The 48,868-nt window shown below is 73.8% G+C and carries 49 protein-coding genes, 1 pseudogene and 2 riboswitches (1 of these 52 cut by a window edge); of the genes and pseudogenes, 36 read left to right on the top strand and 14 right to left on the bottom strand.

Annotation, left to right across the window (positions count from 1 at the left end; all coding sequences use genetic code 11):
* The first annotated feature begins 109 nt into the window (after nt 1-109).
* The 11 genes and pseudogenes from HCN08_RS10015 (at nt 110) to HCN08_RS09970 (ending at nt 10,032) form a co-directional block, all read left to right on the top strand.
* Complete coding sequence (locus HCN08_RS10015) at nt 110-718, top strand: CDP-alcohol phosphatidyltransferase family protein (RefSeq protein ID WP_167982576.1); 609 nt, start codon at nt 110-112, stop codon at nt 716-718.
* 24 nt (nt 719-742) lie between these two features.
* Entirely contained in the window at nt 743-3,238 is a 2,496-nt protein-coding gene (locus tag HCN08_RS10010) for a mannose-1-phosphate guanyltransferase (protein WP_167982575.1), read from the top strand.
* A 140-nt stretch (nt 3,239-3,378) separates the two neighbouring features.
* Entirely contained in the window at nt 3,379-4,323 is a 945-nt protein-coding gene (locus tag HCN08_RS10005; protein WP_206318573.1) for a DUF881 domain-containing protein, read from the top strand.
* The gene (locus HCN08_RS10000; protein ID WP_033175851.1) at nt 4,320-4,652 is read left to right on the top strand and encodes a small basic family protein; all 333 of its coding nucleotides are present in this window, start codon (nt 4,320-4,322) and stop codon (nt 4,650-4,652) included. The genes HCN08_RS10005 and HCN08_RS10000 overlap by 4 nt, the downstream gene beginning before the upstream one ends.
* A 6-nt stretch (nt 4,653-4,658) precedes the next feature.
* On the top strand, nt 4,659-5,441 hold the full coding sequence (locus tag HCN08_RS09995) for a DUF881 domain-containing protein (protein ID WP_167982573.1): 783 nt from the start codon (nt 4,659-4,661) through the stop codon (nt 5,439-5,441).
* Nucleotides 5,442-5,547: 106 nt separating this feature from the next.
* Nucleotides 5,548-5,859: pseudogene (locus tag HCN08_RS36520) on the top strand (zinc ribbon domain-containing protein); the annotation flags it as partial.
* Nucleotides 5,860-5,874: 15 nt separating this feature from the next.
* Complete coding sequence (locus tag HCN08_RS36515; RefSeq protein ID WP_322974360.1) at nt 5,875-6,324, top strand: FHA domain-containing protein; 450 nt, start codon at nt 5,875-5,877, stop codon at nt 6,322-6,324.
* A gap of 26 nt (nt 6,325-6,350) precedes the next feature.
* A complete protein-coding gene (gene ftsR / locus HCN08_RS09985; protein ID WP_167982572.1) occupies nt 6,351-7,097 on the top strand; it encodes a transcriptional regulator FtsR in 747 nt (248 codons plus the stop codon).
* Between the two features lie 91 nt (nt 7,098-7,188).
* A complete protein-coding gene (locus tag HCN08_RS09980) occupies nt 7,189-7,662 on the top strand; it encodes a bifunctional nuclease family protein (RefSeq protein ID WP_167982571.1) in 474 nt (157 codons plus the stop codon).
* A gap of 257 nt (nt 7,663-7,919) precedes the next feature.
* Nucleotides 7,920-8,522, top strand: a complete 603-nt coding sequence (locus HCN08_RS09975) for a MerR family transcriptional regulator (RefSeq protein ID WP_167982570.1) — start codon at nt 7,920-7,922, stop codon at nt 8,520-8,522.
* Nucleotides 8,523-8,640: 118 nt separating this feature from the next.
* Complete coding sequence (locus tag HCN08_RS09970; protein WP_167982569.1) at nt 8,641-10,032, top strand: DNA polymerase IV; 1,392 nt, start codon at nt 8,641-8,643, stop codon at nt 10,030-10,032.
* Here the strand turns inward: HCN08_RS09970 and HCN08_RS09965 are convergent, their stop codons facing one another.
* Nucleotides 10,033-10,464 (bottom strand): PRC-barrel domain-containing protein, encoded by a 432-nt coding sequence (locus HCN08_RS09965; protein ID WP_167982568.1) that lies wholly within the window; start codon nt 10,462-10,464, stop codon nt 10,033-10,035.
* Nucleotides 10,465-10,586: 122 nt separating this feature from the next.
* Nucleotides 10,587-10,696, top strand: a riboswitch (glycine riboswitch).
* Nucleotide 10,697: 1 nt separating this feature from the next.
* Nucleotides 10,698-10,817: riboswitch (glycine riboswitch) on the top strand.
* Between the two features lie 61 nt (nt 10,818-10,878).
* Here HCN08_RS09965 and gcvP point away from each other — a divergent pair.
* Nucleotides 10,879-13,806: an aminomethyl-transferring glycine dehydrogenase gene (gene gcvP, locus HCN08_RS09960; RefSeq protein WP_167982567.1), complete on the top strand. Its 2,928-nt coding sequence runs from the start codon at nt 10,879-10,881 to the stop codon at nt 13,804-13,806.
* Between the two features lie 105 nt (nt 13,807-13,911).
* Here the strand turns inward: gcvP and HCN08_RS09955 are convergent, their stop codons facing one another.
* Nucleotides 13,912-14,118 (bottom strand): DUF5999 family protein, encoded by a 207-nt coding sequence (locus HCN08_RS09955; RefSeq protein WP_167982566.1) that lies wholly within the window; start codon nt 14,116-14,118, stop codon nt 13,912-13,914.
* 285 nt (nt 14,119-14,403) lie between these two features.
* Entirely contained in the window at nt 14,404-14,991 is a 588-nt protein-coding gene (locus tag HCN08_RS09950; RefSeq protein ID WP_167982565.1) for a hypothetical protein, read from the bottom strand.
* Nucleotides 14,992-15,528: 537 nt separating this feature from the next.
* Between HCN08_RS09950 and HCN08_RS09945 the strand changes: the two genes are divergently transcribed.
* Nucleotides 15,529-17,019, top strand: coding sequence for a glutamate--cysteine ligase family protein (locus tag HCN08_RS09945; RefSeq protein WP_167982564.1), 1,491 nt, complete (start codon nt 15,529-15,531; stop codon nt 17,017-17,019).
* A 90-nt stretch (nt 17,020-17,109) separates the two neighbouring features.
* Entirely contained in the window at nt 17,110-17,904 is a 795-nt protein-coding gene (locus tag HCN08_RS09940) for a CPBP family intramembrane glutamic endopeptidase (RefSeq protein WP_167982563.1), read from the top strand.
* Between the two features lie 27 nt (nt 17,905-17,931).
* Here the strand turns inward: HCN08_RS09940 and HCN08_RS09935 are convergent, their stop codons facing one another.
* The 3 genes from HCN08_RS09935 to HCN08_RS09925 all read right to left on the bottom strand — a co-directional run bounded on the left by HCN08_RS09935 (nt 17,932) and on the right by HCN08_RS09925 (nt 19,062).
* Entirely contained in the window at nt 17,932-18,123 is a 192-nt protein-coding gene (locus tag HCN08_RS09935; protein ID WP_167982562.1) for a DUF1059 domain-containing protein, read from the bottom strand.
* A gap of 94 nt (nt 18,124-18,217) precedes the next feature.
* Nucleotides 18,218-18,631, bottom strand: coding sequence for a VOC family protein (locus HCN08_RS09930; RefSeq protein WP_167982561.1), 414 nt, complete (start codon nt 18,629-18,631; stop codon nt 18,218-18,220).
* Between the two features lie 5 nt (nt 18,632-18,636).
* Nucleotides 18,637-19,062 carry a helix-turn-helix transcriptional regulator gene (locus HCN08_RS09925; RefSeq protein ID WP_167982560.1) on the bottom strand — a complete coding sequence of 142 codons (426 nt, stop codon included), beginning with the start codon at nt 19,060-19,062 and terminating at the stop codon, nt 18,637-18,639.
* A 154-nt stretch (nt 19,063-19,216) separates the two neighbouring features.
* Between HCN08_RS09925 and HCN08_RS09920 the strand changes: the two genes are divergently transcribed.
* Nucleotides 19,217-19,819: a PadR family transcriptional regulator gene (locus HCN08_RS09920; protein ID WP_167982559.1), complete on the top strand. Its 603-nt coding sequence runs from the start codon at nt 19,217-19,219 to the stop codon at nt 19,817-19,819.
* 94 nt (nt 19,820-19,913) lie between these two features.
* Here the strand turns inward: HCN08_RS09920 and HCN08_RS09915 are convergent, their stop codons facing one another.
* Nucleotides 19,914-20,933: a LacI family DNA-binding transcriptional regulator gene (locus tag HCN08_RS09915; protein ID WP_206318570.1), complete on the bottom strand. Its 1,020-nt coding sequence runs from the start codon at nt 20,931-20,933 to the stop codon at nt 19,914-19,916.
* A 211-nt stretch (nt 20,934-21,144) separates the two neighbouring features.
* On the opposite strand from HCN08_RS09915, the gene HCN08_RS09910 reads away from it, so the two are divergent.
* From HCN08_RS09910 to HCN08_RS09890, 5 genes are all read left to right on the top strand, one after another.
* Nucleotides 21,145-23,424 (top strand): glycoside hydrolase family 3 N-terminal domain-containing protein, encoded by a 2,280-nt coding sequence (locus HCN08_RS09910; RefSeq protein WP_167982557.1) that lies wholly within the window; start codon nt 21,145-21,147, stop codon nt 23,422-23,424.
* A gap of 177 nt (nt 23,425-23,601) precedes the next feature.
* Nucleotides 23,602-24,291 (top strand): pyridoxine/pyridoxamine 5'-phosphate oxidase, encoded by a 690-nt coding sequence (locus HCN08_RS09905; protein ID WP_167982556.1) that lies wholly within the window; start codon nt 23,602-23,604, stop codon nt 24,289-24,291.
* A 109-nt stretch (nt 24,292-24,400) separates the two neighbouring features.
* Nucleotides 24,401-24,961, top strand: coding sequence for a Clp protease N-terminal domain-containing protein (locus tag HCN08_RS09900; RefSeq protein ID WP_322974353.1), 561 nt, complete (start codon nt 24,401-24,403; stop codon nt 24,959-24,961).
* A 39-nt stretch (nt 24,962-25,000) separates the two neighbouring features.
* Nucleotides 25,001-25,984, top strand: coding sequence for an EamA family transporter (locus HCN08_RS09895; protein WP_167982554.1), 984 nt, complete (start codon nt 25,001-25,003; stop codon nt 25,982-25,984).
* Nucleotides 25,985-26,430: 446 nt separating this feature from the next.
* Nucleotides 26,431-27,465: a DMT family transporter gene (locus tag HCN08_RS09890; protein ID WP_167982553.1), complete on the top strand. Its 1,035-nt coding sequence runs from the start codon at nt 26,431-26,433 to the stop codon at nt 27,463-27,465.
* Here the strand turns inward: HCN08_RS09890 and HCN08_RS09885 are convergent.
* Nucleotides 27,380-28,066 carry a pyridoxamine 5'-phosphate oxidase family protein gene (locus HCN08_RS09885; RefSeq protein WP_167982552.1) on the bottom strand — a complete coding sequence of 229 codons (687 nt, stop codon included), beginning with the start codon at nt 28,064-28,066 and terminating at the stop codon, nt 27,380-27,382. The two genes, HCN08_RS09890 and HCN08_RS09885, sit on opposite strands and share 86 nt — an antisense overlap.
* Before the next feature lie 26 nt (nt 28,067-28,092).
* Between HCN08_RS09885 and HCN08_RS09880 the strand changes: the two genes are divergently transcribed.
* Nucleotides 28,093-29,433 carry an aminotransferase class I/II-fold pyridoxal phosphate-dependent enzyme gene (locus HCN08_RS09880; RefSeq protein WP_206318569.1) on the top strand — a complete coding sequence of 447 codons (1,341 nt, stop codon included), beginning with the start codon at nt 28,093-28,095 and terminating at the stop codon, nt 29,431-29,433.
* Here HCN08_RS09880 and HCN08_RS09875 read toward each other — a convergent pair.
* A complete protein-coding gene (locus HCN08_RS09875; RefSeq protein WP_167982550.1) occupies nt 29,424-30,476 on the bottom strand; it encodes a DMT family transporter in 1,053 nt (350 codons plus the stop codon). The genes HCN08_RS09880 and HCN08_RS09875 overlap by 10 nt on opposite strands.
* Before the next feature lie 72 nt (nt 30,477-30,548).
* Between HCN08_RS09875 and HCN08_RS09870 the strand changes: the two genes are divergently transcribed.
* Nucleotides 30,549-31,451 carry a LysR family transcriptional regulator gene (locus tag HCN08_RS09870; protein ID WP_167982549.1) on the top strand — a complete coding sequence of 301 codons (903 nt, stop codon included), beginning with the start codon at nt 30,549-30,551 and terminating at the stop codon, nt 31,449-31,451.
* Between the two features lie 58 nt (nt 31,452-31,509).
* On the opposite strand, the gene HCN08_RS09865 is transcribed toward HCN08_RS09870, so the two are convergent.
* Nucleotides 31,510-32,073: a Rieske (2Fe-2S) protein gene (locus HCN08_RS09865; RefSeq protein ID WP_167982548.1), complete on the bottom strand. Its 564-nt coding sequence runs from the start codon at nt 32,071-32,073 to the stop codon at nt 31,510-31,512.
* Nucleotides 32,074-32,250: 177 nt separating this feature from the next.
* Between HCN08_RS09865 and HCN08_RS09860 the strand changes: the two genes are divergently transcribed.
* From HCN08_RS09860 to ung, 5 genes are all read left to right on the top strand, one after another.
* The gene (locus tag HCN08_RS09860) at nt 32,251-33,096 is read left to right on the top strand and encodes a HipA family kinase (protein ID WP_206318568.1); all 846 of its coding nucleotides are present in this window, start codon (nt 32,251-32,253) and stop codon (nt 33,094-33,096) included.
* Nucleotides 33,096-33,479 carry a DUF3037 domain-containing protein gene (locus tag HCN08_RS09855; protein WP_167982547.1) on the top strand — a complete coding sequence of 128 codons (384 nt, stop codon included), beginning with the start codon at nt 33,096-33,098 and terminating at the stop codon, nt 33,477-33,479. The genes HCN08_RS09860 and HCN08_RS09855 overlap by 1 nt, the downstream gene beginning before the upstream one ends.
* A 170-nt stretch (nt 33,480-33,649) precedes the next feature.
* Complete coding sequence (fabG, locus tag HCN08_RS09850; protein ID WP_167982546.1) at nt 33,650-34,411, top strand: 3-oxoacyl-ACP reductase FabG; 762 nt, start codon at nt 33,650-33,652, stop codon at nt 34,409-34,411.
* 20 nt (nt 34,412-34,431) lie between these two features.
* Nucleotides 34,432-35,217 (top strand): SDR family oxidoreductase, encoded by a 786-nt coding sequence (locus HCN08_RS09845; protein WP_167982545.1) that lies wholly within the window; start codon nt 34,432-34,434, stop codon nt 35,215-35,217.
* Nucleotides 35,218-35,327: 110 nt separating this feature from the next.
* A complete protein-coding gene (gene ung / locus HCN08_RS09840; protein WP_167982612.1) occupies nt 35,328-36,005 on the top strand; it encodes a uracil-DNA glycosylase in 678 nt (225 codons plus the stop codon).
* 56 nt (nt 36,006-36,061) lie between these two features.
* Here ung and HCN08_RS09835 read toward each other — a convergent pair whose 3' ends face one another.
* The gene (locus HCN08_RS09835) at nt 36,062-36,451 is read right to left on the bottom strand and encodes a hypothetical protein (RefSeq protein ID WP_322974352.1); all 390 of its coding nucleotides are present in this window, start codon (nt 36,449-36,451) and stop codon (nt 36,062-36,064) included.
* 209 nt (nt 36,452-36,660) lie between these two features.
* Between HCN08_RS09835 and HCN08_RS09830 the strand changes: the two genes are divergently transcribed.
* Nucleotides 36,661-37,560, top strand: a complete 900-nt coding sequence (locus tag HCN08_RS09830) for a Gfo/Idh/MocA family protein (RefSeq protein ID WP_322974359.1) — start codon at nt 36,661-36,663, stop codon at nt 37,558-37,560.
* Here HCN08_RS09830 and lnt read toward each other — a convergent pair.
* On the bottom strand, nt 37,532-39,067 hold the full coding sequence (gene lnt, locus HCN08_RS09825) for an apolipoprotein N-acyltransferase (protein WP_167982542.1): 1,536 nt from the start codon (nt 39,065-39,067) through the stop codon (nt 37,532-37,534). The two genes, HCN08_RS09830 and lnt, sit on opposite strands and share 29 nt — an antisense overlap.
* Nucleotides 39,068-39,306: 239 nt before the next feature.
* Nucleotides 39,307-39,903, bottom strand: coding sequence for a histidine phosphatase family protein (locus HCN08_RS09820; protein WP_167982541.1), 597 nt, complete (start codon nt 39,901-39,903; stop codon nt 39,307-39,309).
* A gap of 306 nt (nt 39,904-40,209) precedes the next feature.
* Between HCN08_RS09820 and HCN08_RS09815 the strand changes: the two genes are divergently transcribed.
* Both HCN08_RS09815 and HCN08_RS09810 read left to right on the top strand, forming a co-directional pair.
* Nucleotides 40,210-41,646 (top strand): dihydrolipoyl dehydrogenase family protein, encoded by a 1,437-nt coding sequence (locus HCN08_RS09815; RefSeq protein ID WP_322974351.1) that lies wholly within the window; start codon nt 40,210-40,212, stop codon nt 41,644-41,646.
* A 394-nt stretch (nt 41,647-42,040) separates the two neighbouring features.
* Entirely contained in the window at nt 42,041-43,333 is a 1,293-nt protein-coding gene (locus HCN08_RS09810; RefSeq protein WP_167982611.1) for an ROK family protein, read from the top strand.
* Between the two features lie 341 nt (nt 43,334-43,674).
* On the opposite strand, the gene HCN08_RS09805 is transcribed toward HCN08_RS09810, so the two are convergent.
* Nucleotides 43,675-43,824, bottom strand: a complete 150-nt coding sequence (locus tag HCN08_RS09805; protein WP_167982539.1) for a hypothetical protein — start codon at nt 43,822-43,824, stop codon at nt 43,675-43,677.
* A 47-nt stretch (nt 43,825-43,871) separates the two neighbouring features.
* On the opposite strand from HCN08_RS09805, the gene HCN08_RS09800 reads away from it, so the two are divergent.
* The 6 genes in view from HCN08_RS09800 to HCN08_RS09770 are tightly spaced (at most 34 nt apart) and all read left to right on the top strand, a layout consistent with a single transcriptional unit that may run on beyond the window.
* Entirely contained in the window at nt 43,872-44,375 is a 504-nt protein-coding gene (locus HCN08_RS09800) for a flavin reductase family protein (protein WP_167982538.1), read from the top strand.
* Between the two features lie 34 nt (nt 44,376-44,409).
* Nucleotides 44,410-45,477: an ABC transporter substrate-binding protein gene (locus HCN08_RS09795; RefSeq protein ID WP_167982537.1), complete on the top strand. Its 1,068-nt coding sequence runs from the start codon at nt 44,410-44,412 to the stop codon at nt 45,475-45,477.
* The gene (locus tag HCN08_RS09785; RefSeq protein ID WP_240969929.1) at nt 45,474-46,448 is read left to right on the top strand and encodes an ABC transporter permease; all 975 of its coding nucleotides are present in this window, start codon (nt 45,474-45,476) and stop codon (nt 46,446-46,448) included. Before HCN08_RS09795 ends, HCN08_RS09785 begins: the two co-directional genes overlap by 4 nt.
* Complete coding sequence (locus HCN08_RS09780; protein ID WP_167982536.1) at nt 46,424-47,323, top strand: ABC transporter ATP-binding protein; 900 nt, start codon at nt 46,424-46,426, stop codon at nt 47,321-47,323. Before HCN08_RS09785 ends, HCN08_RS09780 begins: the two co-directional genes overlap by 25 nt.
* Complete coding sequence (locus tag HCN08_RS09775; RefSeq protein WP_167982535.1) at nt 47,307-48,692, top strand: LLM class flavin-dependent oxidoreductase; 1,386 nt, start codon at nt 47,307-47,309, stop codon at nt 48,690-48,692. Before HCN08_RS09780 ends, HCN08_RS09775 begins: the two co-directional genes overlap by 17 nt.
* Nucleotides 48,689-48,868, top strand: the 5' portion of a protein-coding gene (locus HCN08_RS09770; RefSeq protein ID WP_167982534.1) for an ABC transporter ATP-binding protein. It continues 3,744 nt past the right edge of the window; only the first 180 of its 3,924 coding nucleotides appear in the window; the start codon lies at nt 48,689-48,691; its stop codon lies off the right edge, out of view. Before HCN08_RS09775 ends, HCN08_RS09770 begins: the two co-directional genes overlap by 4 nt.

The following is a 48,868-nucleotide window of genomic DNA, read 5'->3' as shown; positions in this document are numbered from 1 at the left end:
AAATTGTTGAGGCCTGGCCTCGGATCCCAGATCCGGGGCCAGGCCCTTTTTGTGCCTGGGGTAGAGTCGGCCGGCAACGTACGTGCGCGGAACAGCAGGAGGGGACCCGGTGGAGGTCCAGGAGACACGGGTGCAAACGGATCGGATCTTCACGATCCCGAACATCCTCAGTATGGCCCGCCTGGTGGGTGTGCCGGTGTTCCTGTGGCTGATTCTGTGGCCCGAGTTCGACGGGCCGAAGGCCGACGGCTGGGCCCTGCTGGTGCTCGCGTTCAGCGGCGTCAGCGACTACCTGGACGGCAAGCTGGCCAGGCGCTGGAATCAGATCAGCAGCCTCGGCCGGATCCTCGACCCCGCCGCGGACCGGTTGTATGTGCTGTCCACCCTGGTGGGCCTGACGTGGCGGGGCATCCTGCCGCTGTGGGTCACGGTCCTGCTGCTGGCCCGGGAAGCCATGATGGCGGTGATGCTGCTGATTCTGCGGAGACACCGCTACGGCCCACCCCAGGTGAACTTCATCGGGAAAGCGGCTACCTTCAACCTCATGTACGCCTTTCCGCTGCTGCTGCTGAGCGACGGCAGCGGGTGGCTGGCAACGCTGGCGGCTGTTTTCGGCTGGGCTTTCACAGGTTGGGGTACAACCCTGTACTGGTGGGCAGGGATCCTCTACGTGGTGCAGGTCCGTCGACTTGTGAGGGCGGACACCACGGCTGACTGACGTCACGAGGAGGATGTTTCCGACATGAAAGCGGTTGTTATGGCCGGAGGCGAAGGTACGCGCCTTCGCCCGATGACTTCCAGCATGCCCAAACCTCTGCTCCCAGTGGTGAATCGGCCGATCATGCAGCATGTGCTCACGCTGCTCAAGAGGCACGGACTCACTGAGACCGTCGTCACCGTCCAGTTTCTCGCGTCCCTGGTGAAGAATTATTTCGGGGACGGCGAGGAATTCGGAATGGAGTTGACGTACGCGAACGAGGAGAAACCGCTCGGCACGGCGGGCAGTGTCAAGAACGCGGAGGACGCGCTCAAGGACGACTCCTTCCTGGTGATCTCAGGCGATGCGCTCACGGATTTCGACCTCACCGATCTGATCGCGTTCCACAAGCAAAAGGGCGGCCTGGTCACCGTATGCCTGACGCGGGTGCCTAATCCGCTGGAGTTCGGCATCACGATCGTGGACGAGGAGGGCCGGGTCGAGCGCTTCCTGGAGAAGCCGACCTGGGGCCAGGTCTTCTCGGACACCGTGAACACGGGCATCTACGTCATGGAGCCCGAGGTCTTCGACTACGTCGAGGCCGATGTGTCGGTCGACTGGTCCGGCGATGTCTTCCCGCAGTTGATGAAGGAAGGCAAGCCCATCTACGGCTATGTCGCCGAGGGCTACTGGGAGGACGTCGGCACCCACGAGAGCTATGTGAAGTCGCAGGCGGACGTCCTGGAGGGCAAGGTCGACGTCGACATCGACGGCTTCGAGATCTCCCCGGGCGTCTGGGTGGCCGAAGGCGCCGAGGTGCACCCGGACGCGGTGCTGCGCGGCCCCCTCTACATCGGTGACTACGCCAAGGTCGAAGCCGGCGCGGAAATCCGCGAGCACAGCGTCATCGGCTCCAACGTCGTCGTGAAGACCGGCGCATTCCTGCACAAGGCCGTTGTGCACGACAACGTGTACATCGGCCCGCAGACGAATCTGCGCGGCTGCGTGATCGGCAAGAACACCGACGTCATGCGGGCCGCCCGGATCGACGAGGGCGCGGTCATCGGCGACGAGTGCCTGATCGGTGAGGAATCGATTCTCTCCGGCGACGTCCGGGTCTACCCGTTCAAGACCATCGAGGCCGGCGCCTTCGTCAACACCTCGGTCATCTGGGAGTCGCGCGGCCAGGCGCACCTGTTCGGCGCCCGCGGCGTGTCCGGCATCCTCAACGTCGAGATCACCCCCGAGCTCGCCGTGCGGCTGGCCGGCGCGTACGCCACGACGCTGAAGAAGGGCGCCACCGTCACCACCGCCCGTGACCACTCCCGCGGCGCCCGCGCGCTCAAGCGGGCGGTCATCTCGGCGCTCCAGGCCAGCGCGATCGACGTACGCGACCTGGAGAACGTGCCCATGCCGGTGGCCCGCCAGCAGACCGCCCGCGGCAGCGCGGGCGGCATCATGATCCGCACCTCGCCCGGCCGGCCCGACTCGCTCGACATCATGTTCTTCGACGAGCGCGGCGCCGACCTGTCGGCGGCCGGCCAGCGCAAGCTCGACCGGGTCTTCGGCCGGCAGGAGTACCGCAGGGCGTTCCCCGGCGAGATCGGCGACCTGCGCTTCCCCTCGACCGTCTTCGACTCCTACACCGGCGCCCTGCTGCGCGCGGTCGACACCTCGGGCATCGCCGAGGCGGGCCTGAAGGTCGTCGTGGACGCCGCCAACGGCAGCGCCGGCCTCGTCCTGCCCTCGTTGCTCGGCCGGCTCGGCGTGGACTCCCTGATGGTCAACCCCGGCCTGGACGAGGCGCGGCCCACCGAGACCGAGGAGACCCGCAGGACCGGGCTCGTACGGCTCGGGGAGATCGTGGCGTCGGCGCGGGCGGCCTTCGGGGTGCGGTTCGACCCGGTCGGGGAGCGGCTGTCGCTGGTGGACGAGCGCGGCCGGATCGTGGAGGACCACCGGGCGCTGCTGGTGCTGCTGGACCTGGTGGCCGCCGAACGGCGCAGCGGGCGGGTCGCGCTGCCGGTGACCACCACCCGTATCGCCGAGCAGGTCGCCGCCTACCACGGCACCCAGGTCACCTGGACGACGACCTCGCCCGACGACCTGACCCGGGTCTGCCGCGAGGAGGGCACGATCTTCGGCGGGGACGCCCTCGGCGGCTTCATCGTGCCGGAGTTCAGCAGCGTCTTCGACGGCTCGGCGGCGTTCGTCCGGCTCATCGGCCTGGTGGCGCGCACCCAGCTCACCCTCAGCCAGATCGACGCCCGTATCCCGCAGGCGCACGTCCTCAAGCGCGATGTGCCGACCCCGTGGGCGGTCAAGGGCTCGGTCATGCGCCGGGTGGTCGAGGAGGCCGGCAGCCGGTCGGTGGACACCACCGACGGCGTGCGGGTCGTGGAGTCCGACGGGCGCTGGATCATGGTGCTGCCCGACCCGGCAGAAGCGGTCACCCACCTGTGGGCCGAGGGCCCGGATGACGCGTCCGCGCAGGCGCTGCTCGACGAGTGGTCGCAGATCGTGGAGGGCGCCGGGCAGTAGGCCGCCTGCCGCCGAGCGGCGCGCATGCGCCGTACGGCGTACGCACGGCCCCCGCGTCGCGGCGGTGCCCACGGCGGTGACGACGCCGAACGGCACGCCGCGAGGGGGCCGTTCGAGAGCAGTGGTCGCGACGTGCGACGATGTGCGGCATGCCGCAGCCGCAACCCGATCGGAGCAGTCCCGCACCGGGGGCCGCCCGGCGGCGTCCCGACGCGTCGATGTTCCTGCTGACCAACGTCATGGAGCACAGCCTCGACGACGGGTACGCGGAGGCGGCGGCCCGCCGCGGGCAGACCGGCAGCTCGCGCCTGCCGGCGTCCCTGGCCGGGCGCCTGGGGCTGGCCGGCGGGCTGCTGCTGGCGGCCGTCGTGATCACGGTGGGCGCCGCCCAGGCGCACCGGGCGGCGCCCACCGAGGCCCGCGAGCGGCAGAAGCTCATCGACCGGGTCCAGTCGCAGACGCACAGCGCGGACGCGCTGCAGAAGCAGGTCGACGGGCTGCGGGACACCGTGTCGGCCGAGCAGCGCGCCGCGCTGAAGAACCAGGACGGCGACGGCGGCCGGCTGCTGGACCTGCTGGCCGGCGCAACCCCCGCGCACGGCCCCGGCGTCAAACTGGTCGTGGACGACGCCAAGGAGGCCTCCACGGGCAGCTCCGGCGGCCCGCGGGAGAGCGACGGCTTCTCCGACACCGGCCGGGTCCGCGACCGCGACATGCAGCGGGTCGTCAACGGCCTGTGGACGTCCGGCGCGGAGGCGATCAGCGTCAACGGGCAGCGGCTGACGGCCCTCTCGGCGATCCGCGCCGCCGGAGACGCCATACTGGTCGACAACAGACCGCTGGTGCCGCCGTACACGGTGCTGGCGATCGGTGACGGGGAGAAGCTGAGCACGGCGTTCCAGGACAGCGCGGACGGGCAGTACCTGCACGTCCTGGAGCAGAACTACGGGATCCGGGCGAGCGTCACCGTGCAGAAGGACGTCCGCCTGGCCGCCGCGCCCAGCCTCATCGTGCGGTACGCCCGGCCGGTCGCGGGCAGCAGCGCGCCGGCGGACAACGCCGCAACAGGGAAGGGTTCGCAGTGATCGCCGTACTGGGCCTCGTCGTGGGAGTCGTGGTCGGACTCGTGGTGCGCCCCGTGGTGCCGACCGGCGTGGAGCCGTACCTGCCGATCGCCGTCGTCGCCGCGCTCGACGCCGTGTTCGGCGGGCTGCGCGCGATGCTCGACGGCATCTTCGACGACAAGGTCTTCGTGGTCTCCTTCCTGTCCAACGTCGTCGTGGCGGCGCTGATCGTCTTCCTCGGCGACAAGCTGGGCGTCGGCGCCCAGTTGTCCACCGGCGTGGTCGTCGTCCTCGGCATCCGGATCTTCTCCAACGCCGCGGCCATCCGCCGGCACGTCTTCCGGGCGTGACCGCTGATGAGCGAGGAGCACAAGCACGTCCGGCACGACGAGCACGACGAGCAGCCGGCGCCGCAGCCGACCGGCCGGCAGCGGCTGGTGGCCGGGCTGTGGCCGCCGCGGGCGTCCCGCGCCCAGCTGACCGTCGCGATGCTGCTGTTCGTGCTGGGGCTGGGCCTGGCCATCCAGGTGAGCACCACCAGCGACAACGGCGGCACCCTGCGCGGCGCCCGCCAGGAGGACCTGGTGCGCATCCTCACCGAGGTGGACAACCGCACCCAGCGCCTGGAGGACGAGAAGCACGGCCTGGAGACCCAGCGCTCGGAGCTGCAGTCCAGTTCCGACCAGGCCGCCGAGGCGCTCAAGCAGACCCGGCAGAAGGAGCAGCAGCTCGGTGTGCTGGCCGGCACCGTCGCCGCGCAGGGACCCGGGATCACGCTGACCATCACCGACCCGCACGGCAGCGTCGCGGCCGACTCGCTGCTGGACACGCTCCAGGAGCTGCGGGCGGCCGGCGCGGAGGCCATCCAGATCAACTCCGTGCGGGTGGTCGCGGCCACGTACTTCACCGACGGCAGCGACGGGGTGCTGATCGACGGCCGGCGGGTCAGCCAGCCGTACGTCTTCAAGGTGATCGGCAACCCGCAGGACCTGGAGCCGGCGTTGAACATCCCGGGCGGAGTGGTCCAGACACTGGAGAAGGAGCAGGCCACGGCAGATGTGGTGAGGTCGCAGAAGATCGTCGTGGACGCCTTGCGGCCGTCGAAGCAGCCTGACTACGCTCGGTCGTCATCCCGGTGAGGCGGGGGGTCGAGGCGTCGCTGAGTTGCTGTGTGGTGGAAACTGTGTGTAGTGAGAGTTCGTCCTGCCTTACGGGCGGGTCTGCGTCTTTCAAGGGGAATCGCCCGTGAAGCTGTTTGGGAAGTTGTTCGGCAAGAGCGCGCGGCAGTCGGGCGACCCGGCCACCGCGCGGCACCGCGCTCCGCGCAGCGCGGCGGACGAGCAGTCCGCCGAGCGCCCGCTGTTCCGGAACGACGGTCAGGGCAGGGGCGGTTTTTCCGGTACGCCCGGCGTGGCGCCTGTTGACCCCGCGTCGTCCGCTCGCATAGGTTCCGGGGAACCATCGGCCTCGACCCCGGGTGGAGGGTTCGGTTTGGTCTGCGGCAGGTGCGGTCACCAGAACGCGGAAGCGAGTCGCTTCTGCTCCAACTGCGGCGCTCCGCTGCGCCCGGGCGTGACCGGGTACCAGAGCGCGTCGGAGACGACGTCCACGATCTCCATCTCGGGCATCGAGGCGTACGAGGCGGAGGCCACCGGCCAGATCCCGACGCCGTCGCTGTCCTCGGAGGCGCAGGCCGCCGTCGACGCGCTGCCGCCGGGCTCGGCGCTGCTGGTGGTGCGCCGCGGCCCGAACTCCGGCAGCCGGTTCCTGCTGGACGGCGAGCTCACCACGGCGGGGCGTCACCCGCAGAGCGACATCTTCCTGGACGACGTCACGGTCTCCCGGCGGCACGTGGAGTTCCGCCGCGGGGGTGACGGCCGCTTCACCGTCGCCGACGTGGGCAGCCTCAACGGCACGTACGTCAACCGGGAGCGCATCGACGCGGTGACGCTGTCCAACGGCGACGAGGTCCAGATCGGCAAGTACCGCCTGGTCTTCTACGCGAGCCAGCGGGGCTTTTGACCCCACCGGTCCCACGAAGGGTGCGCATGCAGCGAACGCCGGGCGGTGCCGCGGACGGCACCGCCGCCCCGGACGGCGCACTGCTGAGCATCGGGGCGGTGCTGGGGAAGCTGCGGGAGGAGTTTCCCGAGGTCACCATCTCCAAGATCCGCTTCCTGGAGGCCGAGGGCCTGGTGGACCCGCAGCGCACCCCGTCGGGCTACCGCAAGTTCGCCGCCGGGGACGTGCAGCGGCTGGCGTACGTGCTGCGGGTGCAGCGCGACCACTACCTGCCGCTGCGGGTGATCAAGGAGCATCTGGAGGGCCTCGACCGGGGCGAGCAGCCGGTACTGCCGGCCCTCGCCGCCGGGGAGGGCCCCCAGGAGCCGCCTGGAGGCCCCGGGGACGCCCTGGCGGAGCCGGCGGAGCTGCGGGTGGGCCGGGAGGAGTTCCTGGCCGCCACCGGGGCCGGTGAGGCGGAGCTGGAGCAGTGGGAGTCCTACGGGCTCGTCGAGCCGGCCGGCGACGGCGGCTACGACGCCGAGGCCGTGGCGACCGGGCGGCTCATCGCCGACCTCGGGCGCTACGGGCTGGAGCCGCGGCACCTGCGGGCGGTGAAGGCCGCCGCCGACCGGGAGGCGGGCCTGGTCGAGCAGCTGGTGGCGCCGCTGCGCCGGCACCGCAACCCGCAGACCAGGCGACACGCCGAAGCCACCGCGGAGGAGCTGGCCGAGCTGTCGGTGCGGCTGCATGCCGCGATGCTGCGCTCGGCCTTGCGGCTGCGGCTGCGCTGACCGGGCGATACCGCGCCCGCGGCGACACCCGGGTGCCGCGCCCGGGGTGCCCGACTACCCAAACCCGCCGGGCACGTCCTAGGGTTGACGTGTGAACGAGCTCGATGTTGTGGGTGTCCGGGTGGAAATGCCCTCCAATCAACCGATCGTGCTCCTGCGTGAAGTGGGAGGCGACCGGTACCTGCCCATCTGGATCGGGCCGGGCGAGGCCACCGCCATCGCCTTCGCACAGCAGGGGATGACGCCTGCGCGACCACTGACCCACGACCTGTTCAAGGACGTGCTGGAAGCCGTCGGGCAGACGCTCACCGAGGTCCGTATCACCGACCTGCGCGAGGGCGTGTTCTACGCCGAGCTGGTCTTCGCCGGCGGCGTGGAGGTCAGTGCCCGCCCGTCCGACGCCATAGCGCTGGCGCTGCGCATGGGCACGCCGATCTACGGCAGCGACGGAGTCCTGGACGACGCCGGGATCGCGATTCCGGACGAGCAGGAGGACGAGGTGGAGAAGTTCCGCGAGTTCCTCGACCAGATCTCGCCGGAGGACTTCGGCACCAGCAACCAGTAGCGGACGGCGACCGGCGGGCCGGCGAGGGCCGCGCCGGGGGGTCGGCATGGGCGATCGGCCGGGCAAGGTTGCCACTATGAGGCCATTCGGGGAGGGGTTCCCGGCACCGGTCACATCAAACCACTCGTGGGGTGACTTTCACTCGGCGTGCCGAGTGTGGCGATCGTTGACGCACCCCTGGTGACTGCCTACCGTCGAAGTGGAAAGTCCCGTGGCACGTGCGCGCGGTGTCCGGGACGTGAAGGACGGAGGGCGGCGTGAGAAGCACCGGCGACGGTTCGGCGACCGGCGGCCCGTATCCGGCCAGGGGGGCACTGGCCCGCGCCGCCGCCGAGCCGGGGGCGCCCGCGGGGGAGCCCGCCCCCGAGCTGGTCGGCTACCGCGGCCCCACGGCCTGCGCAGCCACCGGCATCACCTACCGCCAGCTCGACTACTGGGCCCGCACCGGCCTGGTCGAGCCGAGCGTCCGCCCGGCCTACGGGTCGGGCACCCAGCGCCTCTACAGCTTCCGCGACGTGGTGGTGCTCAAGATCGTCAAGCGGCTGCTGGACACCGGCGTGTCGCTGCAGAACATCCGGACGGCCGTACGGCAGCTGCGCTCGGTCGGCCCGGCCGAGCTCGCCAGGATGACGCTGATGAGCGACGGCGCCACCGTCTACGAGTGCACCTCCCCCTCCGAGGTCGTCGACCTGCTCCAGGGCGGGCAGGGCGTCTTCGGCATCGCGGTGGGCGTGGTGTGGCGGGACGTGGAGGCGTCGCTGTCCGAGCTGCACGGCGAGCGCGTCGACACCGGCGAGACGCTGGTGGGCCACAACCCGGCCGACGAGCTGGCAAGGCGCCGCAGCAACCGCGCGGTCTGACCGCCGCGCGCCGCCCCGGCTCGGGCGCGCGACCGAAAGCGGGCCCGACGGGGGACACGCGCGGCCATGCCGTACACGCGTACGGTCAATGTCGGCGGGATGCGGCACGATCGGTGGTGTGAGAAGTGCGCCGACGATCCTGCACCTGGACATGGACGCGTTCTTCGCCGCGGTCGAGCAGGCGTCCAAGCCGAGCCTGCGGGGCAAGCCGGTGGTGGTCGGCGGCCTCGGGCCCCGCGGCGTCGTCGCGACCGCGTCCTACGAGGCACGGGTGCACGGCGTCGGCTCCGCGATCGCGACGGCCCACGCCCGCAGGCTGTGCCCCAACGCCGCCTTCCTCGTGCCGCGCTTCGGCCTCTACCGCGCCGTCAGCGACATCGTGATGGGCCTGCTCCACGCGGTGTCCCCGCTGATAGAGCCGCTGAGCCTGGACGAGGCCTTCCTCGACCTGGAGGCCGGCGAGCCGGGCCGCGACCCGCGGGCGGTCGCCGAGGGGCTGCGGGCCGACATCCTGGCCGCCACCGGGCTCACCGCGTCGGTGGGCCTGGCCGGCTCCAAGCTGCTCGCCAAGATCGCCTCCGAGCAGGCCAAGCCGGACGGGCTGGTCGTCGTCGAGCCCGGCACCGAGCGGGCGCTGCTCGACCCGCTGCCGGTACGCACCCTGTGGGGCGTCGGCCCGGCCACCGCCGAGCACCTGCGGCGGGCCGGCATCCTCACCGTCGCCGAGATCGTGCAGGCCGGGGAGCCCGAGCTGGTCCGGCTGCTGGGCAAGGCGCACGGCACCTCGCTGCACGCCATGGCCGCCGGCCTCGACAACCGCCCGGTGGTCGCCGACCGGGACGTGAAGTCCATCTCGGTGGAGGACACCTTCGACACCGACCTCACCGACCGCGCCCGGGTGCGCTACGAGATCGACCGGCTCGCCGACCGCTGCGTGCAGCGGCTGCGCGGCGCCGGCCGCTCGGGCCGGACGGTCGTGGTCAAGATCCGCCGCTACGACTTCTCCACCCTCACCCGGTCCGAGACGCTGCGCGCCCCCACCGACGACCCGGCGGTGGTCCGGGAGACCGCCCGCCGACTGGTCGAGGCGGTGGATACGACCGGCGGCGTACGGCTGCTCGGCGTCGGCGTGTCGGGCCTGGCGGACTTCACGCAGGAGGACCTGTTCGCGCAGGCCGGCCAGGCCGGCCCGGACGCCGCCGAGCCGGCCGCGGGAGCCGAGGCCGCGGAGCCGAACATCGAGCCGGCCGCCGACCTGCCCGCCGCGCCCCCTCCGGAGCCGGAGCCCGGCAGCCGCTGGCTGCCCGGCCAGGACGTCGAGCACGCCGACCACGGCCGCGGCTGGGTCCAGGGCAGCGGCGTCGGCCGGGTCACCGTACGGTTCGAGGTCCCCGCCGACACCGTCCCCGGCCGGGTCCGCACCTTCGCCGTCGACGACCCGGCCCTCACCCGCGCCGACCCCCTCCCGCTGCCGGGCCGCCCACCGGGGCCCGACCGGCTGGCGTCGTAGCTAGCCCTGGTCCTCCGGGCGCCGGCGCTCCGGCGGCAGCTCGCCGAACTCCCGCGGCGCGCCCTCCCCGAAGTCCCGCGGGCCCGCAGCGCCGGGGCCGCCGCCGGGCGCGGCGGCGGTCGGCACGTCCATGCCGTAGTGGTGGTAGAGCTGCAGCTCCTGCTCGGGCGACAGATGCCGCCCCACGCCGAAATCCGGCGCGTCCCTGATGACCGACTTCTTGTACGGGACCCGCAGCGCGTCGCCCACCAGCTCGCTGGGCTCCAGCGGGACGAAGGCGTCCCGGGTGAACAGGCCGGTGCGCACCGCCGCCCACTCCGGGGTGCCGGTCGCGTCGTCGAGGTACACCTCGTCGACCGTGCCGATCTTCGTACCGTCGCGGTCGACGGCGCGGCGGCCGATCAGGCTCCGAGGATCGATGTCCGTCTGCACGGTTCCTCCAACCAGCGGCGACACCTGTTGGTTACCACCAAAAGCCACAACCCGGGCGCTGTCGAGCCGAATGTGTCCCCGTTCCCCGGGCACGACGCGCTGGTAGGCTGAGTAGCGGCTGCAGACCCCATGCGGGAGAGTCCCCCGACCACCGCCGCGGCGGCGGGTACGGGGGCGCCGAAGGAGCAAATCCTCCCCGGAATCTCTCAGGCATCCGTACCGCAGGGGCGAGGTCACTCTGGAAAGCAGGATCCGCCCCGGGAGCGCCGTTCGTGGGACGGGTCTTCACCGAAGGTGAAAGCCGCCCGCGCACCGGGTAGGCGAAGCTCTCAGGTACTGATGACAGAGGGGGAGGCCGCAAGGGCGCCCGTGCCGGGCCGCCCCCGAAGGTCGCAGACCAGGAGGCCTCCGCAGATGACCGATCCGACCGTACCCCGTATCCCGCTCGCCGAGCTCGAAGCCGGCGTGCCGTTCGCCCGCCGCCACATCGGGCCCGACGCGGCGGAGCAGGCCAAGATGCTCGCCCATGTGGGGTACGGCTCGCTCGACGAGCTGACCGACGCGGCCGTACCGGACAGCATCAGGAGCGCCGCGGCCCTCGCGCTGCCGCCGGCCCGCACCGAGGCGGAGGTCCTGGCGGAGCTGCGCGCCCTCGCCGGCCGCAACCAGGTGCTGGCCCCGATGATCGGCCTGGGCTACTACGGCACCTTCACCCCGCCGGTGATCCTGCGCGGCGTCATGGAGAACCCGGCCTGGTACACCGCGTACACGCCCTACCAGCCGGAGATCTCGCAGGGCCGCCTTGAGGCCCTGATCAACTTCCAGACCATGGTCGCCGACCTCACCGGCCTGCCCACCTCGGGCGCGTCGCTGCTGGACGAGGGCACCGCCGCGGCCGAGGCGATGGCGCTGTCCCGGCGGGTGTCGAAGAGGGCCAAGGGCGGCAAGGGCGCCAAGGGCACGGAGGGCGTCTTCCTGGTCGACGCCGACACGTTCCCGCAGACCACCGCCGTCCTCGGCACCCGCGCCGAGCCCACCGGCGTCGAGGTCGTGGTGGCCGACCTCAGCGACGGCATCCCGGCCGAGATCGCCGAGCGCGGCGTCTTCGGCGTGCTGCTGCAGTACCCGGGCGCCTCCGGGGCGGTACGCGACCTGCGGCCCGTCATCGAGCAGGCGCACGGCCTCGGCGCGGTCGTCACCGTCGCCGCGGACCTGCTGGCGCTGACCGTGCTGACCTCGCCCGGCGCCCTCGGCGCGGACATCGCGGTGGGCACCACGCAGCGCTTCGGCGTCCCCATGGGCTTCGGCGGCCCGCACGCCGGGTACATGGCGGTGCGCGACTCCTACGCCCGCAACCTGCCCGGCCGGCTCGTCGGGGTGTCCGTGGACGCCGACGGCGACCTCGCCTACCGGCTGGCGCTGCAGACCCGCGAGCAGCACATCCGCCGGGAGAAGGCCACCAGCAACATCTGCACCGCGCAGGTGCTGCTCGCCGTGATGGCCGGGATGTACGCCGTCTACCACGGGCCCGAGGGCCTGGAGCGGATCGCCCGCCGGGTGCACCGCTACGCGGCCGTGCTCGCCGAGGGCCTGCGTGCCGCCGGCGTCGAGATCGTCCACGAGGCGTACTTCGACACCCTCACCGCGCGCGTCCCCGGCCGGGCCGCCGAGGTCGTGGCCGCCGCCCGCGACGCCGGGGTCAACCTGCGGCAGACCAACGCCGACCTGGTCGGCATCGCCTGCGACGAGACCACCACCCGGGCCGGCCTCAGCGCCGTGCTGGCCGCCTTCGGCGCGACCGCCGACATCGAGGAGCTGGACGCCGCCACCGGCGAGGCGCTGCCGGCCGCGCTGGCCCGCACCGAGCCGTACCTGACCCACCCGGTCTTCCACCGGCACCGCAGCGAGACCGGCATGCTGCGCTACCTGCGCCGGCTGGCCGACCGGGACTACGCGCTCGACCGCGGCATGATCCCGCTCGGCTCGTGCACCATGAAGCTCAACGCGACCACCGAGATGGAGCCGGTCACCTGGCCCGAGTTCGCCGCCCTGCACCCCTTCGCGCCCGCCGAGCAGGCCCAGGGCTACCTGGAGCTCATCCGCGGCCTGGAGGAGCAGCTCGCCGAGGTCACCGGCTACGACAAGGTCAGCCTTCAGCCGAACGCCGGGTCGCAGGGCGAACTGGCCGGGCTGCTGGCCGTCCGCGCGTACCACCGCGCCAACGGCGACACCGGCCGTACCGTCTGCCTCATCCCGTCCTCCGCGCACGGCACCAACGCCGCCAGCGCCGTCATGGCCGGCATGAAGGTCGTCGTGGTCGGCACCGGCCAGGACGGCGACGTGGACGTCGACGACCTGCGGGCCAAGATCGAGCAGCACCGCGAGCAGCTGGCCGTGCTCATGGTGACCTACCCCTCCACGCACGGCGTGTTCGAGGACAACATCACCGACATCTGCGCGGCCGTGCACGACGCCGGCGGCCAGGTGTACGTCGACGGCGCCAACCTCAACGCGCTGGTCGGCCTCGCCCGCCCCGGCCGGTTCGGCGCCGACGTGTCGCACCTGAACCTCCACAAGACCTTCTGCATCCCGCACGGCGGCGGCGGCCCCGGCGTCGGCCCGGTCGCGGTACGCGCCCACCTGGCGCCGTACCTGCCGGGCCACCCGCTCCAGCCGGCCGCCGGACCCGGCACCGGCACCGGCGTCGGCCCGGTCTCGGCGGCGCCCTGGGGCTCGGCGGGCATCCTGCCGATCTCCTGGACGTACGTGCGGCTGATGGGCGCCGACGGGCTGAAGGCGGCCACCCAGCAGGCGGTGCTCAGCGCCAACTACGTCGCCCGGCGGCTGGAGCCGCACTACCCGGTGCTCTACGCGGGCCCCGGCGGGCTGGTCGCCCACGAGTGCATCATCGACCTGCGCCCGCTGACCAAGGAGACCGGCGTCAGCGTCGACGACATCGCCAAGCGGCTCATCGACTACGGCTTCCACGCGCCGACCATGTCCTTCCCCGTCGCGGGGACGCTGATGATCGAGCCCACCGAGAGCGAGGACCTGGCCGAGCTGGACCGGTTCTGCGACGCGATGATCGCCATCCGCGCCGAGGTCGACAAGGTCGCCTCGGGCCAGTGGCCGGCCGGTGACAACCCGCTAGTTAACGCCCCGCACACGGCGGCGGCGCTGGGCGGGGAGTGGGAGCACCCGTACAGCAGGCAGGAGGCGGTCTTCCCCGCCGGGGTCAGCGCGGCCGACAAGTACTGGCCGCCGGTGCGGCGCATCGACGGCGCGTACGGCGACCGCAACCTGGTCTGCTCCTGCCCGCCGCCGGACGCCTACGACGACTGACCTGACCCGCCGCGGCGCCTCGCGGGCGCCGTCCGGGCAAGGCGAAGCCGGTTCCCCCTGCGCGGGGGAGCCGGCTGTCAGGTGCGCGGCCCTGCGGTGCGGGCGTCAGGCCGCGGTCGTGACCTGGGCGGTGCCCAGCGGGCGGTGCGGGGCGATGATCTGCCCGTCGGGCAGCAGCTCACCGGTGTCCTCGAAGAGCAGCACCCCGTTGCACAGCAGGCTCCACCCCTGCTCCGGGTGGTGGGCCACGGTGAGTGCGGCCTCACGGTCGGGGCCGTCTGCGGAAGGGCACTGCGGTCGATGCTGGCACATGGAAGGCGTCTTTCGCTGCGTGTGGTCAGTGGTGCGGGCGGTCGCGCGGTCTGCGTGGAACATCTTCGTCCCCCCGATTGTGCGTGCGGCCGATCCCAGTGTTGCCCTCCTGGCGTCGATCCGCAGGAATTTCGCCGAGGCGATGCTTTACCGACAAGACGCGTCACCCGCGCGGGCGGTTGCCGTCACCGTGTGTTCAACGCGTGCGCGGCGTGTTCACGCAACAGGGCGGTGCCCCCGGCCGCACCTGGCCGGGGGCACCGCCCTGTCGTGCCGTCGCGCGGCTCAGGCCGGCGAGCCCGCGAGCGGCGGCGGCGCCAGCCGCACGCTCAGCCGCGGCGCGAGCTCGGTGACCCGGTGCACCCGGTGCGGGGCGATGCCCGGCGGCGCCGGCGCCAGCGGCACCAGCAGGTCGTCCGGGTCGGGCTGCGCGGTGGCCGCCTCGGCGCGCGGGTCGCGGTGCAGCCACAGCGCCAGCATGTACAGCCTCGGCACCGACAGCAGATGCGGCTGGTAGGTGGCCGGCAGCGCCTCCGCCTGGAGCAGCGCCCGCTCGATGGAGGCCAGGAACGGCCCCTCGGAGAAGCGTGAGAACACCCAGCCGTCCGCGGTCAGCACCGTCTCGCCGGCCGCGGCCACTCTGGCCCCCGCCCTGATATGGAACCGCCAGCCCGTCAACCGCGCCTTGGGCAGTGCTCCGGGAACGGCCGCCGGCTCGAACACATGGACAGGCAGCGGGTGTTCGGCGGCCAGCGGCCCTTCTGCGGTACGCAGCGCCGGCGTCCTGGGTTCCAGGACCGCGGTGGGCGAACTGAGCGCGGCGAGCACGCTCAGCAGGGCGGGGGCGGGTGCTGGGGGAACAAGCAGCGGCATGATGTCGCCTCTCACTGGGAGACACGTGGTGCGGGGAGGGCGGGGTGCTGACGGCGATGTCGGGGGCGATGCTCCGGGGGTTCGACGCCCGGCGGGAAGCCTGCTCAGGCATGCCCGGCGACGGCGGGAGCATTGCCTTGTGCGCGGAGTTTATACGACGTGTGTTCGCTCCGTGTTTCGTCTAGTCGAAGCCAGTATTACGCGCAAGGTGAGAATTCGCCTTCTCCGGCGTACGTGTCGACGGCATTCCCGCAGCGTACGGGGAGGGCGCCGCATATTTCTGCGCGCCACGGACGGCCGGATCCCGACGGTCATTCCAGCCGTGCCCGCGTCCGTCCCACGGCATCCGAATGTGCCGCTGGAATGTGCGCGGATGCCTGCTACAGCAAGCCTAGCGTGAGCGGCCCGTCCGGCGCGGCGTTATTCGATCATTTGGGTGGGCATCCTGGAGGTACCCCCAGGCGGAGCCGCGGGGCGGGGGTGCCCCCGGGCGAAGCCCGGGGAGGTCCGCGACGGGCGGGGAGGAGGGAGGCGCCGATGGGGGAGAAGGTCGTCGCCAGCGGGTTCGAGCCGGCCGACCGGGGCCGCTACCGGCACAAGCTCCAGCAGTGCCTGGCGGGGTTCGAGCGGCTGCTGGAGGGCGGGCGTTTTGACCGGCCGCGCAATCTGATGGGCCTGGAGATCGAATTGAATCTCGCGGATTCCGCGGGACTGCCCCGCATGATGAACGAAGAGGTGCTGGAGCGCATCGCGAGCCGCGATTTCCAGACCGAGCTCGCTCAGTTCAACATTGAAGTGAACATAGCGCCGCACCGGCTTTCAGGACCGGTCTTCGAGCGGCTCGCCGAGGAACTGCGCACGGGGCTGGCGTATGCCGACCGGATGGCCTCGGAGGTCGGCGCGCACATCGTCATGGTGGGAATTCTGCCCACCCTCCAGGCGCAGGACCTGGTCTCCGCCAACCTCTCGCGCGCCGACCGCTACATGCTGCTCAACGACCGCATCCTCGCCATGCGCGGCGAGGACATCACCTTGGACATCCAGGGCGCCGAGCACCTGGCCTACGCCTCCCACTCCATCGCGCCCGAGGCGGCCTGCACCTCCACCCAGATGCATCTGCAGGTCACCCCGGGCCGCTTCGCCGCGGTGTGGAACGCCGCGCAGGCCGTGTGCGGCCCGCAGGTCGCCGTCGGCGCCAACTCCCCGTTCCTCTTCGGCCGCGAGCTGTGGCGCGAGACCCGCCCGGCGCTCTTCCAGCAGGCCATCGACACCCGCCCGCAGGAGCTGCGCGCCCAGGGGGTGCGCCCGCTGACCTGGTTCGGCGAGCGCTGGATCGACTCGCCGCTGGACCTGTTCGCCGAGAACGTCCGCTACTTCCCCGCGCTGCTGCCCATCTGCGACGACGAGGACCCGCTGCGGGTGCTGGACGGCGGGGGAGTGCCCCAGCTGCGCGAACTGACCCTGCACAACGGCACGATCTACCGCTGGAACCGCCCGGTCTACGCCGTCGTCGACGGCGTGCCGCACCTGCGGGTGGAGAACCGGGTGCTGCCGGCCGGCCCCACCGTCGACGACGTGCTCGCCAACGCCGCCTTCTACTACGGGCTGGTCCGGGCGCTCGCCGAGGCGCAGCGCCCGGTCTGGCAGCGGCTGCCGTTCGGCGCGGCCGAGGCCAACTTCGACGCCGGCTGCAAGGACGGCATCGGCGCGGTCATGCACTGGCCGCGCGGCCGGGGCGGCAGCCTCGCCGAGATCCCCGCCGTCGACCTGGTCAGGGACGAGCTGCTGCCGCTGGCCGCGGCGGGCCTGGACGCCTGGGGCATCGAGCCCGCCCACCGCGACCGCTACCTCGGCATCGTCGAGGAGCGCTGCCGGCTGCGCACCAACGGCGCCGAATGGCAGTGCGCGGCCTTCCACCGGCTGCTGGAGCGCGGCCAGGACCGCCGTACGGCGCTGGCGCTGATGACCCGGCACTACCGGGAGAACATGGCGAGCGGTGAGCCGGTCCACCGGTGGCCCGCGGTCTGAACCCGGCGGCGCGGGGCGGGGGTGCCTCCACGGCGGCAGGCGCGATCTTCGTATCTTGTCCTGCAGACACCCGCGCCGCTGGAGGACCGTATGCACACACAGCCGTACCAGGTGCAGGGCGCGGACGCGGAACTTCCCGACCGGACGCTGCGCAGCGAGACGCTGATCGTGCTGGCGCTCTCGCTGGGCGCCAGCGGGGTCTCGGCGCTGATCGACTTCATCGGCTCGGTGACCCGGCCCGGCGCCCTGAAGAACCAGGCCGCCACGCTCGTCGGCTCCTACGCCCCGCACCGGCCGTGGCTGGACCTGGCGTGGCAGCTGTTCTCCATCGCCACCGCGCTGGCCCCGGTCGCGCTCGTGGCCCACCTGCTGGGCCGCGAGCGCGCCGGGATGCGCGCGATCGGCTTCGACCTGACCCGCCCGCGCCCGGACCTGGCCCGCGGCGCCGTCGTCGCCGCGGTGGTCGGCGGCACCGGACTGGCCTTCTACCTGGGCGTGCGGGCGGCCGGCTTCAACCTGACGGTGGTGCCCGAGTCGCTGCCCGACGTGTGGTGGAAGATCCCGGTGCTCGTCCTGTCGGCGGTGCAGAACGCCGTGCTGGAGGAGGTCATCGTGGTCGGCTACCTGCTGCGCCGGCTGGACCGGCTCGGCTGGACGCCGACGGCCGCGCTCGCCGCCAGCGCGGTGCTGCGCGGCTCGTACCACCTCTACCAGGGCCTCGGCGGCTTCTTCGGCAACATGGCGATGGGCGTGCTGTTCGTCCTGCTCTACCGCCGCTGGGGCCGGGTCGGGCCGCTGGTCGCCGCCCACGCCCTGATCGACACGGTGGCCTTCGTCGGCTACGCGGTGCTCGCCGGCAAGGTCGGGTGGCTCCCCACCGCGTGACCGCCGCCGCGCACCCGGCCGTACGGCTCAGGCGTGCTGCGGCACCTCGTCCTTGAGCGTGCCGCGGATCTGCTCGCGCAGTTCCGCGGTGTCGGTGTGCCCGTGCACGGAGGCGGCATGTTCGGCGGCGGCGCGCACGACCTCGTCCTCCTCGCCGGATATGGCGAGCGTGCAGTTCGTCTCGCTGGGGAAGTCCCGGCAGTCGGCGACCTTGCGCATGGCGCATCTCCTCCTTCTGCTCTCCCTTACGAGTCTAGGACGCGCCCTGGACGCCCCGGTACGGGACGGTATCGCCCGGTGCGGGCCGGAGCGGTCAGCCCTTGGCCTGGTTGAAGCGGACCTCGTTGCCCGCCGGGTCGCGGAAGGCGCAGTCGCGTACGCCGTAGGGCTGGTCGGTGGGCTCCTGGACGACGTCCGCGCCGGCCGACTGGAGCGCGTCGAAGGTCGCGTCGACGTCGTCGCTCCAGAAGACGACCCGGGCGAAGACGCCCTTGGCCATCAGGTCGGCGACCACCCGGCGGTCCTCGGCGGTCATGTTGGGGTTGACCGCCGGCGGCTCCAGCACGATGTCGACCTCGGGCTGCGAGGCGGCACCGACGGTGATCCAGCGCATGCCGCCGTAGGCGACGTCGTTGCGGACCTCCAGGCCCAGCAGGTCGCGGTAGAACGCGAGCGCCTTGTCCGGGTCGTCGACGGCGAGGAAGGTGTGCGAAAGCTTGATCTCCATGCCGCTCACGCTACGGCAGGACCACCGGCGCGCACTTCTTTGATCCTGACCGGTCGGGTGACCATCCGCGCCACGCACGACGGCAGCCCGGGCAGCTCGGCATGGCTGCGGGCCCGGTACGCGCTCGGCGTCTCGCCCACCAGCTCGGTGAAGCGGGTGCTGAACGAGCCCAGCGAGGAGCAGCCGACCGCCATGCAGACGTCGGTGACGGACATGTCGCCGCGGCGCAGCAGCGCCTTGGCCCGCTCTATGCGCCGCGTCATCAGATACGCGTAGGGCGTCTCGCCGAAGGCCGCGCGGAAACTCCGGGAGAAGTGCCCGGGGGACATCAGCGCCTCCCGCGCCAGCGCCGGCACGTCGAGCGGCTGCGCGTACGCGCGGTCCATGCGGTCGCGGGCCCGCCGCAGCCGCACCAGATCCGTTCTGTCCATGCCCTCAGTGTGCCGCACCCCACTGACACCGGGCCGGGCGCGCCGCGTCCGCGCAGGTCGGAGGGCCTTGCCATCCGACACTCACCGATATATCGTTGAGGCATCGCGAGAGGATCGCGAGGCAATCACGAGACATCACAGAAGGAGAAACGTCATGCGTGGACACACTCATGGACACCCGCACGGAGCCGGCCCCTTCGGGCCCGGCGCACACGGCGAGCACGAGGGCCGCAGGGCCGCCTTCGGGCCGTTCGGACCGCCCTTCGGTGGCGGCCCCTGGGGACCGGGCGGACGGGGGCGCGGAGGCCCGCGCGGCCGGGCCCGGCGGGGGGACGTACGGGCCTCGATCCTGGCCCTGCTCAAGGACCGGGACATGCACGGCTACGAGATGATCCAGGAGATCGCCGACCGCAGCGGCGGCGCGTGGAAGCCGAGCCCCGGCTCGGTCTACCCGACGCTGCAGCTGCTGGAGGACGAGGGCCTGATCACCAGCACGAGCGAGGGCGGCAAGAAGCTCTTCACGCTCACCGACACCGGCCGCCAGGAAGCCGAGGCCGGGCCCGAGGCGCCCTGGGAGGACGCCGGGCGCGGCGTCGACTGGGACGCGATGAACGAGATAAGGAAGGCCGGCGGCGGACTGGTCGAGGCCTTCCGCCAGGTGTGGGTCGCCGGCACCCCCGAGCAGCGCGAGAAGGCGCTGACGGTGGTGAACGAGGCCCGCAAGAAGCTCTACCTCATCCTCGCCGACGAGGACTGACGGCGGACGCCGCAGCCGCGCCGGCGGCGGGGGAGACGGCGGGCCCCCGGGGAATCGCCCCCGGGGGCCCGCCCCTGTGCGCGGAGGCGGCGGCTCAGCCGCGCGGGCGGCTCGACCCGCGCACCACCAGCCGGGTCGGCACGATACGCGGCTGCGCCGGCTCCACCGGCGCCGCGTCGATCAGCCCGCGCAGCGACGCCACCGCCGCCTCGCCGAGCCCGCGCTGGTCCTGCGCCACGGTGCTCAGGGCCGGGCGGACCAGCGACGCGGCGTCGATGTCGTCGAAGCCGACCACCGCCAGGTCGCCGGGCACCGAAAGACCCGCGTCCGCCGCCGCGTGCATCGCGCCTATCGCCATCTGGTCGCCGGCCGCGAAGATCGCGGTCGGCCGGTCGGCGAGCGCCAGCAGCCGCTTGCCCGCGCTCTGCCCGCTGGCCAGGAAGAAGTCGCCCTCCGTCACATACTCCGGCGGCACCGCCAGCCCCAGCCGCGTACAGGCCCGCAGATAGCCCGCCAGGCGTTCGGCGGCCGGCGGCAGGTGCAGCGGGCCGGTCACGGTGGCGATCCTGCGGTGCCCCTGCTCGTACAGGTGCTGCACGGCAAGCTCCGCGCCCGCCGCGTTGTCCGAGCTGACCCGGACCGTACGCGGCCCGGTGAAGGCGGTGTCGATGCCCGCGCACGGCACGGTCGAGCCGGCCAGCAGCCGCAGGCAGCGGTCGTCCGGCGGCGTGGTCAGCACGATCACGCCCTCCAGGTTGTGCCGCCGCACCGCCTGCAGCAGCGCGGTGTCCTGCTCCTCCGCGCCCGGCGTGTTGAGCAGCATCAGGTGGTAGTCGGCCTCGGACAGCGCGGTGCGCACGGCACTGAGCAGCCCCAGCAGATACGGGTTGTGCAGGCCCCTCGCCTCCTGCCCGCTGTCCCATATCAGCCCGATGGTGTCCGAGCGGCGGCGCACCAGCGTACGGGCGGGTTCGTTGGGCGCGTAGCCCAGTTCGCTGGCCAGCGCCCGGATCTTCGCCCGGGTCGCCTCGCTCACCTCGGCTCGGTCGTTCAGCGCGCGGGAGACGGTGGCGGTCGACACGCCGCTGCGGCGGGCGAGTTCACGGATGTTCACGGCGGACCCGTTCTGCGCGAATGGACAAGGGACGGTGGACAAGGGCGTAAATATGAGAACGACATGAAGAGACGGAAAAAAGCCTGCTGCACACAGTCTTGACGATCAGTCGGGGCGAGGACAGACTTCCCGCCGATCGGAAACGTTTACGGCACGGTCGGCCCCGGCTCGCCCGGGGATCCCCAACAGGAACGGGACGCCTGCGATGCCAATGAACGCTCGACGACTGCGCGTCAGAACCCTTCTGACGCTCGCCACCGCCGCCGCCTGCGTGGCCGCGGTGGCCTCCGTACCGGCACAGGCCGGCGACAACCCCACGTACACCAACCGGAACGCCCCCGTCGACGTGCGGGTCAAGGACCTTCTCAAGCGGATGACGCTGGACGAGAAGATCGGCCAGATGGACCAGATTTCGGTGGTCCGCATGCAGGGCGACTGCGAATGGAGCGGCGGCGCCTTCACCGAATCCTGCATGAAGAACGTCCTGGTCGACAATGCCGCGGGCTCGGTGCTCTCCGGCGGCGGCGCAGGACCCGCCGTCAACACCCCGTCGAACTGGGCGGCAATGGTCAACGCCGTGCAGAAGTACGCGATCGAGAACTCGCGCCTGCACATCCCGGTCATCTACGGCGTCGACGCCGTGCACGGCCACAACAACGTGCTGGGCGCCACGATCTTCCCGCAGGAGATCGGCCTGGGGTCGAGCTGGGACCCCGGCCTGGTCGGCGACGCGGGCGCCGCCACCGCCCGGGCGGTCGCCGCCACCGGCATCGACTGGAACTTCGCACCGGTCGCCGACATCGCCCGCGACCAGCGCTGGGGCCGCTACTACGAGACGTACGGCGAGGACCCGCTGCTCGCCGGCACCCTCGCCTCCGCCGCCGTCAAGGGCATCCAGGGCGCCGACGGCGCCAAGGACGTCGCGGCGACCGTCAAGCACTTCGCCGGCTACGGCGAGCCCGGCAACGGCCACGATCGCGTCCCCGGCGACGTCTCGCTGCGCTACCTCCAGGACACCCTGCTGCCGTCCTACAAGCAGGCCGTGGACGCCGGAGCCATGTCGGTGATGGTCAATTCCGGTGCCGTCAACGGCGTCCCGGCGACCGCCTCGCACTACCTGCTCACCGACGTGCTGCGCGACCAGTGGGGCTTCAAGGGCGTCGAGGTCAGCGACTGGCAGGACGTACGGGCCCTGCAGACCTCGTACCACATCGCCGCCGACTACCCCGAGGCCATCGCCAAGGCCGTCAACGCCGGTCTGGACATGGCGATGGAGCCCTACGACGCGCAGGGCTTCACCGACGGGCTCAAGACCGCCGTGCAGCGCGGGCTGGTGTCCGTCAAGCGCATCGACCAGTCCGTCTCCCGCATCCTCACCATGAAGTTCGAGCTCGGGCTGTTCGAGCACCCCTATGTGGACGCCTCGAAGGCCGACGGGCGGGTGATCGGCGCCGACACCGCGCTCGCCCGCAAGGCCGCCGACGAGTCGCAGGTGCTGCTGCGCAACGACGGCAATGTGCTGCCGATCGCGAAGTCGGCGAAGAAGATCGTGGTGGCCGGCTCCTACGCCGACGACATCAACGACCAGGCCGGCGGCTGGACGGTCGGCTGGCAGGGCGTGCCCGACGGGGTCACGCTGCCCGGCACCACCGTGCTCCAGGGCATCAAGGAGGCCGCGCCCCCGGGGACGACGGTGGTGCGCGCGACGTCCGCGGACGACGCGGTGACCCAGGCCGAGGACGCCGACCTGACCGTCGTGGTGGTCGGTGAGAAGGCCGCCGCCGAAGGCACCGCGGACTCCCCCCGGCCCGAACTGAGCGCCGACCAGCAGGCGCTGGTGAAGTCGCTGAAGGCCACCGGCAAGCCGGTCGTCACCGTGGTGCTCGCCGGCCGCCCGCTGGTGCTCGGCGACGCCGACGGCACACAGGGCCTGCTGATGTCGTGGCTGCCCGGCACCGAGGGCGGCCACGCGGTGGCCGACGTGCTGTTCGGCTCGTACAACCCCAGCGGCCGGCTCAGCGCGTCCTGGCCCAAGGACATCGGCAACGAGCCGCTGTACTACCAGCAGCTCCCCGGCACCAACGCGGGACCCGAGTCGAACTACGACGCGGCCTACCGCTTCGGCGCGGGCCTGTCCTACACCAGCTACACCTTCGACTCGGTCAAGGCGTCCGCCGCGAGCGTCCGCACCCGCGACACCATCACCCTGAAGGTGGGCGTCTCCAACACCGGCAGCCGCGCGGGCGACCTGGTCGTCCCCGTCTATGTCGCGCAGCCCACCAGCGACGTGCTCACCCCGCCCGCCAAGCTCGTCGCCTTCACCCGGGTGCACCTGGGCGCGGGACAGCACACGACGGTGAGCCTGAAGGTGCCGCCGACCCGGCTCGCCCTCACGCCGGGCGACATCGACGGCTCGGGGCCGCAGCAGGTCGAGCGCGGGGCGTACGTCTTCACCGCGGGCAGCCAGAGCACGACGGTGACCGTGCGCTGACCGGCCGGCCCGGTCGTGAGCCGCGTCCGCGGGGCGCGGTGAGCTGACGGCGGCGGGCCGCGGGCGGGGCACTTTCCCGTCCGCGGCCCGCCGTGCCGCACGCACCGCACGGCGCCCGGATGCCAGGCTTGGCCCGCTGCCGCCGGGGAAGGCGCCCGGCGGGCGGAGGGAGGACGCATGAGCGAGGGTACGGACGGCGCCGCGGCGGACCGGGAGCTGCTGGAGCGGATCAGGGCCGCGCCCGTGCTCGCCGGGCCGCTGCTCACCTTCGACCCCGACCGGGCGCCCGGCGCCCCCGGGCCGCTCTTCGCCGCCTGGCTGGACCGCGCGCTCGCCGACGGGGTGCCCGAGCCGCAGATCATGACGCTCAGCACCGCCGCCGCGGACGGCACGCCGAGCGCCCGGGTGCTGATGCTGCGCGGCGTCGACTCGGCGGACTGCGCCGTCGTCTTCGCCGGCGACCGCCGCAGCGGCAAGGGCCGCGACCTCGCCGCGAACCCGGTCGCCGCGGTCTCCTGGTACTGGCCCGCGCACGGCCGGCAGATCCGGATGACCGGCCCGGTCGACGCCCTGGACGCCGGGACCGCCCGGCGCGACTACCTCGGCCGCTCGCCGGCCTCCCGCGCCGCCGGCCTCGCCGGGGTCACCAGCGCGCCGCTGGGCAGCCTGGCGGAGTACGCGCGCGAGCGCCGCGCCGCACAGGAGCGCGTGGCCGCCGAGCCGGACGCGGTGCCGGAGGGCCACACCGTCTACCGGCTGCGGGCCCGCCAGGCGGAGTTCTGGCAGGCCGACCCCGAGCGCGGCCACCTGCGGCTGCACTACACGCGGGACGGCGACGGCTGGACCCGCACCTTGCTGTGGCCATGACTCATCCCCCGGGAGGATGCCGCCGCCGGCCGACCCCCTCCGCGGACGGAGGCGGAATGGACCGCTGAGCCGATGCGGCACGGCCGGGGCCTCTGGTGTGATGGATGGCGTGTACAGCGACCAGGGGCCGACGCCGGAGCCGGCCCACCCCGAGGACGACGCGCAGCTGACAGCGCAGATGCGCGCCGTGGCCGCGAGCGCGCGCCGCCGCGCGGTCCGGGACGGGGACACGCAGGCCGACACCGCGCACCTGCTGCACTCCCTGCTGGAGAACGACCCGCAGGCCCGCGCCGCCTGCGACATACCCGAGGGCCGGGCCGCCCGCGTCCTCGGCTACCTGGTGCAGCGCAGCATCGGCTACGGGCTGCGCTGGCACGGCTCGGTGGAGGACTCCGGGGCGCTGCCCCTGCTGACGATGACCGCGCCGGGCTGGAGCCCGGCCGCCTCCGCCGCGCTCGGCGGCGCGGTGGACCTGGCCCGGGCGCGCGGCCGGCAGCAGGCCGACGGCATCGACCTGCTGCACGCGCTGGCCGCCGACCCGGACTGCCGCGCCGCCGACGTCCTGCGCGCGGCCGGGCTGGACCCGGACGGGCTGCAGGAGGAGCCCGGGGCCGGCTTCGGCACGGTGCCGGGGCCGCGGAGCGCCGGGACCGGGGATGACAGGGCTTAACGGGGTGACGGTCCTGTCGCCGGCTGACATGATGGCCGGATGCGCGGAACTGCGGTGAAGAGCACCGGACTCGGGCTCGCCTTGGTGTCGGCGTGCGCCTTCGGAGGGTCCGGCGTCGCCGCGAAACCGCTCATCGACCTGGGCCTCGATCCGCTCCAGGTGGTGTGGATGCGGGTGGCTGGCGCCGCGCTCGTCCTGCTGCCCGTCGCGCTGCGCTCCCGCGCTCTGCCCCGGCAACGGCCCGGCCTGGTCGCCGGGTTCGGGCTGCTGGCGATCGTCGGCTGCCAGGCGCTCTACTTCGTGGCCATCGCGCGGATACCCGTCGGCATAGCGATCCTCGTCGAATACCTCGGCCCGGCGCTGCTGCTCGGCTGGATCCGGTTCGTCCAGCGCCGCCCGGTCACCCGCGCCGCCGCGCTCGGCGTCGTCCTGGCCACCGCGGGCATGACCTGCGTGGTCGAGGTGTGGTCGGGCCTCGCCTTCGACGCGCTCGGGCTGCTCTACGCGTTCGGCGCGGCATGCTGCCAGGTGGCGTACTTCGTCCTGGCCGACGGCGGCGGTTCCGGCCGTACGGACGGCGCCGCCGCGCCGGAGCCGGAGTCGGTCATCGCGCACGGGCTGGTCGTCGGGGCGCTCGTGCTCACGGCGGTCTCCCACCCGTGGACGATGCGGTGGCACACGCTGGGGCATCAGGCCGCGCTCGGGGACCGCGAGGTGCCGGCGGTGCTGCTGGTGGGGTGGATCGTGCTGGTCTCCACGGTGGTCGCCTACCTCACCGGCGTGACGGCGGTCCGCAGCCTCAGCCCGCAGGTCGCGGCGGTCGTCGGCGGGATGGAGGCGGTGATCGCCACGGTGCTCGCGTGGATCCTGCTGGCCGAGCACCTGGGGTTCTGGCAGGTGGCGGGTGGGGCGCTGGTGGTGGCCGGCGCGCTGGTCGCGCAGACTGCTTCTGCGAAGCCCGGCAGGGCCGAAGGGACGGTTGTGGCGGCGAGCGCGCCTGCGCAGGAGCGGATGTCTGCGTGAGGGGTGGGGGCATCGGGGGGTGCGCCTTGAGGTGCGTCGGCCGCTGACGGTTGCTTCGTGGCTGAGCGCGCAGTTCCCCGCGCCCCTAGGTGGGTGCCCCTTGGGGTGTGTTGCTTGCGTGCGGTGTGTTGTGGCTGGGCGCTCCGTTCTCCCAGGGCTTCGCCTGGGAGGTGCCCCCCCCGCGCCCCTAGGTGGGTGCCCCCTCGGGCGCGTTGTCTGCGTGCGGTGCGTTGTGGTTGGGTGCGCCGGGCTTCGCCTGGGGGTGCCCCCTGGGTGGGGGTCTAGCGGGGGCATATCGTGGTGGGGTGCAGAGCGTTGTTCTTTCGCCGCCCGTGGGGTGAGTGCGGGCGAGGTCGGGGGCCGTCGGGGGTTGGGGCCGGCGGTCGGTCGGGGTTGCCCGCGAAACGGGATGAGGCCGTTGACCGACACTTCCGCGGGAGAACTCCGTGTTCCTCAGGCATGCACCCGCCCCGGCCACCCGGGGCCTGATCTACGTCGCGGTCGCCGCGACCGGCTGGGGTACGGCCGGCGCCGTCGCCGCCGCCTTGTACGGGGGGAGCGGGCTCGGCCCGTTCGCCCTCACCTTCTGGCGCGCCGCAGGCGGCTTCGTGCTGCTGCTCGCCGCCCGGCTCGCCCGCCGGCCGCGGGCGGAGGCGGCCGGTGGGCCGCGGGCCCGTACCGTACGGCGGGTGGTGGCGACCGGCGCCGGGCTCACCGTCTTCCAGATCGCCTACTTCTGCGCGGTGCGGTCCACGGGCCTGGCCGTGGCCACCGTCGTGACGCTCGGCTCGGGCCCGGTGCTCATCGCGCTGGCCGCGCGGCTGACGATGGGTGAGCGGCTGGGCCGCGGCGGCGCCCTGGCGGTGGCCGGCGCGCTCGGCGGCCTCGCGGTGCTGGTCCTCGGCGGCGGCCGGGCCGACGTACGCCCCGCCGGCGTCGGGCTCGCGGTGCTCTCCGCGGCGGGCTACGCCGCGATCACCGTGCTGACCCGCTGGTGGGGGCGCGACGGCGGGACCGGCGACCCGTTCGGCACCTCGATGTGGGCCTTCGGCATCTGCGCGGCCGTGCTGCTGCCGGCCGCCTGCTGGGAGGGCCTGCTGCCGCACACCGCGCACCTCGGCCGTACGCTGCTGCTGCTCGGCTACCTCGCCTCGGTGCCGACCGCCCTCGCCTACGGCCTGTACTTCGCGGGCGCCGCGGTACTGCGGGCGGCGACGGTGTCGGTGGTCGCCCTCATCGAGCCGGTCTCGGCGACGGTGCTCGCCGTCACCCTGCTCGGCGAGCAGTTGACGGCGGCGACCGTGCTCGGCTCGTGCTGCCTGCTGGGCGCGGTCGGCGCGCTCACCACGGACGAGGCCCGCGCGGCACGCCGACGGCCCCGTACGGTCATGGCGGTCAGCGGGGCACCGGCGGCAGATAGTCCGGCAGCGCTATGTCCTGGCCCGGCAGTTCGGCCGGCTCCGGTACGCCGTAGGAGGTGACGACCGGGAGCACACCGGACCAGTAGGGCAGCGTGACGTCCTCCGGCTCCTCGTTGGGGCCGCCGGTGCGCAGCTTGGCCGACACCTCGCGCAGGTCGAGCCGGATCACGGCGGTCGCCGCGAGCTCCTTGGCGTTCGGCCGCCGGGTGTCGGCCGAGCGGCCCGGGACGGCCTGGTCGACGATCGCGTCCAGCGCGGCGGCCCGCTCGCCGGGGTCGGTCACGTCGAACGCGGTGCCGTGCACCACCACCGAGCGGTAGTTGACGGAGTGGTGGAAGGCGGACTTGGCCAGCACCAGGCCGTCCACGTGCGTGACCGTCAGGCACACCGGCAGCCCGCCGCCGGACGCCTCCCGCAGGGGCCGCGAGCCGGTGGACCCGTGCACGTACAGCCGCTCGCCGCTGCGCGCGTACAGCGTGGGCAGCACCACCGGGGCGCCGTCCCGGACGTAGCCGAGGTGGCAGAGGTAGCCCTGGTCGAGGATCGCGTGCACGGTCGCCCGGTCGTAGGCGGCCCGCTCCTTGGCGCGGGTGGGGGTGCTGCGGCCGGTGGCGGGATACGTGCCGAACTGCTCGGCGGAGGACTCGGGGGCGGTCGGCATGGTGCGATCCTTTGCACTAGTGCATAATGGGCTTTGTGCTAGGAGAGTACAGAATCCATGGTCGGGGCGCATCGGGTATTGCCGCCGACATCGAGAGCGCGGTCGGCGCCGGCGCGCTGCGCCCGGGCGACGCGCTGCCGCCGCTGCGCGACCTGGCCGCCGAGCTCGGCGTCAACGCCAACACCGTGGCCGCCGCCTACCGGCTGCTGCGCGACCGCGGGGTGATCGAGACCGCGGGCCGCCGCGGCAGCCGGGTGCGGGCCAGGCCCGCGACCGCGCCGCGCGACCAGATCCGTATCGACGTGCCGCCGGGCGTACGGGACGTCTCCAAGGGCAACCCCGATGTCGCGCTGCTCCCGCCGCTCGGCGACGCGCTCGCCGTGGCCGCCGGGCGGCACGCCCGCAACCCGCCGCTCTACGGCAGCCCGCCGGTGGACCCGGAGCTGGCCGAACTCGCCCGTGCCGCGCTGGACGCGGACGGGGTGCCCGCCGGGCCGGTCGGGCTCACCTCGGGCTCGCTGGACGCGATGGAGCGGGTGCTGACCGCGCATCTGCGGCCCGGCGACGCGGTCGCCGTGGAGGACCCGGGGTGGGGCAGCCTGCTCGACCTCGTGCCCGCGCTCGGCCTGCGGGTGGTGCCGGTCGCGGTGGACGACGAGGGACCGGTGGCCGGCGATGTCGCCCGCGCGCTGCGGGCCGGCGCCCGCGCGCTGGTGGTGACCGACCGCGGGCAGAACCCGACCGGCGCGGCCGTCTCCGCCGCCCGCGCCGGCGAACTGCGCGGCCTGCTCGCCGAGCACCGCCATGTGCTGGTGATCGACGACGACCATGTGCACGGCGCGGTCGACCTGCCGCTGCACTGCCTGTCCGGCGTCACCGACCACTGGGTGCTGGTGCGCTCGGTCGCCAAGGCGTACGGCCCCGACCTGCGGCTCGCGCTCTACACCGGCGACGCCACCACCGTGGACCGGGTACGCGGCCGGCACCGGCTCGGCGCGGGCTGGGTGAGCCATCTGCTCCAGCAGGCCGTCGTCCACCTGTGGCGCACCGGCGCCGTGGACCCGGCGGCCGTCGCCGCCTCGTACGGCGCCCGGCGCGACGCGCTGGTGCGGGCGCTCGCCGAGCGCGGGGTCACCGCGCACGGGCGCAGCGGCATGAACGTGTGGGTGCCGGTCAGCGACGAGACCGGCGCGGTCGCCGGCCTGCTCCAGCACAGCTGGGCCGTCACCCCGGGCGCCCGCTTCCGGGTGCGCTCGGCGCCCGGCGTGCGCGTGACGGTCTCCCCGCTGGACCTGGACGACATCGCGCCGCTGGCCGGCGCCGTCGCCGAGGTGCTGCACGCGCCCGGCGCCGGCCGCTACGGCTGAGGGCCGGCCGCCTTCTTCCGCGGCACGGGCCGCGCGCCGGGCCGCCGCTGGGTGAGCGCGGCCCCGACGAGGATGACGACCGCGCCGACCGGCTCGTTCCAGTGCAGCGTCTCGCCCAGCAGCAGCACGCCGGCCGCGGTCGCCACGATCGGGATGAGGTACGTCACCATCGACCCGATTGTCGGGCCCTTCTGCGCGACCAGCCCGTACTGCACCAGGAACGCCATCCCCGTGCCCAGCGCGCCCAGCGCGAAGACCGACAGCACCGACTTCGCCGGCCAGGCGTCCGGCATCGAGGTGAAGAACGGCGTGACGACCAGCAGTTGGACCGTGCCGGCCATCAACTGGCTCGCGGACACCGCCAGGTGCGAGCTGCCGGTGCCGCCCAGCGTCCGGCGCACGTACGCCCACCCCACCGCGTAGCTGAAGGCGGCCGTCAAGGCCATGAGGGTGCCCTTCGGGTCCTGCCCGGAGAAGCCCTGCCACGCCCCGAGCACCGTGAGCACCCCGAGGAAGCCCAGGCCCACGCCGGCGAAGCGCTCCCGCGAGGGCCGGTCCTCCGACAGCGCCACCAGCGAGACCAGCATCGAGAACAGCGGCGTGGCCGCGTTGCATATCCCGGCGACCATCGACGGGATCGTCTGCTCCGCCGTCGCGAACAGCGTGAACGGCAGCGAGTTCAGCAGGATCGCCGCGACGAACAGATGCAGCCAGGTGCGCGGCGAGCGGGGCAGCCGCTCACGCCGCACCGCGACCGCCGCGGCGAGCACGGCGGTGCCGAACACCATCCGGCCCAGCGTCACCTGCAGCGGTGCGAACGCCTCGTTGCCCACCTTCATGAACAGGAAGCTGAAGCCCCACACCAGGCCGAGCGCCGCGAACCTGATCCGCCAGTCCAGCACCGGACGGCGGCGCGGCGCGGGCGGCGAACCGGCGGCATCGGCGGCTTCGGCTGCATCGGCTGCATCGGCGGCATCGGCGGCTTCGGCAGGGGATCCGCCGGCGGCGGCGGGAGTGGGGCGGCTTGCGGCGGGTGCGGTCATGGCTCCACGATGACGGTCCCGATCTCGTAGTACAAGCGAGTTTTCGTTGAAGGACAATGTAGTATTTCTTATATGTTGAGTCTGGAGCGCCTGCGCATCCTGCATGCGATCGACACCTACGGTTCGGTGAGCGCCGCCGCCGACGTGCTGAGCGTGACCACCTCCGCGGTCTCCCAGCAGATGGCCAAGCTGGAGCGGGAGACCGGCCAGGCGCTGCTCGCCAGGAGCGGCCGGGGCGTGCGGCTCACCGACGCCGGGCGGCTGCTGTCCGGGCACGCCGAGCGGATACTGTCGCTGGTCGAGCTCGCGCACTCCGACCTGGAGGCGCACCGGGGCGCCGCGGTCGGCGACCTGGTCGCCGGCGCCTTCCCGACCGCCGTCCGCGGCCTGTTCCCCGCCGCCCTCACCGAACTGCGCCGCGCGCACCCGCAACTGCGCCCGACGGTGCACGAGCTGGAGCCGCACGACTCGCTGGCCCGGCTGGTGCGCGGCGACCTCGACCTCGCGGTCGTGCTCGACTGGTACAACAAGCCGCTCTCGCTGCCCGGGGGCCTGGCCAAGGCGCCGCTCTTCGACGACATCGTGGACGTCGCGCTGCCGGCCGGGCACCGGCTGGAGGGCCGTACCGACATCGACCTCGACGAACTCGCCGACGACGACTGGATCGCCTGGCCGGACGGCGGTTTCTGCCACGAGTGGCTGCTGTTCACGCTGCGCGGCAAGGGCGTCGAGCCGCGCGTGGCGCACCACGCGGAGGAGCACGCGACGGTGCTCGCCCTGGTCGCGGCGGGCCTCGGCGTCGCCGTCATGCCGCGGCTCGGCCGGGATCCGCTGCCCGGCGGGGTGCGGATGGTGCCGGTGCGGCACACCATGCACCGCCACGTCTACGCGGTGTGGCGCGCCGACGCCGACCGCCGCCCGGCGATCCGGGCCGCGGTGGACGCGCTGCGCACCGCCGCCCGCCGCGACGCCTGACCCGCCACGGTCCCGGCGGGTCAGGCGACGCGGCGGGCGCGGCGGCGCGGCGGCGGGCTCAGCCGAGCGTGAGGGTGTCCCCGGAGACCGTGACCGGCTCGGCCGCCAGCGGCGAGGTGGCCGGGCCGTTCGCGACCGAGCCGTCGGCGATGTGGAACTTGCTGCCGTGGCAGGGGCAGTCGATCGTGCCGTCCGCGACCTGCGCCACCGTGCAGCCCATGTGGGTGCACACCGCGGTGAAGCCCTTGAACTGCCCCGCGGTCGGCTGCGTGACGACCACCTTCTGGTCGGCGAAGACCTTGCCGCCGCCCACCGGGATGTCCGAGGTCTTCCCCAGCACGGTGCCGCCGCCCGACCCGGAGCCCCCCGAACCTCCCGAGCCGGAGCCGGAGCCGGAGCCGGAGCCCGAGCCCGCGTCCGAGGTGGCCGGCGCCGGTGCCCCGCCGCCGTCGGAGGGCGCGCCGGAGGCGGGCGCGTCGGACGCCGAGCCGGAGTCCGAGTCGGAGCCGCCGCACGCGGCGAGCACGGCGGCGAGACCCGCGCCGCCCGCCGCGACGACGAGGCTGCGACGGGTCGGGACGAGGGGGAGACCGGGCTTGTCGGCTCCGGGCGTTTCGGCCATGAGCTGCATCCTGTTCGACTGGGCGGGCCGGCCGGCGGGAGGGCGCCGCCCGGCGGGCGTGATGTGCACGCGTGCCTGGTGATACGCGCGATCACCGGGTTGCGTTCAGCCGCCCGCCGGATTTCACCCGGCTGCCGTAACGCGCGGCCTCCGCGCGACCGGCGATAGCCTGGCCCGATGCTGAGAGAAGTGACGGGCATCCGGTATGTGACGCCGCTGCGCGAGGGCGGCTCGGTGCCCGGCGTGGTGGAGGCCGACGACCTCGGGACGTACGTGGTCAAGTTCCACGGCGCCGCGCAGGGCCGCAAGGCGCTGGTCGCCGAGGTGATCGCCGGCGAGCTGGGCCGCCGGCTGGACCTGCGGGTGCCGGAGCTGGTCCGCTTCGACTTTGACCCGGTGATCGGCCTCGGCGAGCCCGACCAGGAGATCCAGGACCTGCTCAAGGCCAGCGGCGGCCTCAACCTCGGCATGGACTTCCTGCCCGGCTCCCTCGGCTTTGACCCGCTGGCCTTCGGCGTGGAGCCCGCCGAGGCGAGCCGCGTCGTGTGGTTCGACGCGCTGATCGGCAACGTCGACCGGTCCTGGCGCAACCCCAACCTGCTGGTCTGGCACCGCAACCTGTGGCTCATCGACCACGGCGCCTCGCTCATCTGGCACCACAACTGGAAGGGCGCCGCGGCCTCCGCCGCCAAGCCCTACGATGCCTCCGACCACGCCCTGTCCCGCTTCTCGCCCGACCCGGCCGCCGCCGCGGCGGAACTGGCGCCGCGGGTGACCGCCGGCCTGCTCGCCGAGGTCACCGCGCTCGTCCCGGACGAGTGGCTGGCCGGCGAGCCCGGCTTCGACTCGCCCGACGCCGTACGCCGGGCCTACGGCGAGCTGCTGGCCGCCCGCGCCGCCGACATCCACGAGCGCATCACCCTCGCCCCCCGCCGCCGCGACCGCCGGCCGCCGCCCGAATGGCTGCGCACCTGGGTCGACGGCAAGAACGCCGAGGGCGCGGACGCAGGGGAGCGCGCCTGATGGGCGGGCGGGACGTGTTCGAGTACGCGCTGGTGCGCGTCGTGCCGCGGATCGAGCGCGGCGAGCTGATCAACGCCGGCGTGCTGGTCTACTGCCGGGCGAAGGCGTACGTCGGGGTGCGGGTGCACCTGGACGAGTCCCGGCTGCGCTGCCTCGACCCGGACGTGGACGTCGCCGCGGTACGGGCGGCGCTGCGCGGCTACCAGGAGGTGTGCGCGGGCGGCGAGGACGCCGGGCAGGCCGGCGGCGACGACCCGGGGCGGCGCTTCCGCTGGCTCACCGCGCCGCGCAGCACCGTCGTGCAGCCGGGCCCCATCCACACCGGGCTCACCGCCGACCCGGACGGCGAGGCGGACCGGCTGCTCACCCTGCTGGTCCACTGAGCCGCGGCGCCGCCGGGCGCGTACCGCGCGGTGTGCCGGGCCACATCACCCGTGGTGGCGTTGACACTCGGTCACTGTCCTCCTACGGTTTCGGCAACGGGACCTACTAAGCGGTCGCTCATCTGTGGGCAGCCACGGAGCCGGCCGCACCACAGGGCTGAGGAGAACAGATGTCCAGCACCGAGCAGCGCGTCGCGATCGTCACCGGCGCCGCCCGCGGTATCGGCGCCGCCACCGCGGTCCGGCTGGCGGCCGAGGGCCGGGCCGTCGCCGTACTCGACCTCGACGAGAGCGCCTGCAAGGACACCGTCGCCGCGATCACCGGCGCCGGCGGCCGGGCGCTCGCGGTCGGCGCCGACGTGGCGGACGAGGCGCAGGTCCAGGCCGCCGTCGCCCGGGTCGCCGAGGAACTGGGCGCGCCCACGGTGCTGGTCAACAACGCCGGCGTGCTGCGCGACAACCTGCTGTTCAAGATGAGCGCCGCGGACTGGGACACCGTCATCGGCGTCCACCTGCGCGGCGCCTTCCTGATGAGCCGCGCCGCCCAGAAGCACATGGTCGACGCGCACTTCGGCCGGATCGTCAACCTCTCCTCGTCCTCCGCGCTCGGCAACCGCGGCCAGGTCAACTACTCCGCCGCCAAGGCGGGCCTGCAGGGCTTCACCAAGACCCTCGCCATCGAGCTCGGCAAGTTCGGCGTCACCGCCAACGCCGTCGCCCCCGGCTTCATCGCCACCGACATGACCGCCGCGACCGCCGCCCGCGTCGGCATGGACTTCGAGGAGTTCCAGGCCGCCGCCGCCACCCAGATCCCGGTGCAGCGCGTCGGCCGCCCCGAGGACGTCGCGGGCGCCATCGCCTTCTTCACCGGCGACGACGCCGGATTCGTCTCCGGCCAGGTGCTGTACGTGGCCGGCGGACCCCTCGACTGACGGCCCAAGGACCCCACACCATGACGCAGAACACCACCCCCGCCTCAGCCTCCGCCCCCGCCGACAGCGGCAGGGCCGCCCTCGTCACCGGCGCCAGCCGCGGCATCGGCTACGCCATCGCGCAGGCCCTGGTCGCCCGCGGCGACCGGGTGTGCATCACCGGCCGCAACGAGGACGCCCTCAAGGAGGCCGTCGAACGGCTCGGCCCCGACCGGGTCATCGGCGTCGCCGGCAAGGCGCACGACGAGGCGCACCAGGCCGCCGCCGTCGAACGCACCATGGAGGCCTTCGGCCGCCTCGACTACCTCGCCAACAACGCCGGCACCAACCCCGTCTACGGGCTGCTCGCCGACCTCGACCTCGGCGTCGCCCGCAAGGTGTACGAGACCAACGTGATCTCCGCGCTCGGCTTCGCCCAGCAGACCTGGAAGGCGTGGCAGAAGGAGCACGGCGGCGCGATACTCAACGTCGCCTCGATCGCGGGCCTGGCCCCCTCGCCCTTCATCGGCGCCTACGGCGTCAGCAAGGCCGCGCTGGTCAACCTGACCGTGCAGCTCGCCGCCGAGATGGCGCCCGGCGTGCGGGTCAACTCCCTCGCGCCCGCCGTGGTCAAGACCAAGTTCGCCGCCGCGCTCTACGAGGGCCGCGAGGAGGAGGCGGCGGCCGGCTATCCGCTGGGCCGGCTCGGCGAGCCCGAGGACATCGGCGGCGCCGCGGCCTTCCTGCTCGGCGAGCAGGCCGGCTGGATCACCGGGCAGAACCTGGTGATCGACGGCGGCCTCTTCCTGCGCGCGGGCGGCGCCTGACGGCGGGCCCCGGGAGCCGCACGGGCCACCGCCCGGCGCGGTGTCAGTGCCGGGCGGTACGTTCTGACGCAGTAACGGATCGCGTACCGGAGGTTCCCGACGTGCCCACCATGCTGCCCGACTCCTGGCAGAGCGTTCTCGGCGAGGAGTTGGACAAGCCCTACTTCCAGCAGCTCACGGATTTCGTGGAGGCCGAGCGCAAGGAGCACCGCATCTTCCCCCCGCGGGAAGAGGTGTTCGCCGCGCTGGAAGCGACGCCCTTCGACCGGGTCAAGGTGCTGATCCTCGGCCAGGACCCGTACCACGGCGAGGGCCAGGGCCACGGGCTGTGCTTCTCGGTGCGCCCCGGGGTGAAGACCCCGCCGTCGCTGCGCAACATCTTCAAGGAGATGCACGCCGAACTCGGCCACCCGGTGCCGGACAACGGCTATCTGCTGCCGTGGGCCGAGCAGGGCGTGCTGCTGCTCAACGCGGTGCTGACGGTCCGTGAGGGCGAGGCCAACTCGCACAAGGGCAAGGGCTGGGAGAAGTTCACCGACGCCGTGATCCGCGCGGTCGCCGGCCGCCAGGACCCGGCGGTCTTCGTGCTGTGGGGGAATTACGCCAAGAAGAAGCTGCCGCTCATCGACACCGACCGGCACATCGTGATCCAGGGCGCGCACCCCTCGCCGCTGTCGGCCAAGCTCTTCCTCGGCAGCCGACCGTTCAGCCAGATCGACGCGGCGGTCGCGGCGCAGGGCCACCAGCCGATCGACTGGCGCATCCCCGACCTCGGCGACCGCACGTAACGCGCGCGGCCGACACGTAACGGGTGCGGCCCGGGCGTAGTGGCGCGCCCGGCTGTTCAGCGGCCGTAGACGCCCGCGCAGATGGCGGCGGCGGGGCTGCCCGCCGGCCAGCCGCCGTACGCCCGGCCCATCGCGCACGGCCCGCTGCCCGCGACCCCCGGCGGCACCGCCGCCCGGCGCCCCACCGGCCGCGGCCGGCGCGGCACCGGCGCAGTGGTCCGCCGCGCGGGCGCCCGGGTGTGCGGCGCCCCCGGCGGGGCGGGGGCCTTCGCCCCGGCGGGCGGCGTGACGTCGGCCAGCAGCGGCTCGACGGGCGGCTGCGCCGGAGCCCCCACCCGGGGCACCGGGCGGGTCGGCGCGGGGGAGGGGCCGGCAGCGGGGGAGACGGTGGTGCATCCGGCGGCGGCACAGGCCAGCAGGATCACCATGACGTTCGACAGGCGCACCCGCCCCACTCTGCCCGCGCCGGCGGCCCGGCGGCATTCCCCCCAAGGGTGATCCCCGCGCCCGCCGTGCCGCGCCGTCACCCGTACGGGGAAGTGCCGCCCCGCCCCCCGGCGGGCCCCCGACCGGCCCGTATGCTGCGGGGACGCCGCGCCCGGCCGGGGCGCGGGCAGGAAGGCGGGAGCAGCGGATGGCATCGGGCAGCGAGCCCCTGAAGGTCGGCGTCATCGGACTCGGCGACATCGCGCAGAAGGCGTACCTGCCGGTGCTGACCGCCCAGCCCGGCCTGGAGCTGCACCTGCACACCCGCACCCGCGCCACCCTCGACCGGATCGGCGACGCCCACCGGCTGCCGCACCGCCACACCACCCTCGACGCGCTGCTCGGCCAGGGCCTGGACGCCGCGTTCGTGCACGCGCCCACCGAGAACCACGTCGAGATCGCCGCCGCCGTCATCGAGGCCGGCGTGCCCGTCTACGTCGACAAGCCGCTCGCCCGCGACGCCGCCGGCGCCCGCGCCCTCGTCGCGCTCGCCGAGGACCGCGGCGTCCCGCTGATGGCCGGCTTCAACCGCCGCCACGCCCCCGGCTACGTCCAGTGCCTGGACCATCCGCGGGACCTGGTCTTCCTGCACAAGAACCGCATCGGCCTGGCCGACGACCCCCGCGAGGTGGTCTTCGACGACTTCATCCACGTCGTCGACACCCTGCGCTTCCTCGTGCCCGGCGAGATCGAGCAGGTCCGTGTCACGGCCAAGGTCGTCGCGGGCCTGCTGCACCACGTCGTGCTGCACCTGTCCGGCGACGGCTTCACCGCCGTCGGCTCGATGAACCGGATGAGCGGCTCGGTCGAGGAGAGCCTCGACGTCAGCGGCGGCGACACCCGCCGCCAGGTGCTCAACCTCGCCGAGGTCGTCGACCACAAGGGCCAGCCCACGCTGCGCCGCCGCGGCGACTGGGTGCCGGTCGCCCGGCAGCGCGGCATCGAGCAGATCACCCTCGCCTTCCTCGACGCGGTCCGCACCGGCGCCCCGCTGGACGCCCGCGACGCGCTCGCCACCCACGAGCTGTGCGAACGCATCGTCACCGAGGTACGGGAACAGGCCGCCTGACCGCGAGCGTCACCTCGTACGCCGCCGCGGCCAGCACCAGCAGCAGCGCCAGCCGCGGCACCCAGTCGCCGAACCGGACGTAGAGGCTGCGCCCCGAGGCCAGCGGCACGTCGTAGACCGCCGAGGTGCCGGCGCCGGTGCCGACCCGGCGGCCCACCCGGTGCCCCTCGGCGTCGTAGACCGCGCTGATCCCGGTCAGCGTCGCGTGCACCATCGGCCGCCCGCTCTCGGCCGCCCGCAGCGCGGCGAGCGAGGCGTGCTGGGCGGGCGCCCAGCTGTGCTGGAAGGACGACGTGGACGACTGCGCCACCAGCAGCTGCACACCGTCCCCGGCCAGCCGCCGGCTCATGTCGGGGAAGGCGGTCTCGAAGCACACCAGCGGCCCGAACCGCAGCCCGCCGGCGTCCATCACCACCTGCCGGGCGCCGCGCCGCCGGTCCTGGCCGGCCGCCTTGCCCACCGACGTCGCCCAGCCCAGCACCGACCGCAGCGGGATGTACTCGCCGAACGGCACCAGCCGCATCTTGTCGTACGTCGGCCCGGTCACCCCGCCCGGGCCGATCAGCACCGACGTCTTGGCGATGCCGGAGCCGTCGGCGCGCTCGGCGTCCACGTTGACCAGCAGGTCAGCGCCGACCTGCCGGGACAGCGCGGCGAGCCGGCGCGCCACGTCGGGCCGGCCGGCCAGGTCCACCCCGACGCTGCTCTCGCCCCACACCACCAGGCCCGGGTGACTGCCCGCCAGCCGCCGGGTCAGCGCCACCTCGCGGTCCAGCCGCGCCTGCCCGGTGGCGACGACACCCGGCTGCACGATCGCGATCCGGGTGCCGCCCGCCGGCCGCGGCAGCGGCGCCCACAGCCACGCCGCGGCCCCGCCCAGCACCGCCACGAGCAGCGCGGCCACCGCGGGCCTGCGCAGCCCGGGCGCCGCCACCAGCAGTACCACCGCGGTGTTGACCAGCACCAGGGCCGCGCTCACCAGCCACACCCCGCCGACCGACACCAGCCGCAGCGCCGGCGCCACCTGCCACTGACTGGCACCCAGCAGCCCCCAGGGCCCGCCGAGATACTGCCAGGAGCGCACCAGCTCCACCATCAGCCACCCGCACGGCAGCAGCACCAGCGCCGCGCCGGCCCGCGGCTGCTGCTGCCCGCCGGTCCCCAGCAGCCGCCGCACCAGCCAGCCCCAGGGCGCCCACAGCGCCCCCAGCAGCAGCGCGAGCACCACGGCGAAGACGTTCAGGCTCGGGATGAGCCAGTGGTGCACCGCGAGCATGAACCCGGCGCCGCCGAGCCACCCGTCGACGGCGGCCCGCCGCGCGGTGCGGGCCGACCGGGCGAGCAGCATCCACGGCACCAGCGCCCCGTACGCCAGCCACCACAGGGAAGGGGCGGGGAAGGCCAGCGAGGGCAGCGCCCCGGCCGCGGCGGCGACCGCGCCCCGGGCCCAGGGGGACGCCAGGGCGCCCTCCCGCCTCGACCGCCGCTTGGTGGCCGTCACCGTCATCCGCGCTCCTCACCGCTCCGCACACCTGCCGGCCGCCGGATCCGTACCGGCGGGTACGGGCGGGGCGACCGCGCGGCGACCAGTCTCCCCGCCCGGCCGGCCTCCCGCCCGCCGGGCGGCGCGCCGGACGGCGTCGGCGTGTCGGGCGGCGGTACGGCCCGGGCGCGCGGACCTCACCCGTACGGCCCAGGGCGGCGGATGCGCGGGGCCGGCGCGCGGGGGTCGGCGCGGTCGGCGGCTCAGGGCAGCCGGTTCCAGGCGGTCAGCACATGGCGGCCGTGCTCCGAGCCCAGCCCGCTCACCGTGCCGGTGGCGAGCTGGAAGAGGGCGCCGTCGGCGGGCGGCAGGCCGAGCCGGCGGGCCGTCAGCACCCGCAGGAAGTGCGCGTGGGCGACCAGCACCACATCGCCGCCGTCGCCGTCGGCGAGGGCCGCGTCCACCCGGGCCAGCACCCGGTCGGCGCGGTCGCCGACCTGCTGCGCGGTCTCACCCGGATGGCCCTCGGGCCCGGGGACCACCCCGTCGGTCCACAGGTCCCAGCCGGGCCGCTCGCGGTGGATGTCGGGGGTCGTGACGCCCTCGTAGCCGCCGTAGTCCCACTCCACCAGATCCGGGTCGATCCCGGTGTCGTCGAGGCCGGCGAGCTCGGCGGTGTGCCGGGCGCGCCGCAGCGGGCTGGTCAGGACCCGGACGACATCGCGGCTCGCCAGCAGCGGGGCGAGCGAGCGGGCCTGCGCCTCGCCGTGCCCGGTGAGCGGCAGATCGGTGTAGCTGGTGTGCCGCCCCGACCGGCTCCACTCGGTCTCACCGTGCCTTATGAGCACCAGTTCACCCATCGGTACACCTCCCGCGGGCGCCGTCCGGCGCTCCTTCGTGATCATACGTCGGCCCTGTCGCCGTCGCCTCGGACGGCCGCGCGGGCCCCGCCGGCCGTCCCCGCGGGAGCGGCCGGGCGGCCCGGGGCATGACACGCGGGCACCGGGACAGACGTACCGTCACCCGGCGTCAGTACGATGACCGCGCGCCCTCCGGCCCGTGGCATCGGCGTGACGCCGGCCGGATCGTGGGGGCACGCCGCGGGACGTGGTGCGCCCGTGCCCCGCCCGGCCCGACCGCCGTCCGAGAGCAGCACAGGAGCCGCCGTGAACGACGCCCCCCGTACCTACGACGTCATCGTCATCGGCGCAGGCCCGGTCGGTGAGAACGTCGCGGACCGCACCCGTGCCGCGGGCCTGAGCACGGTCGTCGTCGAGCGCGAGCTCGTCGGAGGCGAGTGCTCGTACTGGGCGTGCATGCCGAGCAAGGCGCTGCTGCGCCCGGTCATCGCCCGCGCCGACGCGCGCCGGCTGCCGGGCCTGGCCGGCGCCGCGCAGGCACCGCTGGACGCGGCGAAGGTGCTGGCCCGGCGCGACGAGTTCACCTCGCATTGGAAGGACGACGGGCAGGTCGGCTGGCTGGACTCCGTCGACGTGGATCTCGTACGCGGCCACGGCCGGCTCACCGGCGAGCGCGAGGTCGCCGTCGCGACCCCGGACGGCGGGACGGTGCGGCTGACCGCCCGGCACGCGGTCGTCGTGGCGACCGGCACCACCGCGGCCCTTCCGCCGATGCCCGGCATCGACGACGTCAACCCGTGGACCAGCAGGGACGCCACCAGCGCCAAGGAGGCGCCGCGGCGGCTCGCGGTGGTGGGCGGCGGTGTGGTCGCCGTCGAGATGGCGACCGCCTGGCAGGCGCTCGGCTCGCAGGTCACGCTGCTGGTGCGCGGCGACAGGCTGCTGGACCGGATCGAGCCGTTCGCCGGCGAGCTGGTCGCCGACGGGCTGCGCGAGGCGGGGGTCGAGGTGCGCTTCGGCGCCAACGTCGGCTCGGTGGAGCGCGACGGCGCCCACGGGGAGGTCAGGATCGGGCTAGAGGGCGGCGCCCGGGTGACCGCCGACGAGGTGCTCTTCGCCGTGGGCCGGCGCCCGCACACCGGCGACATCGGCCTGGAGACCGTCGGCCTGAAGCCGGGGAGCTGGCTGGAGGTCGACGACACCTGCCAGGTCACCGCCGTGCCCGGCGGCTGGCTGTACGCGTGCGGCGACGTCAACCACCGGGCGCTGCTCACCCACCAGGGCAAGTACCAGGGCCGGATGGCCGGCGCCGCGATCGGCGCGCGGGCCAAGGGCGAGCCGGTCGACGACGCCCCGTGGGGCGCGCATGTGGCGACCGCCGACCACGCCGCCGTCCCGCAGGTCGTCTTCACCGACCCCGAGGTCGCGGCGGTCGGGCTGTCGGCGGCGGAGGCCCAGCAGGCCGGCCGGAACGTCAAGGTCGTCGACTACGACCTCGGCCAGGTCGCCGGCGCGAGCCTGTACGGCGACGACTACCGCGGCCGGGCCCGGATGGTCGTCGACCTCGACCGCGGCCACCTGGTCGGCGTCACCTTCGTCGGCCCCGGCGTCGGCGAGCTGCTGCACTCGGCGACGGTCGCGGTGGCCGGCGAGGTCCCCGTGGACCGGCTGTGGCACGCGGTCCCCTCGTACCCGACGGTCAGCGAGATCTGGCTGCGGCTGTTGGAGACCTACCGCGGCTGAGCCGCGGGCGCGTGCGCGACCGGGCGCCGCCGGCGTGCCCAAGGCCCTTGCGGGTGCGGCACGGTGACGGCCGGTCGCCCCCTCGGGCGGGGGTGGCCGGAACCGCCCGCGGCGACCATCTCGTGGTCAGGTGGCGTCCACCATGCGGGCATGCGTTTGACCGCGTTCACCCGAGCCGGTTACGTTGCGCGGCATGCAGCGCACCACACACCTGACGACGCGAGGTCATGTCGACCTCAAGCGTGTGTGCTCCGCCGCGTGTCACCAGGTCTGACAGCACAGCTCCCGCACAGGAGCGCCAACGGGGGTGCCCGCCCCGCCGGTTCGCCGCCGGCGCCGACGACGCGGGTACGCCCCGCCGCCGTCGACGACCTGGAAGGCCACCGTGGTAGTCCTGCCGCCCGACCGCCGCCGCACCCCCCGCACCAGCCCCCTCGCCCCGGCCCCGCTGCGCCGCGCCGACGTCCCGCAGCCGGCCGGCAGCCCGCGCCGCCCGCCCGGGGCCGCCGCCGTGCTGCGCGCGATCCTCGACCACGGGCCCGTCGCCCGCAGCACCGTCGCACGGCTCACCGGCCTGTCGCCGGCCGCGGTGACCGGGCACAGCACGCAGTTCGTGGCCCGCGGGCTGGTCGCGGAACGCGCCCAGACGCCCGGGCCGCGCGGCCTCGGCCGCCCGCACATCCCGCTGGAGATCGACACCAGCCGCTACCTGGTGGCCGGCGCGCACATCGCCGTCGCCCACTCCACGCTGGCCCTGATGGACCTGCGCGGCCGGATCGTCGCCTCGGACCGGGAGCCGCACCGCGACCGCGACCCCGGGCAGGTGCTCGGCGGCCTCGCCGCCCGGCTGCCGCCGATGGTCCGGGCGCACGCCGGCGGCCGTACCGTCCTCGGGCTGGGCCTGGCCACCGGCCAGTGGGTGGACCCGGACGCCGGCGTCATCGTCGACCATCCGCGGCTGGGCTGGCGGGACGTGGCGGCCCGTGAGGTGCTGACCGCGGCGACCGGGCTGCCCGTGCACGTCGACAGCCACTCCCGGGCGCTGGCCCGCGCCGAGCAGCTGTTCGGCGCGGTCGCCACCCGCGGCAGCGTGGTGCTGCTCTTCGTCGGCAACGTCGTGGACGCCGCCTTCGCCACCTCCGGCGGGGTGCACCGCGGCCCGCGCTCGGCCGCCGGCAGCGTCGCGCACCTGCCGGTCGGCCCGGACACCGCCTCCGACACCACCGCGGGCATCCCGCCCGCCGAACCCTGTACGTGCGGCACTCCCGGCTGCCTGCAGTCCGAGGCGTCCGAGCCCGCGCTGGTACGGCAGGCCGCCGCACGCGGCCTGCACGTCGCCGACTTCCGGGCGCTGCTGGACCTGGCGCTGGCCGGCGAACCGCGCGCGGTGGCGCTCTTCCGGCGCCGCGCCTCGCTGGTGGGCCGGGCCGTGGCGCTGCTGCTGGACATGTTCGACCCGGAGGTCGTGGTCGTCGTCGAGCCGGGCGCCGGGCGGCTGCCGGAGTGCCTCCAGGTCCTGCGGGCCGAGGTCGGCGCCCGCTCATGGGTGTGCGACGACCCCGAACGCGCCGTGGTGCCGAGCAGCTTCACCGGCTCGGTGCTGGCGGTCGCCGGCGCCGCGGTCGCGCTCGGCGCGCTCTACGCCGACCCGCTCGGACCCTGGCCCGCGCTGCCCGCGGTGAGCTGAGCCGGCGGCGCGGCGAACGGCGGCGAATGCCGACTTAATTCAGGAAGTTGCATTGTTGACCGGGCCGGAAGCGCCACGCGAGAATGGAATCATGAACGGCAAGCAGCGGAATCCGGAGCACGCGCCGAGTGCGGCGCGCTCCTTCCGCGTGCCCGTCGCACCGGGCCGCGGCACCGTCCGCGGGGCGTGTTGCCGCCGACCGGGCACCGCCGGTCGCTGTCGCCCGTACGACATCTGTCCCGGCGCCCGCCGCACCGCGTAATTTCCGTTCCGCCGGCCCGTCACCGCCGGCCGTGAACGCGCGAATTCCCCTTTTCTTCACACCACGGCTTTCCGCCGCATCACCCGATTCCCGATTCCTGATTCCCGATTGCGCCCGCGCCTGCCCTGCGCCGCCCGATGCCGTGCGGCCCGCCCGACGCGGGAATTTCCGCTGCGCGCATCCGCGCCCGCACCGCCCGCACCTCCCGAACCATCAGCACCATCAGCACCGCCCGCACCCGCACAGGGCCCGCGCCCTGGAGACAAGGGGGAGACGTTGACCATCACCGTGCCGTCGCTGCCCGCCACCGGCATCGATCCCGAGCGCTACAAGCAGATCTTCCGCAACCACCCCGCCGGCGTGGTGGTCGTCACCGTCGACTCCGGGCGCGGCCCCGCCGGGTTCACCGCGACCTCGCTCACCTCGCTGTCGCTGCACCCCCCGCTGGTGTCCTTCGGCATCGGCAGCACCGCCTCGTCCTGGCCGCACGTCGAGCAGGCCACCAGCGCGGTCGTCAACTTCCTGCGCGCCGACCAGGAGCAGCTGGCCAGGACCTTCGCCACCAGCGGCATCGACCGCTTCGCCGAGCCCACCCGGTGGCGCCGGCTGCCGCAGGGCGAGCCGGTGCTGGACGGCGTCGGCGCGTGGCTGCGCATCGGCGTCGAGCAGATCGTGCCGGCCGGCGACCACCGGGTCGTCATCGGCCATGTCCAGCAGTCCTGGGCCGACGGCGCCCGCGATCCGCTGCTCTTCCACGACGGCGGCTACCACTCGCTCTGACCCGTATTCCCGACCCTCTTTCACAGGAATTCATATGACCCTCAGCCCCGCCGCCAGAAGCCTTCCCCGCCGGTCGTTCCTCGGTATGGCGGGAGGCGCCGCGCTGCTCGCCGCCTGCTCCCGTAACTCCACCGCGTCGATCGACTCCGTGCCGACCCGCGCACTTCCCTCCGGTGCGCCGCCGCCCGGTACGAAGCTCGCCATCTCCATTCACACCTCGCAGCTCCAGCTCGCCGATTCCGGCTTGGCGAAGCAGCTGCCTTTCACGGTGTCGAGCTGGCCGAACCTGAGCGCGGGACCCGATGTGATCCAGGGATTCCGCGCCCATTCCATCGACCTCGCGAGCAACGCGGGAATTCCGCCGATCCAGGCCGAGGCCATCAAGGTCGGCGCCCGGATCGTCGCCGTGCAGACCCGCGACCACCCGATCTACACCTTCGCCACCGCCCCCGGCTCCGGTGACGCGATCGCCGCCGCCAAGGACTTCCGCGGCAAGAAGATCGGCTTCTCGCAGGGGCAGGCGCAGGGCGTGGTGGTGCTGCGCGCGCTGAAGGAGGCGGGACTGAAGAACTCCGACGTCACGCTGGTGCCGCTGCCCAGCACGCAGTTCCTCACCGCGCTGCAGTCCAAGCAGGTGGACATCGCGCCGCTCGGCGAGCCGTCGCTCACCAAGTACCTGGGCCAGTACGGCAAGGACGGCGCCCGCGGCGTCACCACCGACGTGGTCGACCTGCTCACCGTGCTGTGGGCGCCCACCGAGGTGCTCAACGACGACGCCAAGGTCGCCGCCATCCGCAGCTTCATCCCGCTGTGGGCCCAGGGCGTGGTGTGGGCGTGGGAGAACACCGACACGTGGATCCAGAGCTACTACGTCAAGGACCAGGGCGTGACCGTCGCGGACGGCAAGCGCATCGTCGCCTCCCAGTCCCAGCCGCAGTTCCCGCGCAGCTGGGACAAGGCCATCGCGTGGGAGCAGGAGACCGCCGACCTGATGGCCGAGGGCGGGTTCGTGCCGAAGGTCAAGGCCGCGGGGCTGTTCGACCGCCGCTTCGAGTCGCTGGCCTCGCAGGCAGTACCGGCGAAATACCAGGTGGCGTCATGACCGACATCCTGCCCACCGTCCGCACCGCGAAGGCCCCGGCGGCGCAGGGCGCGACCGCCGGGGCGCCGCCGGCCGCGGGAGCCGTCACCGCCACCGGAACCGCCACCGCCACCGGAGCCGCCACCGCCGCGGGAGCCGCGACCGCCGCGGGAGCCGCGACCGCCGGCACCGGCGCACGGCCGGCCACCGCCAGGCGGCGCCGGCTCGGCCCCGGCAGGGCGATCCCCTTCGCCCGGCTGACCGGCCCCGTCGTGCTGGTCCTGGTGTGGTGGCTGTCGTCCGCCACCGGCTACCTCGACCCGCGCATCCTGTCCGGCCCCGGCTCGGTCGCCGCCACCTTCGTCGACCTGGTCAGGAGCGGCCGGCTCCAGGACAACATGCTGGTCTCCCTGCAACGCGCCGGCCTCGGCCTGCTGTTCGGCGTGCTCGCCGGTGTCGCGCTCGCGGTCGCCGCGGGCCTGAGCCGGATCGGCGAGTACCTGCTGGACGGCACCCTCCAGGTCAAGCGGGCCATCCCCTCGCTCGCGCTGCTGCCGCTGATGATCCTGTGGCTCGGCATCGGCGAGGAGATGAAGGTCGTCGTCATCGCGGTCGGCGTCACCGTCGTGGTCTACATCAACACCTACGCCTCGCTCACCGGCATCGACCGCAGATACGTCGAACTCGCCGAGAGCCTGGACCTGACCCGCCCGCAGTTCATCGGCAAGGTCGTCGTCCCCGGCGCGCTGCCCGGCTTCTTCGTGGGCCTGCGGCTGGCCGTCACCGCCTCCTGGCTCGGCCTGGTCGTCGTCGAGCAGGTCAACGCCACCAAGGGCCTGGGCTACATGATGTTCCAGGCCCAGCAGTACGCCCAGTCCGACGTCATCATCGTGGGCCTGGTGGTCTACGGGATCTTCGGCTTCGTCTCCGACGCGGTCGTGCGTGCCGCAGAACGGAAGGTGCTGTCATGGCGCCGCACCCTGGCGGACTGACCGCCGAGCGCCCCGCCGGCCCGGCCGCGCCCGCGGTCCGCACCGCGGGACTGGTCCGCTCCTTCGGCGACCGCGACGTGCTGCGGCACCTCGACCTGACCATCGGCCAGGGGGAGTTCATCGCCCTGCTCGGCCGCAGCGGCTCCGGCAAGTCCACCCTGCTGCGGGCCGTCGCGCGGCTCGACCACGGGGTGGCCGGCTCCGGCGAGCTGAGCGTGCCCGAGCGGGTGTCGCTGTCCTTCCAGGACTCCCGGCTGCTGCCGTGGCTGCGGGTGCTGGACAACGTCGTGCTCGGCATCCGCGGCAAGGGCGCCAAGGAGGCCGGCGCCAAGGCGCTCGCCGAGGTAGGCCTGGCCGGCCGGGAGAAGTCCTGGCCGCACGAGCTGTCCGGCGGCGAGCAGCAGCGCGCGGCGCTCGCCCGCGCGCTGGTCCGCGAGCCCCAACTGCTGCTCGCCGACGAGCCGTTCGGGGCGCTCGACGCGCTCACCCGGATCCGCATGCACGACCTGCTGCGCGAGCTGTACGAGCGGCACCGCCCCGCCGTGCTGCTGGTCACCCACGACGTGGACGAGGCCGTCGAGCTCGCCGACCGGGTCCTGGTGCTGGAGGACGGGCAGATCGCGGTGGACCTCGCCGTCGACCTGCCGACCCCGCGCAGCCGCCGCGACCCGCGCTGCCAGGAGTACCGCGACCTGCTGCTGGCCGCCCTCGGCGTCCAGGCCGACGCCTCCGCCGACCCCGTACACCCGGAGCCCGTACACCCCGACCCGGCGTCGAAGCCGGCGCCGGAGCCGGCGCCCGCCCCGGTCCCCGCCACCGCCCCGCACCCCGGCCGCCCGCACGAGGAGAAGACCGCCCATGACCCGCAGGACTGACCGCAAGCCGCTGCACCTGAACGCGTTCCTGATGTCCGTCGGGCACCACGAGGCGGCCTGGCGGCTGCCGGAGAGCCCGGCCTCCGGCGGCACCGACATCGCGCACTACAAGAACCTCGCCCGGATCGCCGAACGCGGCCTGCTGGACTCGCTCTTCCTCGCCGACAGCCCCGTCCTGATGGGCGACCCCGGCCGCCGCCCGGCCAGCAAGCTGGAGCCGACGGTGCTGCTCACCGCGCTCGCCGGCGTCACCGAGCACATCGGGCTCATCGCGACCGCGTCCACCAGCTACAACGAGCCGTACAACCTGGCCCGCCGGTTCGCCTCCGTCGACCATGTCTCCGGCGGCCGGGCCGGCTGGAACATCGTCACCACCGCCGGCGCCGACGCCGCCCGCAACTTCGGCCTGGACGACACCCCGCTGCACCGCGACCGCTACCTGCGCGCCGCCGAGTTCGTGGACGTCGCCACCAAGCTCTGGGACAGCTGGGGCGACGACGCCGTCATCGCCGACAAGGAGTCCGGCGTGCACGCGCTCGCCGACAAGGTGCGGAAGTTCCAGCACCGGGGTACGTATTTCCGGGTGGACGGACCGCTCAACGTGCAGCGCTCCCCCCAGGGCTACCCGCTCCTGGTCCAGGCCGGCTCCAGCGAGGACGGCAAGGACTTCGCCGCCCGCTACGCCGAGGCCGTCTTCACCGCCCAGCAGACCCTCGACGAGGCCATCGCCTTCTACAAGGACGTCAAGGAGCGCGCGGCCGGCTTCGGCCGCGACCCCGAGGGCATCAAGATCCTGCCCGGCATCGTGCCCGTCATCGGCGACACCGAGGAGCAGGCCCGCGCCCTCGACGACGAGCTCGACCGGCTGATCCGGCCCGAGTTCGCGGTGCGCCAGCTGTCCAAGACGCTGCGCATCGAGCCCGAGCGGCTGGAGCTGGACAAGGAACTGCCCGAGGACATCCCCACCGAGGACGAGATCGAGGGCGCCAAGTCCCGCTTCACCCTCATCGTGGAACTGGCCCGCCGCGAGAAGCTCACCGTGCGCCAGCTCATCGGCCGGCTCGGCGGCGGACGCGGCCACCGCACCTTCGCCGGCACCGCCGAGCAGGTCGCCGACACCATCGAGGAGTGGTACGACGCCGGCGCCGCCGACGGCTTCAACATCATGCCGGCCGTGCTGCCCTCCGGCCTGGAGCTGTTCGTCGACCGGGTGGTGCCGATCCTCCAGGAGCGCGGGCTGTTCCGCACCGAGTACACCGGCCGCACGCTGCGCGAGCACTACGGGCTGCCGCGCCCCGCCAACCGCCTCTTCGACACCGTCGACACCAGCGCCGGGCACCTCGGCATCGCACTCACGGAGGTTTCGTGACGGACTGTCCCCACCCCACGCCCGCCACCGGGCCGGCCGCCACCGCGGCCGGCCCGGCCGGGCCGCCGGACGGCTGGATCCGCCGGCTGGGCCGCTACTGCCTGCGGCACCGCTCCGACCTGGTCGCCGCCTTCGGGGCGGCCGTGGTCGCCGCGACCGCGACCGCCGTGCTGCCG

This window comes from Actinacidiphila epipremni (genome assembly GCF_012034175.1).
Taxonomy (GTDB): Bacteria; Actinomycetota; Actinomycetes; order Streptomycetales; family Streptomycetaceae; genus Actinacidiphila; species Actinacidiphila epipremni.
The sequence above is the reverse complement of the archived record's forward strand: the minus strand, read 5'-3'. Positions and strand labels throughout refer to the sequence as shown.

Coding starts and splice junctions, on each gene's coding strand:
- HCN08_RS10010 (WP_167982575.1), top strand. CDS start 743: ATGAAAGCGGTTGTTATGGCCGGAGGCGAAGGTACGCGCCTTCGCCCG.
- HCN08_RS10005 (WP_206318573.1), top strand. CDS start 3,379: ATGTGCGGCATGCCGCAGCCGCAACCCGATCGGAGCAGTCCCGCACCG.
- HCN08_RS09995 (WP_167982573.1), top strand. CDS start 4,659: ATGAGCGAGGAGCACAAGCACGTCCGGCACGACGAGCACGACGAGCAG.
- ftsR (WP_167982572.1), top strand. CDS start 6,351: ATGCAGCGAACGCCGGGCGGTGCCGCGGACGGCACCGCCGCCCCGGAC.
- gcvP (WP_167982567.1), top strand. CDS start 10,879: ATGACCGATCCGACCGTACCCCGTATCCCGCTCGCCGAGCTCGAAGCC.
- HCN08_RS09955 (WP_167982566.1), bottom strand. CDS start 14,118: ATGTGCCAGCATCGACCGCAGTGCCCTTCCGCAGACGGCCCCGACCGT.
- HCN08_RS09950 (WP_167982565.1), bottom strand. CDS start 14,991: ATGCCGCTGCTTGTTCCCCCAGCACCCGCCCCCGCCCTGCTGAGCGTG.
- HCN08_RS09945 (WP_167982564.1), top strand. CDS start 15,529: ATGGGGGAGAAGGTCGTCGCCAGCGGGTTCGAGCCGGCCGACCGGGGC.
- HCN08_RS09940 (WP_167982563.1), top strand. CDS start 17,110: ATGCACACACAGCCGTACCAGGTGCAGGGCGCGGACGCGGAACTTCCC.
- HCN08_RS09935 (WP_167982562.1), bottom strand. CDS start 18,123: ATGCGCAAGGTCGCCGACTGCCGGGACTTCCCCAGCGAGACGAACTGC.
- HCN08_RS09930 (WP_167982561.1), bottom strand. CDS start 18,631: ATGGAGATCAAGCTTTCGCACACCTTCCTCGCCGTCGACGACCCGGAC.
- HCN08_RS09925 (WP_167982560.1), bottom strand. CDS start 19,062: ATGGACAGAACGGATCTGGTGCGGCTGCGGCGGGCCCGCGACCGCATG.
- HCN08_RS09920 (WP_167982559.1), top strand. CDS start 19,217: ATGCGTGGACACACTCATGGACACCCGCACGGAGCCGGCCCCTTCGGG.
- HCN08_RS09910 (WP_167982557.1), top strand. CDS start 21,145: ATGAACGCTCGACGACTGCGCGTCAGAACCCTTCTGACGCTCGCCACC.
- HCN08_RS09905 (WP_167982556.1), top strand. CDS start 23,602: ATGAGCGAGGGTACGGACGGCGCCGCGGCGGACCGGGAGCTGCTGGAG.
- HCN08_RS09895 (WP_167982554.1), top strand. CDS start 25,001: ATGCGCGGAACTGCGGTGAAGAGCACCGGACTCGGGCTCGCCTTGGTG.
- HCN08_RS09885 (WP_167982552.1), bottom strand. CDS start 28,066: ATGCCGACCGCCCCCGAGTCCTCCGCCGAGCAGTTCGGCACGTATCCC.
- HCN08_RS09880 (WP_206318569.1), top strand. CDS start 28,093: ATGGGCTTTGTGCTAGGAGAGTACAGAATCCATGGTCGGGGCGCATCG.
- HCN08_RS09875 (WP_167982550.1), bottom strand. CDS start 30,476: ATGACCGCACCCGCCGCAAGCCGCCCCACTCCCGCCGCCGCCGGCGGA.
- HCN08_RS09870 (WP_167982549.1), top strand. CDS start 30,549: ATGTTGAGTCTGGAGCGCCTGCGCATCCTGCATGCGATCGACACCTAC.
- HCN08_RS09865 (WP_167982548.1), bottom strand. CDS start 32,073: ATGGCCGAAACGCCCGGAGCCGACAAGCCCGGTCTCCCCCTCGTCCCG.
- HCN08_RS09860 (WP_206318568.1), top strand. CDS start 32,251: ATGCTGAGAGAAGTGACGGGCATCCGGTATGTGACGCCGCTGCGCGAG.
- HCN08_RS09855 (WP_167982547.1), top strand. CDS start 33,096: ATGGGCGGGCGGGACGTGTTCGAGTACGCGCTGGTGCGCGTCGTGCCG.
- fabG (WP_167982546.1), top strand. CDS start 33,650: ATGTCCAGCACCGAGCAGCGCGTCGCGATCGTCACCGGCGCCGCCCGC.
- HCN08_RS09845 (WP_167982545.1), top strand. CDS start 34,432: ATGACGCAGAACACCACCCCCGCCTCAGCCTCCGCCCCCGCCGACAGC.
- ung (WP_167982612.1), top strand. CDS start 35,328: ATGCTGCCCGACTCCTGGCAGAGCGTTCTCGGCGAGGAGTTGGACAAG.
- lnt (WP_167982542.1), bottom strand. CDS start 39,067: ATGACGGTGACGGCCACCAAGCGGCGGTCGAGGCGGGAGGGCGCCCTG.
- HCN08_RS09820 (WP_167982541.1), bottom strand. CDS start 39,903: ATGGGTGAACTGGTGCTCATAAGGCACGGTGAGACCGAGTGGAGCCGG.
- HCN08_RS09795 (WP_167982537.1), top strand. CDS start 44,410: ATGACCCTCAGCCCCGCCGCCAGAAGCCTTCCCCGCCGGTCGTTCCTC.
- HCN08_RS09785 (WP_240969929.1), top strand. CDS start 45,474: ATGACCGACATCCTGCCCACCGTCCGCACCGCGAAGGCCCCGGCGGCG.
- HCN08_RS09780 (WP_167982536.1), top strand. CDS start 46,424: ATGGCGCCGCACCCTGGCGGACTGACCGCCGAGCGCCCCGCCGGCCCG.
- HCN08_RS09775 (WP_167982535.1), top strand. CDS start 47,307: ATGACCCGCAGGACTGACCGCAAGCCGCTGCACCTGAACGCGTTCCTG.